Source organism: Rugosimonospora africana, assembly GCF_016862975.1.
Classification (GTDB): domain Bacteria; phylum Actinomycetota; class Actinomycetes; order Mycobacteriales; family Micromonosporaceae; genus Rugosimonospora; species Rugosimonospora africana.
On sequence record NZ_BONZ01000105.1, the window covers coordinates 1 to 52081 of the forward strand.

General features: G+C 67.6%; 41 protein-coding genes. 25 read left to right on the forward strand and 16 right to left on the reverse strand.

The window, feature by feature from the left end; genetic code table 11:
* Positions 1-515: C40 family peptidase (locus Raf01_RS44365; RefSeq protein ID WP_203924185.1), on the forward strand; the 515-nt coding region annotated here is incomplete at its 5' end.
* A 135-nt stretch (positions 516-650) separates the two neighbouring features.
* On the opposite strand, the gene Raf01_RS44370 is transcribed toward Raf01_RS44365, so the two are convergent.
* From Raf01_RS44370 to Raf01_RS44390, 5 genes are all read right to left on the reverse strand, one after another.
* The gene (locus Raf01_RS44370) at positions 651-3452 is read right to left on the reverse strand and encodes an ATP-binding protein (RefSeq protein ID WP_203924186.1); all 2802 of its coding nucleotides are present in this window, start codon (positions 3450-3452) and stop codon (positions 651-653) included.
* A gap of 223 nt (positions 3453-3675) precedes the next feature.
* The gene (locus Raf01_RS44375; RefSeq protein WP_203924187.1) at positions 3676-6825 is read right to left on the reverse strand and encodes an AfsR/SARP family transcriptional regulator; all 3150 of its coding nucleotides are present in this window, start codon (positions 6823-6825) and stop codon (positions 3676-3678) included.
* Positions 6826-7319: 494 nt separating this feature from the next.
* Complete coding sequence (locus tag Raf01_RS44380) at positions 7320-8162, reverse strand: SAM-dependent methyltransferase (protein ID WP_239134460.1); 843 nt, start codon at positions 8160-8162, stop codon at positions 7320-7322.
* A gap of 291 nt (positions 8163-8453) precedes the next feature.
* Entirely contained in the window at positions 8454-8603 is a 150-nt protein-coding gene (locus Raf01_RS44385) for an NUDIX hydrolase (RefSeq protein WP_308442704.1), read from the reverse strand.
* A 284-nt stretch (positions 8604-8887) separates the two neighbouring features.
* On the reverse strand, positions 8888-9298 hold the full coding sequence (locus tag Raf01_RS44390; protein ID WP_203924189.1) for a hypothetical protein: 411 nt from the start codon (positions 9296-9298) through the stop codon (positions 8888-8890).
* Positions 9299-9610: 312 nt separating this feature from the next.
* Between Raf01_RS44390 and Raf01_RS44395 the strand changes: the two genes are divergently transcribed.
* The 3 genes from Raf01_RS44395 to Raf01_RS50255 all read left to right on the forward strand — a co-directional run bounded on the left by Raf01_RS44395 (position 9611) and on the right by Raf01_RS50255 (position 15199).
* Positions 9611-10813 carry a low temperature requirement protein A gene (locus Raf01_RS44395; protein WP_203924190.1) on the forward strand — a complete coding sequence of 401 codons (1203 nt, stop codon included), beginning with the start codon at positions 9611-9613 and terminating at the stop codon, positions 10811-10813.
* Between the two features lie 771 nt (positions 10814-11584).
* A complete protein-coding gene (locus Raf01_RS44400) occupies positions 11585-13249 on the forward strand; it encodes a lectin (protein ID WP_203924191.1) in 1665 nt (554 codons plus the stop codon).
* Positions 13250-13315: 66 nt separating this feature from the next.
* Positions 13316-15199, forward strand: a complete 1884-nt coding sequence (locus tag Raf01_RS50255; RefSeq protein WP_239134462.1) for an arabinofuranosidase catalytic domain-containing protein — start codon at positions 13316-13318, stop codon at positions 15197-15199.
* A 259-nt stretch (positions 15200-15458) separates the two neighbouring features.
* Here Raf01_RS50255 and Raf01_RS44410 read toward each other — a convergent pair whose 3' ends face one another.
* Both Raf01_RS44410 and Raf01_RS44415 read right to left on the reverse strand, forming a co-directional pair.
* Positions 15459-16760: an amidohydrolase family protein gene (locus tag Raf01_RS44410; RefSeq protein WP_203924192.1), complete on the reverse strand. Its 1302-nt coding sequence runs from the start codon at positions 16758-16760 to the stop codon at positions 15459-15461.
* Between the two features lie 76 nt (positions 16761-16836).
* Positions 16837-17451 carry a TetR/AcrR family transcriptional regulator gene (locus tag Raf01_RS44415; protein ID WP_203924193.1) on the reverse strand — a complete coding sequence of 205 codons (615 nt, stop codon included), beginning with the start codon at positions 17449-17451 and terminating at the stop codon, positions 16837-16839.
* A gap of 103 nt (positions 17452-17554) precedes the next feature.
* On the opposite strand from Raf01_RS44415, the gene Raf01_RS44420 reads away from it, so the two are divergent.
* The 6 genes from Raf01_RS44420 (at position 17555) to treS (ending at position 23939) form a co-directional block, all read left to right on the forward strand.
* Complete coding sequence (locus Raf01_RS44420) at positions 17555-17848, forward strand: hypothetical protein (RefSeq protein ID WP_203924194.1); 294 nt, start codon at positions 17555-17557, stop codon at positions 17846-17848.
* Complete coding sequence (locus tag Raf01_RS44425; RefSeq protein ID WP_203924220.1) at positions 17845-18249, forward strand: NADPH-dependent FMN reductase; 405 nt, start codon at positions 17845-17847, stop codon at positions 18247-18249. The genes Raf01_RS44420 and Raf01_RS44425 overlap by 4 nt, the downstream gene beginning before the upstream one ends.
* A gap of 648 nt (positions 18250-18897) precedes the next feature.
* Positions 18898-20184 carry an ABC transporter substrate-binding protein gene (locus tag Raf01_RS44430; RefSeq protein WP_203924195.1) on the forward strand — a complete coding sequence of 429 codons (1287 nt, stop codon included), beginning with the start codon at positions 18898-18900 and terminating at the stop codon, positions 20182-20184.
* A 76-nt stretch (positions 20185-20260) separates the two neighbouring features.
* Entirely contained in the window at positions 20261-21244 is a 984-nt protein-coding gene (locus Raf01_RS44435) for a carbohydrate ABC transporter permease (protein ID WP_203924196.1), read from the forward strand.
* The gene (locus Raf01_RS44440) at positions 21241-22146 is read left to right on the forward strand and encodes a carbohydrate ABC transporter permease (RefSeq protein WP_203924197.1); all 906 of its coding nucleotides are present in this window, start codon (positions 21241-21243) and stop codon (positions 22144-22146) included. Before Raf01_RS44435 ends, Raf01_RS44440 begins: the two co-directional genes overlap by 4 nt.
* Positions 22147-22196: 50 nt before the next feature.
* A complete protein-coding gene (gene treS, locus Raf01_RS44445; protein ID WP_239134463.1) occupies positions 22197-23939 on the forward strand; it encodes a maltose alpha-D-glucosyltransferase in 1743 nt (580 codons plus the stop codon).
* On the opposite strand, the gene Raf01_RS44450 is transcribed toward treS, so the two are convergent.
* Genes Raf01_RS44450 through Raf01_RS44460 form a run of 3 tightly spaced genes read right to left on the reverse strand, consistent with a single transcriptional unit; the run spans position 23900 to position 27572 of the window.
* Positions 23900-24820: a carbohydrate ABC transporter permease gene (locus Raf01_RS44450; protein WP_239134464.1), complete on the reverse strand. Its 921-nt coding sequence runs from the start codon at positions 24818-24820 to the stop codon at positions 23900-23902. The two genes, treS and Raf01_RS44450, sit on opposite strands and share 40 nt — an antisense overlap.
* The gene (locus tag Raf01_RS44455) at positions 24817-26268 is read right to left on the reverse strand and encodes an ABC transporter permease (RefSeq protein WP_239134465.1); all 1452 of its coding nucleotides are present in this window, start codon (positions 26266-26268) and stop codon (positions 24817-24819) included. Before Raf01_RS44455 ends, Raf01_RS44450 begins: the two co-directional genes overlap by 4 nt.
* Positions 26265-27572 (reverse strand): ABC transporter substrate-binding protein, encoded by a 1308-nt coding sequence (locus tag Raf01_RS44460; protein ID WP_203924199.1) that lies wholly within the window; start codon positions 27570-27572, stop codon positions 26265-26267. Before Raf01_RS44460 ends, Raf01_RS44455 begins: the two co-directional genes overlap by 4 nt.
* Positions 27573-28206: 634 nt before the next feature.
* Between Raf01_RS44460 and Raf01_RS44465 the strand changes: the two genes are divergently transcribed.
* The 14 genes from Raf01_RS44465 to Raf01_RS44530 all read left to right on the forward strand — a co-directional run bounded on the left by Raf01_RS44465 (position 28207) and on the right by Raf01_RS44530 (position 45335).
* Positions 28207-29424 (forward strand): uroporphyrinogen-III synthase, encoded by a 1218-nt coding sequence (locus Raf01_RS44465; protein WP_203924200.1) that lies wholly within the window; start codon positions 28207-28209, stop codon positions 29422-29424.
* 395 nt (positions 29425-29819) lie between these two features.
* Positions 29820-31676, forward strand: coding sequence for a glycoside hydrolase family 2 protein (locus Raf01_RS44470; protein ID WP_203924201.1), 1857 nt, complete (start codon positions 29820-29822; stop codon positions 31674-31676).
* A gap of 89 nt (positions 31677-31765) precedes the next feature.
* Positions 31766-33073 (forward strand): ABC transporter substrate-binding protein, encoded by a 1308-nt coding sequence (locus Raf01_RS44475; RefSeq protein WP_203924202.1) that lies wholly within the window; start codon positions 31766-31768, stop codon positions 33071-33073.
* A gap of 158 nt (positions 33074-33231) precedes the next feature.
* Positions 33232-34044 (forward strand): carbohydrate ABC transporter permease, encoded by an 813-nt coding sequence (locus Raf01_RS44480; RefSeq protein ID WP_239134466.1) that lies wholly within the window; start codon positions 33232-33234, stop codon positions 34042-34044.
* Positions 34041-34964, forward strand: coding sequence for a carbohydrate ABC transporter permease (locus Raf01_RS44485; RefSeq protein WP_203924204.1), 924 nt, complete (start codon positions 34041-34043; stop codon positions 34962-34964). Before Raf01_RS44480 ends, Raf01_RS44485 begins: the two co-directional genes overlap by 4 nt.
* Entirely contained in the window at positions 34961-35605 is a 645-nt protein-coding gene (locus Raf01_RS44490) for a hypothetical protein (protein ID WP_203924205.1), read from the forward strand. Before Raf01_RS44485 ends, Raf01_RS44490 begins: the two co-directional genes overlap by 4 nt.
* 94 nt (positions 35606-35699) lie before the next feature.
* Complete coding sequence (locus Raf01_RS44495; RefSeq protein ID WP_203924206.1) at positions 35700-37529, forward strand: arabinofuranosidase catalytic domain-containing protein; 1830 nt, start codon at positions 35700-35702, stop codon at positions 37527-37529.
* A 219-nt stretch (positions 37530-37748) separates the two neighbouring features.
* On the forward strand, positions 37749-38822 hold the full coding sequence (locus tag Raf01_RS44500) for a Gfo/Idh/MocA family protein (RefSeq protein ID WP_203924207.1): 1074 nt from the start codon (positions 37749-37751) through the stop codon (positions 38820-38822).
* Between the two features lie 184 nt (positions 38823-39006).
* On the forward strand, positions 39007-40050 hold the full coding sequence (locus tag Raf01_RS44505; RefSeq protein WP_203924208.1) for a LacI family DNA-binding transcriptional regulator: 1044 nt from the start codon (positions 39007-39009) through the stop codon (positions 40048-40050).
* Positions 40051-40300: 250 nt separating this feature from the next.
* Entirely contained in the window at positions 40301-41503 is a 1203-nt protein-coding gene (locus tag Raf01_RS44510; protein WP_203924209.1) for a Gfo/Idh/MocA family protein, read from the forward strand.
* Positions 41500-41706, forward strand: a complete 207-nt coding sequence (locus Raf01_RS44515) for a hypothetical protein (RefSeq protein ID WP_203924210.1) — start codon at positions 41500-41502, stop codon at positions 41704-41706. The genes Raf01_RS44510 and Raf01_RS44515 overlap by 4 nt, the downstream gene beginning before the upstream one ends.
* 212 nt (positions 41707-41918) lie before the next feature.
* A complete protein-coding gene (locus Raf01_RS44520; protein ID WP_203924211.1) occupies positions 41919-43331 on the forward strand; it encodes a glycoside hydrolase family 16 protein in 1413 nt (470 codons plus the stop codon).
* A gap of 153 nt (positions 43332-43484) precedes the next feature.
* Positions 43485-44363 carry a protein kinase family protein gene (locus tag Raf01_RS50260; protein WP_239134467.1) on the forward strand — a complete coding sequence of 293 codons (879 nt, stop codon included), beginning with the start codon at positions 43485-43487 and terminating at the stop codon, positions 44361-44363.
* Positions 44364-45098: 735 nt separating this feature from the next.
* Complete coding sequence (locus tag Raf01_RS44530; RefSeq protein WP_203924212.1) at positions 45099-45335, forward strand: hypothetical protein; 237 nt, start codon at positions 45099-45101, stop codon at positions 45333-45335.
* A 100-nt stretch (positions 45336-45435) separates the two neighbouring features.
* Here Raf01_RS44530 and Raf01_RS44535 read toward each other — a convergent pair whose 3' ends face one another.
* On the reverse strand, positions 45436-45882 hold the full coding sequence (locus Raf01_RS44535) for a MerR family transcriptional regulator (protein ID WP_203924213.1): 447 nt from the start codon (positions 45880-45882) through the stop codon (positions 45436-45438).
* Positions 45879-46211 (reverse strand): hypothetical protein, encoded by a 333-nt coding sequence (locus Raf01_RS44540; RefSeq protein ID WP_203924214.1) that lies wholly within the window; start codon positions 46209-46211, stop codon positions 45879-45881. The genes Raf01_RS44535 and Raf01_RS44540 overlap by 4 nt, the downstream gene beginning before the upstream one ends.
* Positions 46212-46526: 315 nt before the next feature.
* Here Raf01_RS44540 and Raf01_RS44545 point away from each other — a divergent pair, with 315 nt between their 5' ends.
* Positions 46527-47018 (forward strand): hypothetical protein, encoded by a 492-nt coding sequence (locus Raf01_RS44545; protein ID WP_203924215.1) that lies wholly within the window; start codon positions 46527-46529, stop codon positions 47016-47018.
* Positions 47019-47140: 122 nt separating this feature from the next.
* Here the strand turns inward: Raf01_RS44545 and Raf01_RS44550 are convergent, their stop codons facing one another.
* From Raf01_RS44550 to Raf01_RS44565, 4 genes are all read right to left on the reverse strand, one after another.
* Complete coding sequence (locus Raf01_RS44550; RefSeq protein WP_203924216.1) at positions 47141-48646, reverse strand: hypothetical protein; 1506 nt, start codon at positions 48644-48646, stop codon at positions 47141-47143.
* Positions 48647-48655: 9 nt separating this feature from the next.
* Positions 48656-49702, reverse strand: coding sequence for a hypothetical protein (locus Raf01_RS44555; RefSeq protein ID WP_203924217.1), 1047 nt, complete (start codon positions 49700-49702; stop codon positions 48656-48658).
* Positions 49703-50439: 737 nt separating this feature from the next.
* Positions 50440-51231: an SDR family NAD(P)-dependent oxidoreductase gene (locus Raf01_RS44560; protein ID WP_203924218.1), complete on the reverse strand. Its 792-nt coding sequence runs from the start codon at positions 51229-51231 to the stop codon at positions 50440-50442.
* 256 nt (positions 51232-51487) lie between these two features.
* The coding region (locus tag Raf01_RS44565; protein WP_203924219.1) for a LamG domain-containing protein at positions 51488-52081 on the reverse strand (594 nt) is incomplete at its 5' end.

Consider the following 52081-nt stretch of genomic DNA (forward strand, 5'->3'; position numbering starts at 1 on the left):
CACCCGTGTCATCCGGCTCGGGTGCCAATGCCATCGTCGCGTACGCCCAAGCCATCGCCAACGGCGACGCCGAGCCTGGTTGGGGCGGCGGGTACGTGCCGTACTCGTGGGGCGGCGGCCACGCTGCCACACCCGGCCCGTCGCTGGGCACCTGCGTCGGATACACCGGTCCGTCGCCCTGCGAGGCCAACCAGACCAAGGGTGTGGACTGCTCCGGGTTCACCCGCTGGGTGTACGACCTGGCCTACGGCTTCGACGTGCTCGGAGCCGGCAACACCAACAACCAGATAGCGGAGCTGACCCGGGTCAGTTCCCCGGCCCCGGGTGACCTGGTCTTCTACGGCACGAGCACCGCCAACACCCACCACGTCGGCGTCTACATAGGCAACGGCGAAATGATCGACGCGTTGCAGACGGGCACCGTGGTGCGGGAAGACAGCGTCAGCCTGGAGTCCGACATCGTCGGGTACTACCGCGAGACCGCGCACAGCCTGCCGACGGCTGCGCGCGGATAGTCCACCCGGCGCGCTCGGGCCCGACCTCCCGACGAACCTACACCTGATGGGGTTGCGCCCCGCGCCTCCCGGCGCGGGGCGCAACAGGCCGGAGGCGCCACGCACCCCGACGCGGTCAGCCGGCTGGACCGGGGGTCAGGCGAATGGCGGCAGAAAACAGCCGGGTACCGGGTCGGCCAGGCGCCGCACGGGCGCGCTGCCGGGTACGCAGAGCTCGTCGAGGATGGTTCGGGCGGCACGCCACTCGCGGTCGGCCCCGGCGGCGTCGTCGTCCCGGCACAACGCGTGCGCGAGCACGCTACGGGCGCTGGCCTCGGCGAGCCGCGCGCCCGACACCGTGTGCATCTCGACCGCCTGGCGCGCCTCGGCGACCGCGTCGGCGATCTTGCCCAGGCCCAGCTCGCAGGCGGCACGCACGCCACGGGCCTCGGCCTGCAGGTGCGGCGCGTCAGCGGCGAGCGCGGCGTCCAGGGCGCGGGCTGCCGCCTCGTGGGCGTCTCGGAACACCGGCTCCGCCGGAGGCGGCGCGTCGAGGGCGGCCTGGTAGCCGTCGCGGGCGGCGCCGAGGAGGATCTCGGCCTCCGTGACCAGGTCGCCCACCTCCCGCACCACGCGCAGAGCCAGCCTGCGGTGGGTACTCGCGGCGGTCAGGTCTCCCAGCCGGCGCGCCGTGCTGGCCAGCGCCTCCAGCCCGACCGCCTCCCCGAACTGGTATCCCAGCTCCCGTGCTCGGGCCACACCGGCGGCCGCCCATCGGTGCGCCTCGTCGAACCGGCCCGCCTGCTCGAGGGCGCGGGAACCGTTGACCAGGCCGATGGTCTCGCTCGATCCGTCGTCGACCTCCCGGGCGATGGCGACCGCCTGCTCCGCGGAGTCGACGGCTGGTTCGACGGCGCCCAGGACGAGCCGGGCCTCGGTGAGGTTGGCCAGCACCAATGCGAGATAGCCGCGATTGCCCGACGCCTGGTGCAGCGCGAGCGACTCCTCAAGGTAGGCAATGAAGGCGGTGAAGTCCGCGGCGCGCTGCGCCACGACGGCGAGGCTGTTGAGCGTCCACCCCTGCCCGGTGCGGTCGCCCTCGGCCCGGTAGATCGCCAGCGCCGCCTCGGCGTACCGGCGTGCCTCGGTCAGGCGGCCCGCATCCGAATGGCACGTCGACAGCCCGCGCAGCGCGGCCGCCTCCGGCCGCCGGATCCCGGCGGCGCGGAACAGCTCCCCTGCCCGGGTGAAGTCCTCCGCAGCGCCGTCGCCCCGCCCCGCGCGCCACCGCAGCCAGCCCCGCCGCAGGCACATCGCGCCCTCGGCACGCCGGTCGCCGTGCCGCTTCGCCGCGGCCAACGCGGCGTCGGTCGCCACGATCAGGCCCGACACGTCCCGGCGCCGCGACTGCGCGCCGGTGATCAGGTCGACCACAGTCCAGGCGTACCGGCCCGTGCCGTGCCGCGCGTCGTACTCGATGACGGCCAGGAGGTTGAGGTGCTCGGCGTTCAGCCACCTGACCGCCTCCTCGTCGGTCGGTTCCCCGGAAGAGTGCAACTCGTCGCCGACCCACAGGCGCTCGCGGCCCCGGTCCAGGCGCGCCGCCACGCCCAACGCGCGGTCCACGTACCAGTCGAACAAGCGGTAGCGCGCCGCGTCCCGCTCGGGCGCCACGTCGGACGCCTCGACCAGACGCGCCGCGTAGTCGTGCAGCAGGTCGTGCATCCGGTACCGACCCGAACGCACCGGTTCGATCAGGTGCGCCTCGGCGAGCATGCGCAGCAGACCGGTCGCCGCGTTCGGGGCGAGGTCGGACAGCAGCGCCGCGACCTCGGCGCTGATGTCCGGACCGGGATGCAACCCCAGCCGCCGGAACAGGAACCGGGCGGCATCGGGCAGTACCCGGTACGAGAGCTCGAACGCGCGCTCGACGGCGGAGGGTCGCGCCAACCCCTCCAGCCCGACGAGGCGGTTGCCCGTGGTCAGCTCTGCGGCCAGGTCGGCGAGGCTGCGGTCCGGCGCGCCGGCCAGCACCGCGCCGGCGAGCCGCAACGCCAACGGCAGGTGGCCGCAGTCCGCCGCGATCGAGGCCGCGGCCTCCGGCTCCGCCTCGACCCGCGCGGCACCGGCGACGCGACCCAGCAACGCGACGGAACTGTCGGCGGGCAGGACATCCAGTACGATGCCGTCGGCGCCGTCGTGGACCACCAGGTCGGCCAGGTAGTGCCGGCTGGTGACGATCACCGTGCAGCCGGCCGCGCCGGGCAGCAGCCGCCGGACCTGGTCGGCGCTCACCGCGTCATCCAGCACGATCAGCAGGCGCCGCCGGGCCACGACCGAGCGCCACAGCCGCGCACCCTCGTCCACGTCCTCGGTCGACGGCGCCCACGCCACGTCCAGCGAACCGAGCAGGGCGCCGATCGCCTCCACCGGCGACAGGGGATCCAGCGCCGGGTCGTGTCCCCGCAGGCTCAGGAAGAGCTGCCCGTCCGGGTGCGCGCGGACGACCGAGTGCGCCCAGTGCACCGCCAGCGCCGTTTTGCCGACCCCCGGGCGCCCGTGGATGAGCGTGAGCGCGCCCCGGCTGATGCGCGCCAACTCCTCCTCGCGGCTGGCGAAGCCGGCCACGTCACGGGGCAGCTGCGACGGCGTCGCGCTCGCCCGCGCTCGGCCCGCGACCGACTGCCCGTCATCCTGCGGCTGTTGCCGCCGGCTCAGCTCTACCCACCGCCGTCGCCACGGATGCGGGTCCGCGCCGCACGCGGCGACGATGGCCAGCACCGTCTCCAGCCTCGGCGCCCGGCGCCCGGCCAGCGCATCGCTCAACGTGCTGCGCGGGACCCCGCTCGACTTGACCAGTGCCCGCAGGGTGAGCCCGGCGCCGCGTCGCAGTGACTCGAGGTCGGCGGCGAAGTCCTGATCCGACACGATGGCCTCCGGGGACTCGCTTCCCGTCAACGTGCTCTCTTCACGACTACCCATGGTGACCGGTAGGCGGCCTCGGCGCCGCGACTCGGCATCGCTCAGGGTACCGCCGGCAACTGCCGCCGGACCTGTTGAAGATTCTGAAGATTGACGGTTGCACTGCTGACGTCTCGGTGCGCTGGCACTCAATTCGCCAGCGATCGGGGCAGAGGCAAGACGGGGCGTCAGCATCCTATTGCTCAGACCTGACGCCGTGTTACGTCTTCAGGTCGGTCAGGCAGTTGCGGACGCGGTCGGCGTCGAGGGTCATGCCGTGGCGTTGGTAGATATGGAGCGCTTGGCGCAGGTGGGTGATGGCGGGCTCGGTCTCGCCCGCGGTCAGGTGGCATTCGCCGAGACCTTCGAGGGAGCGGGCTTCGTCGTCGGGCTTGTTCAGCTCACGGTTCATGGTCAGGGCTTGCCGATAGAGCGCAAGAGCCTGCGGTAGGTCGCCGGTGGCGGCGATGGCGGCGGCGTAGTGGTTCAGGGCCCATGCCTCGTTGTTGCGGTTTCCGTTCGCGCGGAAGATGTCCAGGGCCTGGTGAATGGCTTCGGTGGCTGCGGGCGTGTCTCCGGCCATGTGCCGCACGCGTCCCAGTTCGGTCAGCGCGTGAGCCTCGCCGGGGCGGTGACCGAACTGTCGGTAGATCTCCAGGGCCTGGGTGAGCGCGTCATCGGCACCGGGCAGGTCCCCGGCAAGGCGCCGCACGATTCCCAACTCGGCCAGGACGGTGGCCTGGCCGTCGCGGTGGCCAATCTCGCGGCATATCTTCAGCGCCTGGAGGTGGGCGTTGGCGGCGGCGGGCAGGTCACCTGCCATACGCCGCGCGGCCCCGAATTCGGCCAGCGCGCTGGCCTCGCCGCTGCGGTGGCCGATCTGCCGGCATATCTCCAGCGCTCGCGAAAGCGCGTCGCTGGAGGCGGACAGGTCGCCCGCCAGTCGCCGCGCGACTCCCCAATGGATCAGGGCGGTGGCCTCGCCGGAGCGGTGGCCGATCTCCTGGAAGATCGTCACGGCCCGCGCGGCGGCATCGCCGGCCCCGGCCGCATCGCCGCCGAAGAGCTCTACCATCCCGAGTTCGCTCAGGGCGCTGGCCTCGCCGCTGCGGTGGCCGATCTGACGGCAGATCTCCAGGGACCGCGCGAGCGCATCGCCGGCGCCACGCAGGTCCCCGCTCAGGCGCCTCACGATCCCCAGGTCGGTCAGTGCGGTGGCGCAGGCGGCGTGGTGGCCGTGGCGGTGGGCGGTGTCGGCGGCGCCCTGGAGCATGTCACGGGCTTGGTCGAGAGGACCGTCACTGCGCAGGATCTCGGCCAGGCCCGCGGCCAGGGCGACGCCATTCTCATCCCGGCCCGACGCGTAGGCGGCTTCGAGGTTCTCGCGTTCGGCGCGCAGCCAGGCCCGACCTGCCTCAGGTCCGGGCAGGGCGGGTGTATGAGTGGGCACGGCGCTGTCGGGTGCGGGTCGCGGGTAGCGGGCGAGCGGGATCGAGGCGGTGTGCGCGGTGTGTGCGTAGTAGTGCAGCAGCCGGTCCAGTGTGGCTGCGCGTTCGTCGGCGGGGTCGCGCTGCGCGAGGGTGCGGGCGTGGGCGCGGATCAGGTCGTGCAGCCGGTACCGGCCCGGGGCGTGCGCGAGCAGCAGGTTGTGGTCGACCAGGTCTTCGAGCAGTTCGGTGGCGGTGTGTGGATCGACGTCGAGCAGTGCGGCGGCGGCGTACGGGCCGAGGTCCGGGCCGGGAATGAGAGCTAAGCGGCGCAGCAGCAGTTGGTGCTGCTCGTCCAGTTTGGTGTAGGACAGGTTGAATACGGCGTGCAGGTCATGCTCACCGTCGGTGAGAGGGGCCATGCGCCGCTGTTGGTCACGCAGCAGCGCGGCCAGGTGCTGCGGCGTCCAGTGGGGACGGTGGCGCAGCAGCGCGCCGGCGATCCGTAGGGCCAGGGGCAGACGCCCGCACAGCTCGACGATCTCGCGCAGCACCAGATCGTCGGCGGTCGAGCGCGCGGGTGCGAGCATCGTGCGCAGCAACGCGAGCGCGTCCGGTTCCGGCAGCACATCCAACGCCAGGACGGTGGCGTCGTGCAGACCCTTGAGCCGCCTGCGGCTGGTGAGCAGCACCAGGCAGCCGGGCTCGCCGGGCAGCAGCGGACGTACCTGTGCCTCGTCGTGCGCGTTGTCCAGCACGATGAGGGTTCTGGTGCCAGTGAGGCACTGGCGGTAGAGGGCGGCGCGCTCCTCGGTGTCCTCAGGGATGCGTTGCGCGGGCACTTCCAACGCGCGCAGGAGCATGCTCAGTGCGTCGCCGGGTTCGCGCGGCGGATAACCCTTGGTGTAGCCGTGCAGGTCGACGAACAGCTGCCCGTCCGGGAACCGGCCGGAAACGCGGTGCGCGGCGTCGACCGCCAGGGCGGTCTTCCCGATGCCAGCCATCCCGTCGATCGCGCAGATCAACACTGTGCCACCCGTCCCACCGTGCGGCTTGGCCCTGGGCGCCAGCCCTGTCAGCCACGCCAGCTCGGCGCTGCGGCCGGTGAACTGCCTGGTGGCCGCGGGCAGCTGCCGGGGAGCGGTCGTCGTGGGCGACGGCTCGGGTGCGTGATCGCCGGAGGGCGTGGCCTCGGGCCGCAACTCGTCGCTGGCGAGGATGCGTTCGTGCAGGGTGCGCAGTTCGGGTCCGGGTTCGATGCCCAGTTCGGCGACGAGTGTTTTGCGTGCTTCCTGGTACGCCGTCAGGGCCTCGGCTCGGCGGCCCGAGCACGCGAGCGCGAGCATCAGCTGGATGTGGAAGCGCTCGCGTAGCGGGTGTTGCGCGACCAGTTCCCGCAACGGTTGGACCAGCCGTTCGTGGCGTCCCAGCCGTAGGTCGGCCTCGGCCTGGTCCTCGAGCACCTGTACGCGCACCTGATCGAGCCGGGGAACGAAGGCGTCGCGCAGCATCTGGGAGGGGGCGTCCAGCAGCGGGGCCCCGCGCCACAGGCTCAGGGCCTGCCCGGCGGCATCGGACGCCTGAGCCCACCGCTGCTCCCGCAGCGCCGCGCCGGCCTGGCAGCACAGCGCCTCGAACGCGAGCACGTCCAGCTCCTGCTCGTCGGCCAGGCACAGGTAGCCGGGCGCGCGGGTGACGATCCGCGCCGCCCACGCTGGTCCCAGGGCTTGGCGCAGCCTTCGTATGTACGAGCGCAGCGTGACCGCCGCGGCGTTCGGGAGTGAGCCGTCCCACACCAGTTCGGTCAGCGTCTCGCCGGGCACGACCTGGTTCGCCCTAAGGGCCAGGGCCGCCAGCAGCACCCGCTGCCGCGCGGCTGGCAACGTGACTTCCCGTCCCGTCTCGTCGAGGACCAGCAGCGGCCCCAAAAGCCCGAGTCTCACCACAGCCCACCTTCCCGCGACAGCCCTCGTAGACGGGCCGACACCGTGGCACCGAAACGCAACCGAAACGCCACAGCACCGCAGACAGACTACAATCTTGAATGGTTAAGTTGATCGATCAGCTTCGGCGTGCCAGCGTGACAGTGATCGATGATCTCTTTTAAGGGCTCATCCCAGCGATCGATGAGCGGATCCTGGCCGGCCGTTTGCCGACGCCATCGCCACCGCGCGCGAGGCGTACGGGCTGACGATGAATGATGCGTTCCACGGGGTGCGGCACGAAAGCGTGAGCTGGGCGCGAATCCCGAATCGTTCCGCCGACCACCATGCGGAACCCGCGCACGCCAAACCACAGGCCGGCAACTGCGATCGCGCTCAGCACGGCGCGCGCCCCGAACCAGACACATCCATCATGGGGACCGCGCCGACGGTAGTCATGCGTACGCGGGCACCGTGTTCGCCGAATCGGTGCACTTCCACACGCTGGGAATGGGCTACGGGATTCTGGCTACGGCGGCCCACCCCGAGACGTCCTCCTTCGGAGGCCGGGGCTCCTGCGCCTGCTCTGCCCGCCATTCGGCGACCGGGGCGATGCCGGGTTCCACGAGTTCGAGGTCCTGGAAGAAGCGAGCGACCTGTCCGTGCGAGCGGAGGTGCAGATCGACTGCGGCCCGGTTGTTGTTCGCGTTGAGTAGCGCCGTGGACTCTTCGGTGGAGAAATAGTCGCCGGTCACGTGGGTGATGGTGAGGTAGCTGCCGGATGGCATCGCGCGGACCAGGCGGGCGACGGTTCCGTATGGGTCGTCCGAGTCCGCGATGAAGTGGAGGATCGAGACGAGCATCAGCCCGACCGGCTGCGAGAGGTCGATGGTGCGTCGCAGCTCGGGGTGGTCGATGATCTTGTCCGGCTCGCGGAGGTCGGCGTCGAGGTAAGCTGTCGCGCCCTCCGGAGTGCTGCTCAGCAGCGCGCGGGCGTGAGCGAGCACGATGGGGTCGTTGTCGACGTAGACGATGCGGGCGTCCGGCGCGTAGCCCTGCGCAATCTGGTGGGTGTTGGGGCTGGTCGGGATGCCGGTGCCGATGTCCAGGAACTGACGGATGCCGAAGTCGCGGGCCAGGTGGGTGACGGCTCGGTGGAGGAACTTGCGGTTCTCCAGGACCGCCGTGCGGACGGTGGGGAACGCGGCGGCGACGGCGTCGCCGGAGGCCCGGTCGGCGGCGAAGTTGTCCTTGCCGCCCAGCCAGTAGTCGTAGCGACGGGCCGGGTGGGCAACCGAGGTGTCGATTCGTCGTTCCGCCCGGCCGCCAGCAACCTGTTGCGAGTCTTGGCTGCTCACTGATACCCCCATGGGTTGCGGCGTCATCGTGGTGCATGAATTGCTGACCGTGGGCTGCAACGTCAGATGCGAGGCACCATCATAGTTGGTGGTCGCGGCGGCGAACACGGGCTCGGTGGAGCACGACCGAAGCTGCAGGATCGGTGGGGAGTTACGTCCGTCGCGTCGCGACACGCCGTCGCAACACTGGCGCGACCTCGTGACAAGGTTCGCCAACGCGCCAACATCTACCGTGCTTGCCTGGTCTTCATCGCCACGCTGCTCTGGCTGTGCCAACCATCCGGCTCTGGGTTACTCGCCCTTGATGTCAAGGGGTAGCACCAGCGCCGAGCAGGCCGCCAACTCACGGTTGAACACCTCATTCCGGGGGACGAACACCATGGCCTGTCCCTCCCCGAGCACCACGTCTTCCTGGCGGGCCCTGGTAGCACCGCGAAACACGTGGACCGTTACGGTATGCGAGATCGGGGGCAGCACCCGGTCTGGTGTCCGTTGCGGTCGACATCCTGGCATACGTGCTCCCTTCCGGCGGCGCCGCCCGTCGACCTCGATTGGAACGGACTGCTGAGCTGACAGGTGCAAATCGCGGAGCGGCTCGGTCACCGGTGGGACAGAGCCGGACGCGCGTCTTCGACGTGCCTGGCGGGATTGTCCGCTCGCGCCATCGGGAACGGGTCCGCGATGACGCAGCAGTCCGAGCAATTCCAACAGTCGGACCGCTGACGTCACTCCGGTGCGGCGAAGAACTCGGCGTAGGGGGTGTCCTTGAAGTGTTCGCCCATGAGGCGGGAGAAGAGCAGGACGGCCGGCAATGGCCGGTGGTTCATGACCACGTGCTGCGTCTTGCCCTGGTCATTTCGGTAGATCACGGCGATGTTGCCGACAGGCTGGCTCTGGATGTGGGAGGAGTAGTCCTCGATGTAGCCGTTATCCCCGTACGCTCCGGCGAAGGCGAAGTCCTGGTACTCGTACAAAGTTCGGGCGTACGCCAACAGCGTCCGCACGGCGTCGGCACCGCGGACGATCCCGTTGAGGACCGCGCCCTCCATGGTCACGTCGTCGGCCAGATCAGCCAGCCACGGAGGGGAGTAGTCGGTTCGCCGTCGAGCTGGGTCGCCACTTCCAAGGTAGGACACGACAAAACCATAACGCCTTTGGTTCTGTCGTTAGGCTCGGTGGGCGGGCCCAGGACCCGTGCGTTCCTACCGCGAGTGTCGGGCGGTGACTCGTCCGCGTCCACTTGGTACGAACAGGCATGGTACCCGCGTGTCGCTTGCTACATTCCAGAAATGCTGCCCTCTTCACCTGCCCGAAGCGCCGCGCACCTACCGGATACCAGGCCGCCCAGCAACGGCAGTACCCCGAACGCCTCGACGATCATGGTTACCGAGAAGGCCGTCGGCCTCATCACGAGGTGACGCGGACCGACTCAGTCAACGGGCCCGGTCGTGGCAAGGATTCGTATCCTTCGGACCGGCGAAGGTCCGCTACGCCCTTCGTTCCTTGAGCTCTTTTTCGACCTGGCTCTCGTCGTCGCGTTGACTCGGCTGTCGCAACTCATCGCCGCCGACTTGAGCTGGGCAAACGCCCTGCGCGCGATGATCCTGCTGGCGGCCATCTGGTGGGTGTTCACCGTTACGGCCTACACCACGGACTGGTTCGACACTGACCAACCGGTAATTCAACTGCTCGTGCTCGGGGTCATGCTCGGTGGCCTGCTGATGGCGCTCACCATCCCGAGGGCGTTCGAAAGGCCGGATGGGATCGTCTTCGCCGGGGCGTATGTGGCCGTGCACGTCGGCCGCGGCCTGCTGCTCGCGTGGGCGCTGCAGGGTCACCAATTGCGGTATCGAAGCCTGCGCGTGGTGGTCTGGTTCGGGTTGACCGGCGTGCCGTGGATAATCGGCGGGTTTCTGGGTGGCACCGGGCAATGGGTGCTCTGGGTGGCCGCGCTCGCCGTCGACTACTGGGTCGGCTGGTTCGGCTATCCGCTGCCCCGGATGGGCCGAACCCCACCCGACGAACTGAGGGTGTTGGGTGAGCATCTGTCGGAACGGTTCCGGCAGATGCTCATCGTCGCTCTCGGCGAGGTCATCCTGGTGGCCGCGCTGGCCTACCGCAGCGTCAACTTCGGCTCTCTGCACACCCTCGCGTTCGTGATGGTCTTCGTCAACACCGCGCTGATGTGGCGGATCTACTTCGTCCGCTCAGGGCGTTGGCTCGGGCCCGGCCTTGAGCACGCGGCGAGGTCCGGTCAGCTGGCACTGCTCGCCGCGCACACCCATCTGATCATGGTTGCCGGCGCCGTGGTGACGGCCGTCGGCGCCGAACTGGTGGTTATCCATCCGGCGCGCCCGTCCCCGGTTACCTGGCTGGTGAGTTTGACCGCCGGACCGGCCATGTTTCTCATCGGACGCATCTTGTTCGCCGTCCTTACCCTACGAATGGCTCACTTCAGGAAAATCGAGGTCCCCCGCCCGTGGTGGCTACCCATCGGCCTGTTCGTCATTCTGGTCGCGACTCCGGCGCTGCGGCATCTCCCGACACTCGGTATCGCGGCGGTGATCAACGCGGTCTTCTTGGCTGTCGCCCTCGCGCCGACCGCCCAATCACGGTGGCAGACTCGACGACGCCGGGTCGGCGGACCGTAGCCGGGGGACCGTCGACCGCAGTCCCGCTGTGCGGACGTATACCGCCGCGGTGCTGAGTGCCGCATGGTCGGCGGCGGTTGCCCGCGGTCCTGGCCCAGCAGCCGACCTGCTGCATGGTCGTGATCAGAGCGGAGACCACCTCGTCTGGCCGGCGTCGCCCAGCGGGCAGCGCATCCCGAACTGCCGCAGCGTGCGATGGACGCCATGGCCGTTCGGTTCTGCCCAGATAGATCGGACGAATGCCGGCGATGTTTGGAGACGTGGATTAGCGTTGCCTGTCGAGGGTCTCTGTTCGCCGTGGCGGCACTGGCAGTCCCTGCTTGATGTCCGGCCGGCCGCGGAATGCAGGCCCCGTGCCGAGGGGTGGCTACCTGCTGACTCTTCGAACCTCCGATGAATCCTTCTTTAGAGTATTGACAGACGTCAGCGACTGAGGAAGCATCGCGTCCCGCAGGGCAATCATCGACAGGTGTGATGCTCCGCAGCTGGTCCGTCCCCCAGTTGCAAGGAGAAACGATGGCAGGCAAGGCACGAGTGCGCCTACTCGTCGGCGCCTTGGCGGGCGGATCGCCATCACGAAGAAACGATGCGGGAGCGCAGGCGGTCGTGAACGCCGTCGACACCCCAGCGGTCAGCCTGCGGGCACACCACCGAGAGTGCCGAAGCGCAGCCGCTCATCGCCAACCGCACCGCGATCGGTGCCTGGGAAGAGTTCGACCTCATCCAGGACTGACCGGTGGTGTGTCCGTCCACGCACGACAGAGGAGCATCATGTCAATCTCACGCCGCACTGTGCTGCGGTCGGCCGTCGCCGGCTCCGCGCTGGCCGCCGCCGGGGGTCTGGGTACAGCGTTCGCCCAAGCCGCGGGGGCCGCGAGCGCGCCCGGGGACGTGGTAGGGAAGGTGACCGTCGGGTACCAGGGGTGGTTCGCCTGTATCGGCGACGGCGCCCCGATCAACGCGTGGTGGCACTGGAGCCAGAACAACAGCCAACCCCCGTCGCCCAGCAACAACAGCACCCTGCGCGCCTGGCCCGATATGCGGGAGTACCCGAGGGGGTACCAGACCGCCTACGCGAACCTCGGCAACGGCCAGCCCGCGACGCTGTTTTCGCACTGGGACCAGACCACGGTCAGCCTCCACTTTCTGTGGATGCAGCAGAACGGCATCGACACCGCCGCCCTGCAACGGTTCAACCCCAACGGCTCGGAGGGCCCGACCCGCGACGGGGTCACCACCCGGGTGCGCAGCGCCGCCGAGGCGTACGGCCGCAAGTTCTACGTCATGTACGACGTGTCCGGCTGGACGAACATGCAGTCGGAAATCAAGACCGACTGGACCTCGAAGATGTCCGCCCATACCGCCTCCAGCGCGTACGCCCGCCAGAACGGCAAGCCGGTGGTGTGCATCTGGGGCTTCGGGTTCAACGACGCCAACCACAACTTCACCGCGGCGGCGTGCCTGGACGTCATCAACTGGTTCAAGGGCCAGGGCTGTTACGTGATCGGTGGGGTACCGACCCATTGGCTCGCCGGTAACAGCGACTCCCGCGCCGGGTTCCTCGACGTGTACCACGCGTTCAACATGCTCTCCCCGTGGATGGTTGGCCGGATCGGCACCGCCGCGGACTCGGACAACTTCTACACCAGCGTCAACGTGCCCGACCAGGCGGACTGCAACGCGCACGGTGTCGACTACCAGCCCTGCGTGCTGCCCGGCGACGTCAGCGCCCGGCAGCGCAAGCACGGCGACTTCATGTGGCGCCAGTTCTACAACATGATCCGGGTCGGGGCGCAGGGCATCTACATCTCCATGTTCGACGAGTTCAACGAGGGCAACCAGATCGTCAAGACCGCCGAGTCACAGTCGTTCGTGCCCACCAACTCCGGGCTGCTCGGCTTGGACGAGGACGGTACCGCCTGTTCGTCGGACTACTATCTTCGGTTGACCGGCGATGGTGGCCGGATGCTCAAGGGCCAGATCGCGTTGACCGCCACCCGGCCCACCCAGCCTGTCGTATCGGGTGGCGGCGGCCCCACGACCGGCGTGATCAGCCTGCGCTCGCGTGCCAACAACCTGTACGTGAGCGCGGATAACGCGGGCGCCAGTGCGCTGATCGCCAACCGCACCGCGGCGGGCACCTGGGAGACGTTCGACCTGGTCGACGCCGGGGGTGGGAACGTCGCGCTGCGCGCCCATGCCAACAACCTGTACGTGTGCGCGGACAACGCGGGTGCCAGTGCGCTGATCGCCAACCGCACCGCGACCGGTACCTGGGAGTCGTTCCAGCTCGTCCACAACGCCGACGGCACCGCGAGCCTGCGGTCGCGTGCGAACAACTTGTACGTGTGCGCGGACAACGCCGGTGCCAGTGCGCTGATCGCCAACCGTACGGCGATCGGCCCCTGGGAATCGTTCGACCTCATCACCCAGTAATCCGTTTCTCGGCCCCCTGCGTCGCACGACGCTGCCCGTTCGGCGTTGTGCGGAAACGAGGTTTTCATGCACCTGGCACCGTCCGTCCCACGGCGGGCTCGGCTCGCCGCCGCGTGCCTACTGATCGCCATCTCCGCCGTGACCGCGCCCGCTCTCCACGCAACCACCGCTGTCGCCGCGACCCCGTCCCTGCCGTGCGACATCTACGCCGCCGGTGGCACGCCATGCGTGACCGCGCACAGCACCACCCGGGCGTTGTTCGCCTCCTACGCCGGCCCGCTGTACCAGATTCAGCGCTCCTCCGACAGCAGCTTCCTGAACATCAACGTGGGCGCCGCCGGTGGGGTCGCCAACGCCGCGCCCCAGGTGTCCTTCTGCGTCGGCACAACTTGCACGATCACTAAGATCTACGACCAGACAACCAACCACAACGATCTGCCGATATCGCCCGGCGGCACCTTCGCCGGCCCGGGCCCGAATGGCGCGGACGTCGGTGCCAACGCCATGGCGCTGCCGGTGACCGTCGGCGGGAAGACCGCGTACGGCGTGCTGGTCACCCCCGGCACCGGCTACCGCATCGCCGCCGCGAAGAACGTGGCCACCGGTTCCCAGCCCGAGGGCATCTACATGGTCACCTCGTCGAACGCGGTGAACGGCGTGTGCTGCTTCGACTACGGCTCGGGCGAGGCCGACGGCCACGACGACGGCAACGCCACGATGAACGCAATCTACTGGGGCCAGGCGTGCTGGACCGGCGGCTGCACCGGCACGGGCCCGTGGGTGGCGGGCGACCTGGAAAACGGCATGTACCTCAGTGCCGCCGGGCCGAACAACCCCAGCTTCACCGGTACGCACCTGCCGTTCGTCAGCGCCTGGGAGAAGAACAACGGCACGACCAACTTCACCCTCAAAGTCGGCGACGCCACGACCGGCGGCCTGACCACCACCTACTCCGGGGCGCTGCCCAACGGCTACGCGCCGATGAAAGTGCAGCCGTCGATCCTGCTCGGCACCGGCGGCGACAACAGCGACGGTGACCTCGGCGAGTTCTTCGAAGGCGCGGTCACCGCCGGCTTCCCGACCGACGCCACCGAGAACGCGGTACAGGCATCCCTGGTCACCGCCGGCTACAGCGGCAACAACAATCTGTTCGCGACCTCGGAGTCGGTGATCAGCCTGCGCGCACACGCCAACGGCAAGTACGTGGACGCGGCCAACAACGGCGCCAACCCGCTGATCGCGGACGCGACGACGATCGGCAAGAACGAGACATTCGACCTGTTCGCCAGCCCCGGCGGCGCGACCAGCCTGCGTGCACACGCCAACGGCCACATCGTCACCGCCGACAACGCGGGCGCGTCACCACTCATCGCCAACCGGGGCTCGGCCGGCCCGTGGGAAACCTTCGACCTGATAAACAATCCCGACGGTACCGTGAGCTTCCGTGCGCGCGCGAACGGCAGGATCGTCACGGCCGACAACGCCGGCGGCTCAGCCCTGATAGCGAACCGTACCGCGATCGGCCCGTGGGAGGAGTTCGACCTTGTCCGCGACACGGTGCCGGTGAGCCTCCGCGCGCACGCCAACAACCACATCGTGACCGCCGACAACGCCGGCGCCGCTCCACTCGTCGCCAACCGCACCGCGGTCGGTTCGTGGGAGACGTTCGACCTGATCGGCAACAACGACGGCAGCGGGAGTTTGCGCGCGCACGCGAACAACCAGATCGTCACGGCCGACAACGCCGGTGGCTCAGCCCTGATAGCGAACCGTACCGCGATCGGCCCGTGGGAGGAGTTCGACCTCTTCGTCAACGCCGACGGCAGCGTGAGTCTCCGTGCGCACGCGAACAGCCGGGTCGTGACCGCCGCCAACGCCGGCTCCTCTCCGTTGACAGCCAGCAGCACCACGATCGGCCAGGGCGAGGAGTTCGACCTGCTCAACGACTGACCGGGCCCACCAACGCGCAACCGCGACCGGAAGGGCACAGCCATGCCCTTCCGGTCGCGCGTATCTATGCCGAATCGCCGATGGGGACCGTCCATCGTGGACCATTCCTGCCTGGCGGCGACTGCTCTGTGGACCGGGTGTTGCGCGCTCGCGCAGTGTGGACTGGTACCTACTGGAACCGGATGGCCGCGGATTGGGGTGAGCGGGCGTTGGTCGCTATCGGGAGTGAGAGGATCTTTGGCTGACCGATTCCCCGGTGTCAGCCGACCTTGGTCGGGTCGAAGCCGTACCGGCGTTCGCGGACGGCCGCCACGACCTTGGCGACCCGGGCGTCGAAGGCGTCAAGTTCTTCCGCCTCGGCCGCGTTGGCGACGAACGCACGTCGGTCAGCTGGGACGCCTGCCCGCCAGATCCGTTCGATGGCTCGGGTCGCGGTGATATCGGTCAACGGGTCGCCGGATACGAGCATGAGGTCCGCGCGCCGACCGGGTGCGGTGAGCCCGCGATCGGCGAGGTTGAACACTCGTGCCGGAGCGGCGGTCGCGGCGTTCAGTGCCTGAGCGGGCGTCATGCCGCAGCGGTCGAGCAGTTCCAGCTCCCGATGCAGACTTGCCCCGAACACGGTTCCCGGGTTCGGGGCGTCGGTGCCGGCCAGGATGGTGACGCCCGCGTCGACCAGGCGGCCGACATTCTCCTCAGCACGGGAATAGGGCGGCATGTGCTGCCCACGCCGCCCTGATGCGCCGGAGGTCAGCCGCCGCGCCTGTGCGTCCCCAAGCATCCCGGCGAGGCGCGGGTCGCCGAGCACAGCGGTCCCGCCCGGTTCGCCCGAGACGTTCTCGATGGTTGCCAGTGTCGGACCGACCGCGATTCCGGCCTCAGCGATCCGGTCGGCCAGGGCTCTGTCCAGTTCGCCGTCCACTGGCACATGCGCAACGACGTCGATGCCCGCGGATACGACCTCGCGCAGCCCGGCCGCGGCGTTGATGTGCGCGACGACCACGAGTCCGCGATCGTGCGCCGCGTTGGTCAACGCGGTGATCGTGTTCAGGTCCAAAGACGGCATCCTCCGCGGACCCGCCGTGCCCGAGGGGCCGAAGATCTTCAAATAGTCCGAGCCTTCGGCGACCCGGTCCGCGACGAACCGCTCGGCCTGCTCCGGGCTGGTCAAGGTCGGGAACGGGGCGTACATCATCGAGGGATGCCCGCCCGGCGCGGTGGCACCGATTCCCGCGGAACGCACGTCGGCCACGTCCGATCGAGCGCCCGCTTGTTGCTTGGCTACGGCCATCACGTCGGGCTGGCTGAACATGTCCAGTGCAGTGGTCACACCGAAGGTGAGCCCCTGCGCCAGAGCGCCGGGCACCAGGTGGATGTGCGAGTCAATCAGCCCCGGCAGGATGGTGCCGCCCTCGGCGTCGATCACCTCATCGCCGTCTTGGGCGGTGGGACCGGTGGCGCAGTCGGTGATGATGCCGTCGGCGAACCGGACTGATGTCCAGTCCCGCAGGCGGGTGCCGTCAAAGACCCTCGCGTTGACGATCGCTGTTGCTTTGGGCATGAGGCCCTCTCCCGGACGGATGCGGTTGATGGTCAGGGGCGAGACGCTGGAGGAGCGTCAGGCAACGTCGGGTGTCTCAGCGGCACAGGCTGCGATCGGCGGTGGTGATCAGTGTTGTCGAGGTCTTCTCGATGGACAGATCCCGGCCGGTGTACAGCAGGTCGAAGCTATCGAAGCTCGTCAGTAACCACAGCAGGTCGGCGGCTTGGTCGGCGGTGACATCGGCACGCAGCGCGTCCTGGTCAGCCAGACGCTGAGCGAGCTGGACCATCCCGCTCCTCCGGCCTTGCTCCATCCGCTGGATCGCGCCGCCGACCGCGGTGGCGTCAAGCAGGGCCATCGAGGACAGTGCTCGCAGCACGTCCCGATGAGTCGCGTACATCTCCACGACCCCCCGGATCCCCCCGCGCAGGGCTTCGCGTGCGTCGGGGTGAGCCGCGGCCTGCAGCATGCGATCGAACCCGCCGCGCTCCTGCAGATCCGCCCCGACCGCATCGAACAATCCGGGGCGTGAGCCGAAGACCAGGTAGACGGTGGGCCGCGCGACGCGGGCCATGCGGGCGATGAGGTCGACGCTGACCGGCTCCGAAGGCGCCTCACGCAACCGCTGGTAGACCGCGTCGAGGATGCGGCGCCGGGTTTCCGCCGCCGCATCCGCCCGCAGGCGCTGCTCGTATTTCCGGGTGGCCATGGCCATCATTCTAGCATTGGCTTGACAGCGTGTATTCCAGAATACATGCTGTCAAGCGAAAAGCCGGGGGTCAGGCCGCCGACGATCGAGACAAGGAGCCGTCATGCAGGTGATGATTCGCTGCAAGGTCAGAGCCGACGGGGTTGAAGCCGACCTGGAGTTGCTCCAGGAGATGTACGAGGAGATGCGTACGGTCCAGCCGAAGGGCCTGCGGTACGCGACGTTCCAGCTCGAAGACAAGGTGACATTCGTGTCCTTCGCCGAGATGGACGAAGGCCCCGAGGTACTGCAGCAGCTGAAAGCCTTCCAACGGCTCCGCGCGACCCCCGACGAGCGGTTCGATGAACCCCCCGTGCTCACGATGCTGTACGAAGTCGGTTCCTACGGCTTCCACTGACGCCGTCCAACCACACGACCAGACGAACCCAACCGGAAGGCAGACCCTCGTGTGCATCACCGAACAGACCGGGGCAGCGCCACACGCCGACGAACCGACACCCCCACACCCACGCCTGGGCGCGGAAGATCCGTTCATTCGACGCCTTCGTCTTCGTCACTCCGGAGTACAACGGCTCGATCCCCGGCGTGCTGAAGGACGCCATCGACTTCTTGTACGCCGAGTGGAACGACAAGCCGGCCGGGTTCGTCGGCTACGGCATCCAGGGCGGTGTCCGTGCCGTCGAGCACCTGCGGCAGATCCTCAGCGATCTGGCGGTCATCGGCACACGCTCCACGGTTGCGCTGACGTTCGCCGAGGAGGCCCTCGGGCTTGAGGCCCTGCTCGGACGGCTTCAGTGAGCTGGGCGAACCTGTGTGGCGGGAACAGGCCGATCTGCCGCTGAAGTTGTACAGGCTGAAGACCGGCGATGCGACTGCCCCAGGCGGATACGAGCGAATCCAACGCCCGTTCACCCAGTCGACCAGCCAGGCCATGGAGACTACTGCACGCCACACGCGCGTCGTTACGCGGAATGGCTCATAAAGACAGAAGTCCGCGACGGTCAGCATTACGACTTGATTAAGTTCCGCTCACACGCTTCGTCGCGAGATTCCGCCGGCCGCAGAATAGCGGCAGGTCGCAGAACAGGCCCGCGGTTCTTTGCGCACCAGGACTGACCTGGAGGGCAGTGACAAGGGCGGATGAATCCACCCCAACCGGGCCGCCCTTCCCAGGCGTCAAAGTGTTGACCTTGTGAGGACTTTCTCGTTCGGATTGCATTCCGAATTCCGCTCTGGTCCTTGTGTTCACGTCCCGGCAACAATCGCTTCGTCCCTTCCGCGAGTTACCCGTGCGGTAGCCCGGCGGCGGCTTTTCTCTACAGCAGACGAAGACGGGCAGCGCATCCGACAGGACAAATGCGTCCACCCGCCGCGCCGGCGAACACCAGATCCTTGGGTGCCTTCACGAACTCTCGACGGCACCCGTGAGTCCTCGAAGGAGTACCAGTGAGCTTGTGGCTACGAAGGCTTGCTCCGTTGGCCGTCGTCGTGGTCGTCGCGGCGGGCTGCGTGAGCACGAACAGTTCGTCGGGTGACGACAGCGACCTGCACGGCAAGACAGTCAACGTGATCGGCACCTGGGGCGGTGACGAGCAGGCCGCGTTCCTGAAGATGGTCGAGCCCTGGGAGAAGCAGACCGGTGCCAAGGTCAAGTACACCGGCACCCGTGACATCAACACCGTTCTGACCACCGGCGTGGCCTCCGGTGTTCTGCCGGACCTGGCCGGACTGCCCGGACCCGGTCAGCTCGCGGAGTATGCCAAGGCGGGCAAGCTGCAGCCGTTGGACAACGTGCTGGATGTCAACACCTACCAGAGCGAGACGGCGCCCGCGCTGGTGCAGCTCGGCAAGTCCGACGGCAAGGTCTACGGCGTCTTCATCAAGGCCGCGGTCAAGGGTCTCATCTGGTACAACCCCAAGGTCCATGACTACGGTGCGAACCCGCCGAAGACGTGGACGGACCTGATGAGCCAGGCAGGCGCCAACCAGGGAGCGGCCAAGGCGGTCTGGTGCCTCGGTGTGGAGTCCGGCGCGTCATCCGGTTGGCCGGGCACGGACTGGATCGAAGACCTGGTACTGCGTACGGCGGGCCCGCAGGTCTACACGAACTGGTACGAGGGCAAGGTGAAGTGGAGCGACCCCGCCATCAAGAAGGCATTCCAGCTCTACGCCACGGATGTGCTCGGCAAGACCTACGGTGGCGGGAAGAACGCCGTCGCCACCAACTTCGGCAACGCCGGTGACCCCATGTTCGCCAACCCGCCCGGCTGCGAGCTGCTGCACCAGGCGAGCTTCATCACCGGATTCAGCCAGTTCAAGTCGCACACCGCGGTCACGGACTACAACTTCTTCCCGTTCCCCGACATCGACCTCCAGTACGCCGGTGCGGTCGAGGGCGCCGGCGACCTGTTCGGGATGTTCCACGACACCCCGGCCGCGAAGTCGCTGATGAAATACCTGGTGACGGCCGCGGCGCAGGACATCTGGGTGAAGATCGGCGGGGCGCTCTCCGCGAACAAGAACGCGGCCGACTACCCCGACGACATCAGCAAGCGGTCGGCGGCCATCCTGGCCAACGCCAAGAGCTTCGTGTTCGACGCCTCCGACAGCATGCCCACGGCGATGAATGACGCCTTCTGGAAGGACATGGTCGCCCTGACCAACGGGAGCAAGACCGTGGACCAGGCGCTGTCCGATCTGGACAGTGCGCAGAAGGATGCTTACGCGTCCTGACCCGAACTGCTGGGTGGGGCGGCGGTGCGCCGTCCCACCCACCCCATCCTCAACGATTCCGACCCGGGAGGTTCGCGTGGATGCACGCCTGGTCGCTGCCATGGAAGTCGTGATAGGCGTTCCGGTAGTCCTTGTTGGATACATCTGGGGCAGCGAGTGGCTCGTCGCGGTCCTCTCGGCGCGTTGGCGACGGGTGGTCAGGCCCTGGCTGTGGCTCGCCCCGGCCCTCGGCTTCCTCGGCTTCTTCCTGATCTATCCGACGGTGCTCACGGTCATCCGCAGCCTTCAGGGCAAGGATTCGCTGCATCCCAAGTTCGTCGGACTGACCAACTACAGGTGGTTCTTCACCAACAGCGACGCCCTCGGGGCACTGCTCAACAACGTGCTGTGGCTCGTGTTCTTCACCGGCTTCACGGTGGGCATGGGCCTGCTCGTGGCCGTGCTGGTCGACCGCGTGCGCTTCGAGTCGCTGGCCAAGAGCATCATCTTCCTCCCGCTGGCCATCAGCATGGTCGCGGCCAGCGTGATCTGGAAGTTCATGTATGACTACAAGCCGGCGGGGACCGCGCAGACCGGCACCCTCAACGCACTGATCGGCAGCGTCGGGCTGGGGCCCGTCGGATGGCTGCAGTCACCCGGATTCCGGCTGAGCACGTTCGCGCTCATCGCCGTCATGGTGTGGATGTGGACCGGCTTCGCCATGGTCATCATTTCGGCCGCCCTCAAGGGCATCGACCCCGGGCTGCTGGAAGCCGCCCGGATGGACGGCGCCAACGAGTGGGAGGTGTTCAGGAAGATCACATTACCGCTGCTGGGCCCGACCCTCACCGTCGTGTCCACCACGATGGTCATCACGTCGTTGAAGACCTTCGACATCGTCTACACCCTGACCAACGGCAACTACAGCACCGACGTGGTGGCAAACCTGATGGTCAAAGAAATGTTCACCTTCGGGGACTTCGGCCGGGCCAGCGCGGTCGCGGTCATCCTCCTGCTCGCGATCCTGCCCATCATGGGCTTCAACATCCGTAAGTTCCGCTCCCAGGAGTCGATGTCTTGAGCACGCTCGTGAAGCAGCAGGCGCCTGCTGCCGCCGCCACCAAGGCTCTTTCGCGCCGATCCTCGTCGAGGCGCGGCAGGTTCGTGCTGAACCTCGTCGTGGTCGCCCTGATGATCATCTGGGCGGTACCGACGGTCGGGCTGCTGATCAGTTCATTGCGGCCGCAGTCGGTGCTGTCCAGTAGCGGCTGGTGGACCGCGTTCGCGCCCCCGTACCACTTCACCATGGCCAACTACCGCGACGTCTTCCACCAGGCGGGGATCGGTCAGGCGTTCGTCAACAGCCTGCTCATCGCGGTCCCGGCCACGGTCATCCCGCTGTTTGTCGCGGCCTTCGCCGCCTACGCCTTCAGCTGGATGACGTTTCCCGGTCGCGACCTGCTCTTCGTCGTGGTTGTCGGGCTGCTTGTCGTTCCGCTGCAGACGACGCTGATCCCCATCCTCAAGTTGTTCGCGGACTGGGGGCTCACCGGCCAGTTCCTCGCGGTGTGGCTGGCCCACACCGGGTACGGTCTGCCGTTCGCCGTGTATCTTCTGCGCAACTTCATGGGCTCGCTGCCGCGGGCCGTGTTCGAATCGGCGGCCATCGACGGGGCCAATCATGTGACCTCGTTCTTCCGGCTTGCCGTGCCGATGAGCCTGCCGGCCTTCGCCGCGTTGGCCATCTTCCAGTTCCTGTTCGTCTGGAACGACCTGCTCGTGTCGCTGATCTACATTGGACTGGCGAACCCGGACAACCTTCCGATGACCGCGACGATCGCCAACCTGGTCAACTCCCTCGGCGGCGGCTGGTATCTGCTGGGCGCCGCGGCGTTCGTGTCGATGGCCCTGCCGCTGGCGCTGTTCTTCGGCCTGCAGCGGTACTTCGTTCGCGGCATTGTGGGCGGCGCGGTCAAGGGATGAGCGCGGCGACGGGCCGTGCCTCGACGACCCACGCAGTTCCGGATCCGTCTGTGTCGCGGCGCACGGCCCGTCGGCTGCCCGTCGAGCCGGACTGGTTCAAGCGGGCGGTGTTCTACGAGGTACTGGTACAGGCGTGCGCGGACTCGAACGCGGACGGGCACGGTGATCTGCCCGGGCTGACCGGGAAGCTGGACTACCTGCAGTGGCTCGGAGTGGACTGCGTGTGGCTGCCGCCGTTCTACGATTCCCCGCTGCGGGACGGCGGCTACGACATCCGGGACTACTATACGGTTTCACCCGAGTGCGGCACCATCGACGACTTCGTGACGCTGCTGGACGAGGCGCACGCGCGAGGGATCCGGGTCATCACGGACCTGGTGCTCAATCACACCTCCGACACCCACCAGTGGTTCCAGGAGTCGCGGCGTGACCCGCACGGCCCGTACGGCGACTTCTACGTGTGGCGCGACAGCGACACCGACTACGCGGGGGTACGGGTCATCTTCCACGACACCGAGCCGTCGAACTGGACGTTCGATCCGGTGCGGCAGCAGTTCTACTGGCACCGCTTCTACCATCACCAGCCGGACCTGAACTATGAGAACCCGGCCGTGCAGGAGGCGATGCTGGACATCGTGCGGTTCTGGCTGAACCTGGGCATCGACGGGTTTCGGCTGGACGCGGCCACGTACCTGTACGAGCGGGAGGGTACCGAATGCGCGAACCTGCCGGAGACCCACGCGTACCTCAGGCGGCTGCGCAAGGTGATCGATGACGAGTACCCCGGCTGTGTGCTGCTGGCCGAGGCCAACCTGTGGCCCACCGACCTGGTGCAGTACTTCGGCGACGCGAGCGTCGGCGGGGACGAGTGTCACATGGCGTTCCACTTCCCGCTCATGCCGCGCATCTTCATGGCCGTGCGCCGGGAGTCCCGCCGGCCGATCACCGAGATTCTCGCCCAGACTCCGGCGATTCCGTCCGGCTGCCAGTGGGGCACGTTCCTGCGCAACCATGACGAGCTGACGCTGGAGATGGTCACCGACGAGGAGCGAGACTACCTGTGGGCTGAGTACGCCAAGGATCCGAGGATGCGGCTCAACGCCGGGATCCGCCGGCGGCTGGCACCGATGGTCGGCAACGACCGCAACCAGATCGAGCTGTTCACCTCCCTGCTGCTGTCGCTTCCCGGCTCCCCGGTCATCTACTACGGCGACGAGATCGGCATGGGGGACAACGTGTATCTCGGCGACCGCGACGGGGTGCGTACCCCCATGCAGTGGTCGCCCGACCGCAACGGCGGCTTTTCACGCTGCGATCCCGGCCAGCTCTACCTGCCGGTCAACGCCGGCTGGGTCTACGGGTACCAGGCGGTCAACGTCGAGCGCCAGCAGGATCAGTCGGCCTCGCTCCTGCAGTGGACCCGCCGCATGATCGAGGTACGCAAACAGCATCCCGCGCTGGCCGTCGGCGAGTTCCACGATCTCGGCGGCTCCAACCCGGCCGTGCTGGCGTTTCTCCGCGAAACGGCCGACGAGGTCATCCTGTGCGTGCACAACCTGTCCCGCCATCCGGAACCCGTTCTGCTTCCCCTGGGCCCCCGTTTCCGCCGGCAGATCCCGGTCGAATTGACTGGCAGCACCATCTTCCCCGCCATCGGGCTGCGCCCGTACCTGCTCACTCTGCCGGGCTACGGCTCCTACTGGTTCCGCATCGTCCCCTCGCGTCGCCATGCCCGGGTGGCGAGTCACGCGGGTCACTTGTCGGAGCCGGCGAGCATGCCGTGCAGGAAGTAGCGGCGGAACGAGAAGAAGACCACCAGCGGTACGAGCATGGACACGAAGGCGCCGGGGCCGATCAGGTCGATGTTGGAGGAGAAGGTACGCATCTGCGAGAGCAGTTGGTAGGTGATGGGGGCGTGGGCGGAGTCCGCGAAGACCAGCGCGACCAGCAGGTCGTTCCACACCCACATGAACTCGTAGACGGCGAGCGCCGCGATGGCGGGCCGGCCGATGGGCAGCACGACCCGGCGAAAGATGCCGAGCTCGCTGCCGCCGTCGACCCGGGCCGCCTCCAGCAGGTCGCGGGGAATGCCGGCGAAGAAGTCGCGAAGCAGGAAGATGGCGAACGGTAGGCCGAAGGCGACGTGGAAGGCGACGACGGCGGGCACATCGCCGTAGATGTGCAGTGTGCGGAAGACGGCGGCGTCGGGAATGATGGCCACCTGCACCGGCACGACGATGAGCGCGACGGTCAAGGCGTAGACCCAGTTTCGGCCGGGAAAGTCGATCCATGCCAGGGCGTAGGCGGCTAGCGCCCCGATGCCGACGACGAGCACGGTGGACGGCACGGTGATGAGGACGCTGTTCCACAACGAGCCGAGGATGTCCTTGTCCTGCATGAGATTCAGGTAGTTGGACAGGGTGAGTCGAGCCGGCCTGCCGAAGACCGTCCACCAACCCGTGGCGCTGTTGTCCGCCGGCGCGCGCAGGCTCTCGATGAACAATCCGACAGTGGGCAGTAACCAGAACAGGCCGACGGTCCACACGCAGATCTGCAGTAGTGCCTTGCCGAACCGGTCGGCGACGCGCGCGATGAGGCTGCGCCGGGGTGGGACGGTGACAGCGGTGCCGGCGGGCACGAGCGTTGGCACCCGCGGGGTGACGGTCACACTCACGACGGGTCCCTCCGCAGCCGACGGACGTTGAACGCGATCGCGGGTATCACGAGGACGAACAGCAGCACACCCAGTGCGCTGCCCAGCCCTTTGTCCAGGCTGCCGCCGAAGGACACCTTGTACATCTGCACGGCGACGACGGTCGCGGCGTCCTGAGAGGAGTCCGGCGCGATCACGTACACCAGATCGAAGATTTTCAGAACGTTGATGATGAGGGTGACCATCACCACGATGAGCACCGGCCGGACGAGCGGGATGGTGACTCTGCGGAGCACCTGCCACTCGCTGGCCCCGTCGACTCGGGCGGCTTCCAGAGTCTCCCGGGGCAGTGCGCCTAGCCCGGCGGAGATGATCAGCATGGCGAATCCGGCCCAGATCCACAGGTATGCCACGATGATCGCCGGAGTGATCAGCGACGGCCCGAGCCAGCTGACCCCGCCGAACGGGGCGGCGAAGTCCGATGCGGGCAGGGCCAGGGTGAACCCGCTGCCGTGCAGCCCGGTGAAGGTGAACCGGCCCGCGTGGTCGGTGGTCGCGCTGGCAACCACCCTGCCATCGCGCACCGCCTGCACCCGGATGCCGGGCAGTCCCTGCTCGCCGCGGTCGATCGCCCCGACGCGCCCACCACCCGGGGTGAAGTCCAGCCACACCACGCCGGACAGCGCACCGTTCGTGGTGCCGGGAGCGGCGGCCTGGACCGCCCCGCCCGGGACCGTGTCCCGAGCCACCCCGACGAGCGGCAGCATCACCTGGGTGCCGACCGCGAACGTGTGCGTCGAGGCGTATCCGCCGTGGCCCGCCGCCGACAGTACGGTCGCGTCGCGAGGCCGCGCGCCCGGATACGGGGAGGCCGGCCGGAACACGTCGTGCACGACCGAGATCGCGGCGTTGAGTACGCCCCGATCGGGGCTCTCGTCGTAGACCAGGCGCCACGCTATCCCGGTGGATACCAACGACACAGCCATCGGCATGACCAGGATCGTCCTGAACACGGTGGCCAGCCGGACCCGTTGGCTGAGCACCGCGAAAATGAGCCCGAAGACGGTCACCAACGTCGGTGCGACAGCGACCCAGACCGCGTTGTTGAGAAGCGCGCGGCGGGTGTCGGCAGCGGAGAAAATCGTGATGTAGTTGCGCAGGCCCACCCAGTGCTGCCCCGCCGAATCATGCAGGCTCAGCCAGACGGTGCGGGCGATCGGCCAGGCCACCAGCAGGGCGAGGATCATCAGCGCGGGGGCCAGGAACACCGCCGCCACCGTCCGGCGCTCCCGCCGGACCGTGGCGGGTGGCCCTGCCTGCCGGGCGGGGTCCGGGCGGTCGGGGCCAGTGGGCCGGGGAATGACCGCCACGCGCCGCCGGGCGGTGGTAGCCGGATCGCGCGCGGGGTCGGTGCCCGTCGCGGTCGAGGCGCGCGCCGGTCCCTCAAACGGCTTGCCCGCGCCGGTCATGAGCGACTCCCGTAGTCCCTGGCGGCCGCGGCCTCCAGCGCCGCGGCGGTAGCGGTGGGATCGCCTGGGTGGGCAACGAAGTCGGTCAGCAGCTGCCATTCGTCCGCGCCGGCCTGGCCGCCGAATGCCTGTGGCGTCTGGTCGGACATGTCGAACTGCACCAGCGACGACGTGACCAATGCTTGGGCCATCGCCCGACTGGATTCATCCGGGTACGCGGACAGATCGAGCTTGCTGTTGGCGGACAGGAAGCCGCCCGCCTGTGCCCAGATCTTCGCAGCTTCAGGCGAGGCGAGGTAGGCCATCAGGGCTCGGGCACCGGGGGAGTCCCTGAACTGGACTGCCTCGTCGCCGGCGGACACGACAGCGGGGGCGGAGCCGTCGATGGAGGGGAAGGTGAAGAGTTTGGCATCGCCGCCGACCCTGGCCGCGCCCAGCTTGCTGATCTCACCGGCCACGAAGTCGCCCTCGTACAGCATGGCGGCCTTCGGCCGTTGGCCGAACACGTCCGCGATCGCCTGGGTGAAGGTCAACTGGGTGGCGCCTTTCTCGATCGTATTGGGCGTACCGAAGTAGCCGCCGAGCACGGTCAGCGCCCGCACCACCGTCGGGTCCGTCCACGCTAGCCTGTGTGCGGCCAACTGGGCGTACTTGTCGCTGCCAGCGACCCGCAGATAGACGTTCTCGAACCAGTCGGTGATCGGCCAGCCATCGGCGGCCGGGACAGCGATCGGCGTCACGCCCGAGTCAGCCAGGGTCTTGGACGTGCTGATGAAGTCAGTCCAGGTGGACGGTGGCCGCACGCCCGCCGCGGCGAAGTCGTCGACGCGGTACCAGATGATGGACTTGTTGGCGACTTTGAAGAAGAAGCCGTAGAGCTTGCCGTTCACGACGCCGAGCCGCTTCCACGCGTCGCTGTAATTGCTCGACACAGCCGCGGCGGCATCACCGGCGAGGGGAACCAGTTTCCCCTTCCGGGCGTACTCGGCGACCACGCCAGGTTGTGGCACCAGCGCCACGTCCGGTGGCGCACCACCTGTCAGCCGGCTGTTGAGCAGGATGTTGACGTTGTTGCCCCCGGAGGTATAGGTGACCCTGATGTGGGTCCTGGCGGTGAAGCCGTTGAGGACCTTCTGGAAGTTCGCCTGCTCCGCCCCGGTCCACTCACCGATGACCTCAAGGCTTCGGCCGCCCTCGTCACTGCCCGCAGACCCTGGGCCGGCTTCTGCAGTGATGCCACAGCCGGCCACCATCGCCAGCGCAACGGCGGCGATCGCCGCACCGTGTTGAAGCTTCCGAGACACCAACACCTCCCGGGGTCGCGGTCGGTTCGACACCCACTGCGCCAGCCGGCAGTGCCGTCGGACAGTCCGGTCCGCAGGCGTACCGTCCGTCGACGTCGACCGCGATTGTGGCTGCTTCCGTGCGCAACCAGCATGTGTGCGCTCGCGATCGGAGCACAGCGACGATGGAGCGCATGGCCGGTCGCCGATTCCGAACGAGGCGAATCGAATGTTGCCGGGGTGCGAAGGTCAGGACCAGAGCGCCATAGACACTGCAATGCGAACGAGAGAGTCCTCACAAGATCGACATCTGGGCCGCCGGTCACTGTTCGTGCGACACCGCGCACTCGGTTGGACGCTGGACGCATGGCATTGCGGGCGGATCGATCGGAGTCTGCCCCGTGACCTGCCAGGATCGCTGCGCCCGGCCAGCCCTGTCGAGCATGTGAACGAAACTCTACCAAGTCGTAACGCCAATGCCCGCGGACCTTCTGCGACCCTGAGTCGCAATACCGCCGCATTGGGGCGGCCGGCTTCCGATCGGTGCGACGTTCGATGAATCGAGCGTGGTTGAAACATCGCGCACCGGCCAACGTAAATCTGTAGGACATCAGCACGACAGCGATGTGCGTGCCACGCGGGGAGGGAGGCTGGGGTGGCGCCACCACCCAGGAACGCGCTGGCCGCGGTCGCACCGCTGGAAGCCGTAGCCCCCGCCCGCGTGGAAATCCCGCAGGAGCGGGCGGGCACCCATCCGCCGCAGGCGGAGCAGTACGGCCCGGCGGCGATGGCCGGGTACGCCGTCGCCGTCGTCTCCGACCGCCGCCGCCACCAGCTGTGCGACCTGCTGGAAGCGGCTGGAGCCCGTACCGTCGCGGTTCAGGGCGTGCGTACACTGTCCACCTTCGACAGTCAGCCGCTTCAGACACCGACCGCACAGGTGCTCGCCGCCCCCATCGACGAGCTGGTAGTCGCTTCGGAGTTCGGGTTCCGCTCCTGGCTACGGCTGGCTCGCGAGTGGCGGCTGGCCGACGCGCTGTCCGCGCGCTTCGCCGGCGCGCGGCGGCTGGCCAGTAACCCCCGAGCCGCCGACGCGCTGCGCGAGATCGGCCTGGGCGAGATCTGGTCCACCGCCGCCGGCAGCACCGAGGAACTCTTCCGCTACCTCATGGCGCAGCCGATGACCGGTCGCCGGGTGGTGGTCCAGAGCGACACCCCGTCCGTGGCCGAGCTGTGCCACGCGCTGCGCGCGGCCGGTGCCGACGTCGTCGAGGCGGTCACCCATCAGGCGCTGCCACCGACACACGCGGATCTGCTGCGTCGCCTCGGCGATCAGATCTGCGCGGGAGCGGTGGACGCGGTGGCGTTCACCAATCCCGCATCCGTGGACAACCTTCTCGCTCAGGCCATCGCGGACCAGCGCCTGAACGAGCTGCTCAACGCGATGTCCGACGAGGTACCCGCGATGTGTCTGGGAGAGCTGAGCGCCCAGCCGCTGCGCGCCCGCGGCGTGCCGGTCCGCCTGCCCGTCCAGCCCTTTCTCGAAGAGTTCGTGGCGCTCGCCGCGGCGACGGTGCCGGAACGCGCGGTGCGGGTCGTCGCGAGCGGGATGTCGCTTGAGATCCGGGGACAGGCCGTCGTGCTCAACGGTGAACTGATTCCCGTGCAGCCCGGGCCGATCGCGGTCCTGCGCGCGTTGGCCCGCCACCCCGGCCGAGTGATCTCCTGTGCGGAGATTCGCCGCGCGACTCCGAACTGGGCCGGCGTGGACGACCACGCCATCGAAATGGCCGTATCGCGCCTACGACGTTCACTGAGGAACAACGAACTGATCCAGACGGTCATGAAGCGCGGCTACCGGCTGTCCGGGTGAGCCTCGCTGCGCGCCGTCGGCCTGACGTACACCGGTATAGCGTGTTCGATGACGGTCAGGACGTATCTGCGGATGCCGTCAGTGTCACCTGATCCTTCGGCCGTGACGGGCCCACTCGATCGGCCCGTCCGGCGCACGGCTGTGGGCAAACCTCCATCGAGCATGACCTGCGGCTCACGTTGGGGCTGCGCGTTCGCCCGCTAGGTCTGCCGCATCTCGATTCCGATTCAACGTTGTATTTTTGTTGTCCGGCACGTAAGTTCAACGTTGATCCAGGATCGCCAACGAGGCGAACCGAGGGCATTCACCGAGGTGCGGATAGTCACGGCAGGCCCGTGACGGCACCTCCGGTGCACGACGCACAACGATGAACGGCGTGGGGGAGAGGTTTCTCAGTGAGAGGTTCCGGGACATACAGACTTCGCGCGAGCAGGCAGGAGGGGGATCGCCTTCGCCCGCAACTTCTCCGCGACTCGTACAGGGACCTCAGCGGTACATGGGGCTTCGCCCACGACGACACGAGCATCGGCGAGCGCGAGGGTTGGTCCGACGGTCGGCCGCTTCCCTCGACGATCGTCGTCCCGTTTCCTCCGGATTCGTCGGCCTCGGGGGTCGGTGCCACGGGGTACCACCCCGTCGTCTGGTACCGGCGCGAGATCTCGGCTGATGACCTCGCTGCCGTCGAGTTCGAGGATGGTCGACGGCTACTGGTTCATTTCGGCGCGGTCGACTACCGGGCTCGGGTCTGGCTGAACGGCGTGTTCGTCGGCGATCACGAGGGCGGACATACCCCGTTCGCGGTCGATGTCACGAACGCTCTGACCGCTCGGGGCGCGGGCGCCACCCACGTGCTCGTGGTGCGCGCAGAGGACGACCCCCAAGACGTGGCACAGCCGCGAGGAAAGCAGGACTGGCGCCAGGAGCCGCACGCCATCTGGTACCACCGCACGACGGGGATCTGGCAGCCCGTGTGGTTGGAAGCGGTGGCACCGATCCGGGTCGAGGACGTGTGGTGGACGTGCGACATCACCCGCGGGACCGCGACGGCGCAGGTCACCCTCAGCAAGCGCGTGCCAGCACGCGTCCGGGTCACGATCGCGCATGACGGCGACGTGCTGGGCGACACCGAGACCGACGTCACCGACGCGATCGTGTCGGTAACGGTCCCACTCGACGGGCAGGGCAACGGCCAGGGGTACGAGGAACTGCTGTGGCGCCCGGGCTCCCCGGTACTCCTGGACGCCTGGGTGAGTGTGCGCGTCAACGGTGTGGAGACCGATGTCGTGGCCAGTTACCTCGGGCTCCGGACGGTCGGCGCGGGCGATGGGCGGTTCTGGCTCAATGACCGGCCCTTCGTGCTGCGCTCGGTGCTGAGCCAGGGCTACTGGCCGGCGTCGCACCTCGCGGCTCCGTCCGCCGACGCACTGCGGCGGGAGGCAGAACTCGCGTTGGACCTGGGCTTCAACGCGGTACGGGTCCACCAGAAAATCGAGGACCCTCGGTTCCTCTTCCACGCCGACCAACTCGGGCTTCTCGTGTGGGGGGAGATGGCCGCCACCTACGCGTTCTCTGACATCACCGTACGCCGCACGATGTCGGAGTGGACGGCGGCCGTGATCCGGGACCGCAGCCACCCGAGCGTCGTCAGCTGGGTCCCGCTGAACGAGAGCTGGGGCGTCCAGCACATCGCGTCCCGCGCCGACCAGCGCGCGTTCGCCGAGTCCCTCTATCACCTGACCAAGGCACTCGACCCAACCCGTCCGGTCATCTCCAACGACGGCTGGGAGCAAGGCACAACAGACGTGTGGACCCTGCACGACTACGAGGAACGCCGCGAGGTGCTGGCTGCGCGCTACGACGCGGCTCCCGAGGCACTGCGCGCTCTCGTCAACGGAGTGGGGCCAGCCGGCCGCCGCGTCCGGCTCGCGGGCGCGCCCGAGCGCGGGCAGCCCGTGATGCTCACGGAGTTCGGAGGCGTCAAGTGGTCGGTGGACGACGAGCCGGCCGATGCCTGGGGTTACTCCGAGGCGTCGGACGCCGATGACTTCGCCGCGAGGATCGGGGCGATCCTCACCGGAGTGGTCGGCGGCGTCATCGGTGGGGGCCGGGACGAGGGGCTGGCTGGCTGGTGCTGGACGCAACTCACCGACACCGTGCAGGAACGCAACGGCCTGCTGACCGAGGATCGCACGCCGAAACTACCGATCGACACGCTTCGAGCGCTCATCGACCCCGAGCACATACGCAACTAGTACCCGCCGCTCGCATTCAACGATGGACGTGATCTGTCTGGCCCGGGGCAATGTTGTCCACCCCAAAGGAGGAAGTCATGATCAGGAAAATGTTGGCTGCCGTCGTCGCCGCAGGGACGGTCGGAGTGTTAGCTCTCTCCGGTTGCTCCGGCGGCGGAGGGGACGTCAACGCCCAGGCGCAACAGTTCACCAAGGACACGAAGGCGCAGATCTCCTTCTCCTGGTGGGGTAACAACGACCGTGCCGACCAGTTCGGCAAGGCGATCGCGCTCTTCAACAAGGAATATCCGAACGTCAAGGTCACTCGTAGTTTCGCCGCCTTCGCCGACTACTGGACGGCACGGAGCACAGAGGCTGCCGGCCACGCCTTGCCCGACCTGATGATGATGGACGCCGGGTACCTCTCCGAGTACGCGGGGAAGAACCTGCTCCAGGACCTCACCCCGTTGCGCAGCAGCGTCATGCCGCTCGACGGGGTCGACGATTCGTCGCTGGGCGCGGGAAAGGTCGACGGCAAGCTCGAGTCGGTTCCCCTGGGAACCAACACCTGGTCGATGATGTACAACAAGGATCTGCTGGATAAGCTCGGGATCAAGTACCCGACTGACAACATGAGCTGGACCGACCTCGGCAACTTCGTCCGCGAGGTCGACAAGGCGGGAGCGTCCGCGAACCCGTCACAGTTTGGGTCCAGCGACTATACCGACGGTCTTCCCGGCTTCATCTACTGGCTGATGCAGCAGGGTAAGGACGTCTTTACGAAGGAGGGCAAGCCCGCCTTCACGCAGCAACAGGTCATCGACTATGTCGACAGCGTCAAGGACATGCGTACCGGAGGCAGTTTCTTCCCCATCAAGCGGGACGTCGCCCTCGATCCGTTGAACGGATTCCTCGCCGGTCAGGCCGCGCTGTGGTTCAACTTCTCGACGACGCTCCTTCAGGCGATGACGGACTCCAAGACCGAGCACATCGGTATCGTCCCCGCGCCGAGCCCCGACGGCGTCGACAAGCACGTCCTCGCGCAGCACCCGAGCCTGCTGCTCAGCGTGTCTGCCAACTCGAAGCAGAAGGCTGCCGCCGCCGCTCTCCTGAACTTCCTGGTGACATCGCCGGACGTGGCGGCAGTATTCGGAACGTCGCTGGGGGTTCCCGCGACCGAAGAGGGACGCGCGGCCGCGGCGAAGGCCAACGCGACACCAGCCGATGCGGCCATCCTGAAGTACGCGAGCGACATGGCGCCCGAGACGACGGCAAGCTACCCGTTGCTTCCCGCGGGCTACGGCACCGTCGAGGCGAAGTGGGGTGAGCTCCACCAGCAGTTGGAGTACGGCCAGCTCAGCAGCAAGCAGTTCGCTCAGCAGTTTTTCGACGAGATGTCGTTGTCCCTCGGGAACTGACGGATTCCGGAGGCGGCATGATGACAGTCCAGGTAGCGCCCGGCGCCCAGAACGTCGCACCTCGGCGCCGCGCAACGCGGCGGCGACGCGACACCCGCGCCGGATACATCTTCCTCAGCCCGTGGCTGATCGGATTCTTCGTCCTCACCGCGGGGCCGATGGTCGCCTCGCTCGTCCTTTCGTTCACCAACTACGACCTCTTCTCCACACCGTCCCTGGTGGGCTTCGCCAATTACACGCGACTGTGGACCGATTCGAACTACCTCCAAGCGGTCAAAGTCACGGTCCTCTACGTGGTGATCGGGGCGCCCCTGAAGTTGATCGTCGCCCTCGCGGTGGCCGTCCTGCTCAATAGCGCCCGAGGAGGATCGGGCTTCTACCGGTCGGGCTTCTACCTGCCCTCACTGATCGGCGGAAGCGTATCGATCGCGATCATCTGGAAGGCCATGTTCATCGACAACGGCGTCGTCGCCAGCATCGGATCGTTCTTCGGCGGTCCCCCGGCGGAGAGCGGTGGATGGGTGGGGAATCCGTCGATGACGCTGCCCATGCTGATACTGCTCACCGTGTGGCAGTTCGGCGCGCCGATGGTGATCTTTCTCGCTGGCCTCAAGCAGGTTCCGACGGAGTTGCTTGAAGCGGCGTCGGTGGACGGTGCGGGTCGAGTCCGTCGGTTTATCCGGGTCACACTGCCCATGATTTCCCCGGTGCTCTTCTTCAACCTTCTGCTGGAGCTGATCCACGCGTTCCAGGTCTTCAACTCCGCCTTCATCATCTCGAACGGCACCGGTGGCCCGGTCCGTTCGACGCTGTTCTACACCCTGTACCTCTATCAGCGCGGATTCCAGAGTTTCCAGATGGGGTACGCGTCGGCGATGGCCTGGGTGCTTCTCATCGTCGTCGGGCTCGTTACGTTCATGCTCTTCCGCACATCGAAGGCGTGGGTGCACTACGCGGGAGACGAGAAATGACCGTGAACGTGGCGGAAGTGTCGAACGTGGAATCGGCGACTGGAGGAAGCGCCAGGTCCGGCCGGCGGCGTGCCGGGTCGGGTCGGCGGTCGTGGATCAAATCGTCCGTCTTCCATATCTTCTCGCTGGCCGTCCTGGTGGTGATCCTGTATCCGGCGCTCTGGATGGTGATGTCATCGTTCAAGCCGAGCAACCAGATCATCGGGTCGGTGAACCTGATCCCGGGGCACGGGACCTTCGACAACTACGTGAAGGCATTCCAGGGGATCGGGGGCGTGTCCTTCTGGACATTCCTGCTGAACTCGCTCGGGCTCGCCGTCCTGTCGGTCGTCGGCGTGACATTGTCGTGTTCGATCACGGCGTACGCCTTCTCGCGGATCAGGTTTCCGGGGCGAGGAGTCTTCTTCGCATGCATGATCACGACGATGCTCCTGCCGTTCCACGTTGTGATCATTCCCCAGTACATCATGTTCAACCAACTGGGGATGATCAATACCTGGTGGCCGTTGCTGCTGGGCAAGTTCCTCGCCGCGGACGCGTTCTTCGTGTTCTTGATGATCCAGTTTATCCGCGGCCTGCCGCGTGAACTGGACGAGGCGGCGCGAATCGACGGCGCGGGTCATGCCCGGATTTTCTGGTCGGTGATACTCCCGCTCATGAAGCCGGCGCTCGTGACCAGTGCCATATTCGCATTCATCTGGTCGTGGAACGACTTCTTCGGACCGTTGTTGTACCTGAAGACGCCCGACTCCTACACGATGCCGCTGGCTCTTCGTCTGTACGTCGACCAGACCTCGACGAGTGACTACGGTGCACAGACGGCGATGGCGATCCTCGCGCTCTTGCCCGTCGTGCTCTTCTTCCTCGCCTTCCAGCGACACCTGGTGGAGGGCGTGGCAACGCAGGGGCTGAAGGGATGACGCCCACCGTGCACCGCGACGGCGCGCCGATCGCCGAACCGCGGGAGCAGTTTCGGACCTTCGGCAACGGGAAGCTCGCCCTCTTCGGCGAGATGGTGGTCGTCGGACTTGTCGTGACGGCATTCATGCTCACCGGCGTCCTCGCCGTCGCGGCACTGGCCGCGGGAACCCAACACTTCAGACGCACCCTGGCGGCGAAGACGAACTCGTTGGGCGATCTGCTCACCGGCGTGTGGCAGGCGCTCCACCACGGCTGGCTCCTCACGGTGGCGTACGTCGTCGCCGCGGCGCTTCTCGTGCTCAACGCGGCCATGGGCGCCCAGGGCCTGGTTCCCGGAGGAAGGGTCTACGCCGCGGTGAGCGGCGGGTTGGCGCTCGCGGTCATGGTGCTCATCTGCAGGTCCGCCGAACTGTGGCATCCAGGTGCTCGCTGGCCGGACGTCCTGCGTCAGGCGCGCGACGTGACCGTCGGCGACCCGGTGGGTACGTGCTTCGTTCTCACGGGCATTCTCGTCGGCGCGATGGTCGTGTGGATGCTGCCGCCGCTGGCAGTCATCGTGCCGGGAATGCTGACGCTCAGCCTCACCGCCGCCCAGGCCCGACGCGAGCAACGGCGCCCGGCAAGAGGGGGGAGCGACTGAGCAGAGTCACACGTGCGCCAAACATCCTCCAGAGCATCGATGCAGATTGGACTTGCGTATGTCGTCCCGTACGTCCCGGTCACGTTCGCGCCGGTTGGGTGCCATCGGGTTCTCCGCGTTCCTGCTGGCCCTGGTAGCGGCATCGGTGGTGCCGGCATCCGGTCTCGCCAGCGCCGACCCCGCCGGCGGCAACAGCCAAGGTGAGCCATGTGACATCTACGCCGCCGCCGGCACTCCTTGTGTCGCCGCGTTCAGCACCACGCGCGCGTTGTTGCGCACCTACGACGGACCCTTGTACCAGGTGCAACGATCCGACAACGGTGCCACGCGTGACATCGGCCTGCTGAATCCCGGCGGTTACGCCAACGCCAGACTTCAAGACGAGTTCTGCGCCGGAACCAGCTGCACGGTGAGCGAGCTCTACGACCAGACTCCGCGACACAACGACCTCACCGTCGCCGGGCCGGGAACCGCCGGGCCGCAGAACTCCGGTGCGGTCGCCGACGCCCTGCCGATCACGATCTCCGGCCACAAGGCGTACGGGCTCTACCTGCCGCCGCGCACCGGGTATCGGCGGTCGAGCACCATCACCACCGGCACGGCCCGCGGATCCCAGCCCGAGTCCATGTACGAAATCGCCAGCGGAACCAACATCAGCGACGGCTGTTGTTCCGACTTCGGCAACGTCGAGACGGACTCGAAAGACACCGGCGAAGGGCACATGGATGCCGTCAACGTCTCCTACATGAACGGCGGAGGGGCCAGCGGGACCGGCCCCTGGGTACAGGCCGACCTGGAGAACGGGGTGTTCCAGGGCGGCACCAGCGTCGACCTCGGGAACCACGGCAACGCCAGCAAATTCGTCACCGCGCTGCTCAAGAACAACGGCACCGACACCTTCGCGTTGAAGGGAGGCGACTCCCAGCGAGGCACTCTGTCCAAGTGGTACGAGGGCCCCTTGCCGTCGGCGAAGTACACTCCGATGCAGTTGGAGGGGTCGATCGTCGTTGGTACCGGCGGTGACGACAGCAACCGCGGGACCAGTTCCTTCTTCGAAGGCGTGATGACGTCTGGATACTCCAGCGACAGCGCCGACGCCCTCGTCCAGGCCAACATCACTGCGCAGCACTACCAGGCGGACGCCACCGGGCCCGGAACGGGCACTCCGATCATGACGACCGGGGGCGAGTGCGCGGCCGCCGCCGGCCATGACGACGCCAAGGCGGGTACGCAGGTCGAGTTGACGACCTGCGAGTCGATGTCGGCCAGCGCGCACTGGGTCGCGTCGGACTTCGGCGATGCCACGCTCGAGGCGCTCGGATTCTGTATGGCGCCGGGAAACGCCAATCACGTCGTACTGGCCGACTGCGACGGAACCGCCGGTCAGCAGTGGAGGCCGCAGCCGGATGGCGGCATTCGCAACGCCGACTCGGGGCGGTGCCTGACCCCGTCGGGGGATGAGCACGGCATCCTCCTGCTGACCCCGTGCACGGGAGACGCATCTCAGCAGCTCATCGTCACCGTTCCCATCCATCACGCCGGCAAGTGCGTCGATGTCGCGGGAGCCGATGTCGGGGGCAATCACGCCCTGGTCGAGCTCAACGGCTGTCTCACGCTCCCGATCCCGGGTGCCGCGGAGCACGACCAGAAGTGGACGCGCAATCCGGCCGACGGTTCGCTGCGCACCCTGGGCCGCTGCATGACGCCGCAGGGCTCCGGCACCGCGAACGGAACCAAGGTCGAGCTCGATGACTGCGTTCAGGCACCAGCCCAGCGCTGGCAGCCGCAGGCCGATGGCACGATCAAGAACACTGCCTCAGGCCGATGCCTGTTCGACCCCGGCGTCAGTCCCACAAACGGGACTCAGCTCGAGTTGGAGGACTGCGACGCCGCTGCGGGCGGACAACAATTCATGTTGAACTGAACTGGGCGAGGAGCGCCCGCCGGTCTTGTCCCCGCCGTAAGGCTCGGGCCAGGGCCGGCGCGGCGCTCTTCGATGCCGGATGTCGCGATCGAGGTCAGGTCGCCCCTTCGGCTCAAGGCCAACGCTCCATCACCTGGGAAGGAAGGCCATGGTCGCAATCGAAAACACCGGCGCGTTCAGGTCTGGAAGGCGCGCCGGGCAGTTCTTCGGGAAGTTCGTATGAGCGCGGCCGACGGCTCTGCCTACGCACCCGACCCGGTGCCCGCTCCGGTCGTCGCGCCCGACGAGTTCGTGGTCGGCGCGGTACACCTCGATCACGGGCACATCTACGGCATGTGTGAGGGGCTGACCGGTGCCGGGGCGACCCTGCGCTGGGTGTACGACCCCGACCCGGCCAAGGTCGAGACGTTCCGGGCAAGGTTTCCGCACGTACGGGTCGCCCGCAGCGAGGCGGAGGTGCTCGACGATCCCGAGGTGCGTCTGGTCGCCGGGGCCGCCGTGACCTCCGAACGGTGCGCTCTCGGCTTGCGTGTCATGGACGCGGGCAAGGACTACTTCACGGACAAGGCACCGCTCACGACTCTGGAGCAACTCGACGCGGCTCGTGTGGCCACAGCGCGGACGGGCCTCAAGTACGCCGTCTACTACTCGGAGCGCATCCACGTCGAAGCCGCAGTCCTCGCCGATCAGCTCATAGCCAGAGGGTCGATCGGGCGAGTGTTGCAAGTGATCGGGATCGGCCCGCATCGGCTCGGCACGGGACGGCCCGACTGGTTCTTCGTCAAAGAGAGGTACGGCGGGATCCTCTGCGACATCGGTAGCCACAATTTCGAGCAGATGCTGCACTACGCGGGCGCGCGGGACGCCTCGGTGGCCTACTCGGCGATAGCCAACTACCACCATCCTGAGCACCCCGAACTCGACGACTTCGGTGAGGCGTCGATCGTCATGGACAACGGCAGCAGCGGGTACTGCCGGGTCGACTGGTTCACGCCGGACGGGCTCAGTACGTGGGGCGACGGGCGCACGCTCATCCTCGGTACCGATGGATACATTGAGCTGCGCAAGTACGTGAACGTCGGAACGGACGAAGGACCCGGACACGTGTTCCTCGTCGACCAGACCGGTGAGCACCATCTGGCGGCCGGCGGAAAAGTCGGGTATCCGTTTTTCGGTCAACTGATCCTCGACTGCCTGAACCGGACCGAGAACGCCATGTCGCAAGACCACGCGTTCAAGGCCGCGGAGCTGAGCGTCCACGCACAGCTGGGCGCGCGGGTGCTCGCGCCGTAGCCTGCGTGGCAGCGGGAACCCGAGGAGGGACGCGTGTGGTCACCGCCAGACGAGTCGGCGTGGCACGACCCACATTGACCGTTCGACGCGCGCGATGCAACGTTATAGTGCAACGTTGAAGCATGATGAACTTGTGTGTTCCGGACGTCAAGAGTGCCGGGTGCAAACCTCGTGAGGTGGTGACGTGGCCAGCCGGGCAGAACCCCGAGCCCCGGGGCTCAAGGACGTGGCGGCCGAGGCGAAGGTCTCGTGGAAGACCGTGTCCAATGTCGTCAACGGAACTGGCCGCGTCGGCGAACAGACGCGCAAGCGTGTCGAAGACGCGATCCAGAGACTTGGATACCGACCGAGCGTCATCGGTCGGCAATTACGGTCTGGCCGGACGGGCATCCTGGCGCTTGCCGTGCCGGAGATCGGCCACCCCTACTTCTCCTGGCTTGCACAGGAGACGATCAGGGCTGCGCGGGTGCGCGGCTACCGCGTGTTCATCGACCAGACCGGCGGTGATCGGGCGACCGAAGCGGTCGTCGCGCGAGGCTACGATGAGAGGTTGTTCGACGGGATCGTCTTCTCCCCGCTGGAACTGAGCCTCTCCGAAGCAATCGAGTTGGAGCGCGACACACCCCTCGTCCTACTCGGCGAGCGGTCCGTCGGGTCTTCCGGTGCGAATGTGGACCACGTCAGCATCGACAACGTCGGCGCCGCGCGCGACGCCGTCCACCATCTTGTCGCCACGGGACGCCATCGGTTGGCCTTCGTCGGGGTGGAGCCGGGCGGCCCCGATCGCACGGGTGCGTTGCGACTGAAGGGGTTCCACGAGGGTCTCAGGGCGGAGGACCTTTCTCCAGACCCGACGATGGAACGACCCGTCACGGCCTTCACGCGGGCCGAGGGTTCCCGCGTCATCGAAGCGCTGCTGCCGCGGATCAACCAGCTCGACGGGATCTTGTTCGCGAACGACCAACTCGCGCTCGGAGCCTTGCACGCGCTGCGAATGAACGGCATCCGTGTCCCGCACGACATCGGCGTCGTCGGCTGGGATAACATCGAGGACGGTCGATACTCAAACCCCACGCTGACCACGATCGCCCCGGACGTCGAGAAGATCGCGGAATCGGCGGTGTCGCGCGTGCTGGCCATGATCGATGGCGCTGCCGTCGAACCGCTGGACGTCGTGGCACCACACCGTCTGCTCGTGCGTGAGAGTACGGCCGTCACGGAATCCTGAGCGGCTCCGCGCTGCGAGACGGATCGCGCGCCCATTGATTCAACGTTGCACTAGAGGCGGATTGGCTGTTGAATGCATCGCGGCGGGCTCGCACGGGCGGCGGACAGCCGCCGGCGGGCTGACCGTCACCGTACGGCCGTCGAGAACTGGTGCGAAGCGGTGGCGCGGACCGGGAGAACGTTCACCGAGCTCGGGGCGCCATGGACCCGGGACTGGACCGAGACGGCAGACAGATCGGAGTGACCACGGCATGACCAGCAAGATCACCGTTGCCCTCGTGGGAGACGGCGTCATCGCTGCCACCCACGCGCGCGCACTGGCACAACAGGGCGAGTTCATCGTGACCGCGCTCGTCGACCCGAACCCCGATGCCCGAACGACGCTCGCCAAGGTGATCGCGAGCGACACCCCGTGGGCGCCACCAGAGCAGTACGCCAGCCTCTCTGAGCTGATCGCCGCAGGTGTGACCGATGCGGTGGTCATCACAACCCCGAGCGGCACGCACGCCGAGCTCGCGCTCGAGGCGGTAGCCGCTGGGGCCCACGTCGTGATCGAGAAGCCGCTCGACACGACGGTGGGGAAGTCGCTCCCGCTCGCCGCCGCGGCCCGCGCAGCCACGGCACGCGGGCAAGTCGTGAGCGTCATCAGCCAGCATCGCTTCGACCCGGCATCAGTCGTCGTCGCAGATGCCGCGCACAGAGGGGAGTTCGGCCGGGTCACGAGTGCCGTCGCGACCGTCGCCTGGTGGCGCAGCCAGGAGTATTACGACTCCGGCGACTGGCGCGGTACATGGTCACTCGACGGTGGCGGTTCGACCATGAACCAGGGCGTTCACACTGTCGACCTGCTCGTTTGGTTCCTCGGCGAGCCGGTGGCAGTCTTCGCCTACGCGGCGACCCTGGCTCACGAACGGATCGAGGTCGAGGACACTCTCGTCGCCACCGTCCGGTTCGCGAGCGGCGCTATCGCGGTGCTGCACACGACGACCTCCGCGTTCCCCGGTCTCTCGGTGCGCATCAACCTGCACGGGTCCAAGGGGTCGGCGCTCATCGAACGCGACCAACTCGAGTACTTCTATGCCGAACCCGCGGAAGGACTTGATCCCGCGATCCTCGGCGACACCCACGTCGACCCGACGCGCGAGGGGCCTCGCAACCGCGCCGCGGACCTCGTGTCCGGCGAGCACGTCAGAGGTGGATCGATCCCGGATGACGCCTTCGTGCAGGGCCACCGGCGGCAGTACGACGACATCGCCGCAGCCATCCGAGAGGCACGCGCACCCGCCGTCGGCGTCGAGGACGCCCTCCTGTCCCTCGCCGTCGTGCGCGCCGTGTACGTCTCGGCCGCCCTCGGGTGCGAGGTGTCCGTCGCACGTATCCTCGCGGGGGAGTGGGACGACATCGTCGTCAGCCCCGAGATCGCCGGCGTAGTGGGGAGCGATCCCCGTTCGTGATCGTCGTCGGCGCACTGCGCGGGCAGGGACTGTGGCCGGTGCGGTTGCGCGGCCGACGTCATCGACGTGACGCCCGCGCCGTGCCGCTCGACCACGAGTGGAAGGTGCGCGGCGTCTGGGTGCCGGCCGGGCCGCAGCGAGGGCTGGTGGCGCGCGGTGGGTCCGACGCGCGTGGCTTCGAGGTACTCATGGGAGTCTATTGACAATCCCTTAGGGCGGCTGTACACATCTGAGAGAGCGCTCTCACGACTGGGACGTTCACTCGCAGATCACAGTTTCTCTCGTGAGGGCCTAAGGATGCCACCGGCGAGTGCTGGCATCGATGGGAGCGCTCTACCGGCCGCTCACGATCGGCACCACCGCCTGCCGCGCGCCCAGCGCGGTTTCCGGCGTTCCCTCCGTCCTAAGGAACCCGATGAGACCCAACCCACGGAAACGACCGCACAGATCGCGTCTCGTCCTGGCCGGGCTCGCCACCCTCGCCATGGCCGCTGCCTCACTGGCGACCGCGTTGAACGCCGGCGCCGCGGTTCCGCCGCCTCCATCCGGCTGGACAACCGTGTTCAGCGACGACTTCACCGGTGCCGCCGGCACCGGCGTGAACACCGGCAACTGGCTCTACGATCTCGGCCACGGCTACGCCGGAGGGGCGGGCAACTGGGGCACCGGTGAGGTCGAGTCGATGACCAACAGCACCCAGAATGTGTACCAGGACGGCAGCGGCCACCTCGTCATCAAGCCGGTCCGGGACGGCTCCGGCAACTGGACGTCCGGCCGGATCGAGACCCAGCGCACCGACTTCGCCGCGCCGGCCGGAGGCAAGCTGCGCATCGAGGCGTCCATCCAACAGCCGAACGTCAGCGGAGCCGCCGCCCTCGGCTACTGGCCGGCCTTCTGGGCGCTCGGCGCGGCGGCCCGACCGGTCGGTGCGACCAACTGGCCGGGCATCGGCGAGTGGGACGTCATGGAGGACATCAACGGACTCAGCTCCGAGTTCGGCACTCTCCACTGTGGAGTCAGTCCGGGCGGTCCGTGCAACGAGACCACCGGCATCGGCAGCGGACAGCGCGCCTGCGGCGGATGCCAGACCGGTTACCACACCTATGCGCTGGAATACGATCGGAGCGTCTCGCCCGAGCAATTGCGCTGGTACTTGGACGGCAACAACTTCTTCACCGTCAACGCCAACCAGGTCGACGCGACTACCTGGAACAACGCCACCCACCACGGCTTCTTCATCATCCTCAACGTGGCGATCGGCGGTGGCTTCCCCGGCGCGTTCGGCGGCGGCCCGACCGGCTCCACAGCCTCGGGCGTACCGATGAACGTGGACTACGTCGCGGTGTACACCTCCGGCGGCGGCAGCACGCCTCCGCCCACAGCCAGCGCCACCCCGACCGGCGGCGGCACCGGCGGTGTCAACGCGTACGCCACCATCCAGGCCGAGTCCGCCAACGCCCAGTCCGGTACCCAGACCGAGGCGACCACGGACACCGGCGGCGGACAGGATGTGGGTTTCATCGCCAATGGCGACTGGCTCCAGTTCAACAACGTGAACTTTGGCTCCACTGCCGCACGGCAGTTCAACGGCCGTGTCGCCTCCGGCGCCGCTGGCGGCGTCAGCGGACTGGTCGAGGTGCGCCTGGACTCCCGATCCAACTCGCCCATCGGAAGCTTCGCCGTCGGCAACACCGGAGGCTGGCAGAGCTGGCGAACGGTGCCGGCGAACGTCTCCGCAGTCACCGGCACCCACACGGTCTACATCACCTTCACCAGCGGGCAACCAGCCGACTTCGTCAACCTCAACTGGCTCAGCTTCGGCCACTGACCGGCCTGGTCGAGTCGAATCCGACGATCCCCGCCGGCCCACGCGACCCATCGCGTCAGGCCGGCGGGGTACCAGGATCGCGCCAAAGCCCCCGGTCCCCGCGGCCGCGGCGCGAGATCTGCGCCCTCGGCCGCACCGCCGAACGGTATCTGGATGCTGCACGGCGTGCGGCCGCGTTGTTGGCGCAGCATGGGCGGGCGGCGTGAGGATTGCCGACAGGCGGGTCAGGAGGCCATGCGAAGTGACCCGGGCGCACGTGGAGGCGTTCCAAGCCCGGATGATCGAGACCCGGTCTGCGTCGACCGCGCTGAACAAGCACAAGGGCCGCAGCGTTTCTTCAAGTGGCTGATGGTCGACGAGGAGGCCATCGACCACTCGCTGATGCGGCGATTGCGGCAGCCGACGAAGCGCGGACGCCACCTGCTCGTCCAGTTGGTGATCGGTACGGATCGGTTGGCGCGGCGCAACGGTAGCGCGAACGTGTCCGTGGCCGGATGGACCAGTCGGTTGACTGATTCGGTTCCGAGTTCCATCGGGAAGGCTCTGATGTCGGGTGCCGGCAACGGCTGCGGGGCGCAGAGTCCTCGTTGGCAGGGAAGGGAGCGCGTGATGGGGTACCGGTTGGTCAGGCTCGGAACGGCGATGGGCATCGGGATCGGGCTTGCCCTGGCGATCGCGGGTCCTGCCTCGGCCGATCCGTACGTGTCGTCGGATTACCATGCCGGCGACGTGTGCACGGTCGGCGACAATTGCGCAGGTTCGGCGTCGTTCATCCACTACGGCGATCACCTGTACCTGTGGGACAACGACGCTGACGGCCACTCCGTGGTCGTCAAGTACATGCGGTCGGACACCGGAAACCAGCAGAATACTGCGTGGAACGAGCACGGCGCCTTCACGCGATCGGACCACAACATGGACATCCCCGAGTCCGGTTGGATCAAGTATCAGGTGTGTTTGGGGGAGTTCGGTGGCAAGGACATCCTCGACGACACGTGCAGCCCCTGGGGAACCGTGGAGTACGCATCGTAGAGGTTGTGGTGTCGCACGGGGGTGGACCAATGGTGCTCATGGTCCGCCGAACCTCGGCCTCGTGCCATCGAGCGGCGCGGTGTGAGCGTTCTACTCGGCATCCGAGTGCCTGGACCCATGCCCTGCCTTCGCCCACAGCGTGTGGCCGCCGCAGCATTCCGCCCTCAACCACAGCGGCAGCCGGAAGAACGGATCAACTGGCCCGCCCCACACCGAAGCTCCACTGGGCGGATCTGCCGGGCCGCTCAACACCGAACTCCCGCGGGACGGATCCCAAGCAGCGGCATAACCGCAAGCAGAACAGGCCAGTCTGCGCGGCCACAACGACATCCATGTGCCCTCGATGGGTCGCGGGGAGTCGACGGCGCGACGCTGGCAGCGGGGGCAGACGACATAGACGTCATCGGCCGCGAGTTCGTACAACGACCGGATCAACGGATCACGAAAGCGGTCTCGGTCAGGCGCCAGATCTTCGTCCACCGCGACATCGTCCCCGAGCGCGCTCCCGTGAGCACCTCGGTATCGGCGCCAGGAGCGACCGGACTCGACTGGCCGACCGCTCTATATCCTGTTCGCCGCCCCGCCGAACTCACAGACCAGCAACGCTGGCGACGTGGCGAGGACCCGTGGTTCCTTCAACGCATCGCTGGCCAGCATCCGTCCGAGTACCGATTGATCCCAGATGGTGTGGAGTGGTGGTCTGTGACCTGGCGGCCACGTGGTTGACTTTGACCCATGACAAACGGATCCGGCTTCGGCATGGCCTTGCGTGGCTACGCCGTTGACGAGGTCGACGCGCTGGTCGAGCGTGCCGAAGAAGCATTGGCCACTCGCGACACAGTATTGCGTTGGAACGTACGCGATGCGCTCCGAACCGCAAACTTCAACACCAGCCTGCGTGGCTACAACCGACGACAGGTTGCCATGTTCCTGGAAGCGCTCGCCCGTGAGCTTGAAGGACCGGCTAACTGATTGATCGGGGGGTCGTCGCGCGCAGCACGGACCCCGGTCCGCGACTGCCAGCGAGACGGAGCCCACGCGACCAACGACGACTCGGCGCCGTCGCAGATGCTCAACGAGCCGGTGCACCCGGTCGCTCGCTGGAGGCGATGACGGAAAAGGGGATCGGGCAGCAATCGTTTCCGGCACAGGCGACCAGGTCATCGCAGCCGGCCCGCATCGCCGCCCGTAGCGTTTCGGCGATGACCCGCAGGTCATCGATCCTTGCCTCCACCTCGGTCAGCTTCGCCTGAGCGCGGTCCCGCAGACCGGCGGCCCGCTGCGGTCCGTGTCGATGGGCTCCGGTGTCGAGGAGTTCCGCCACTTCGTCCAGGGTGAACCCGAGCCGCTGTGCCGCTTTGATCACACGCAGCACGGTGATCGCTTCGAAGGAATAGAGGCGGTGACCGCCCAGGCTGCGGTCCGGCTCGGGGAGCAGGCCCCGGCGTTCGTAGTAGCGCAGCGTCTGTACGTTCACGCCGGCCGCGGCGGCGACCTGGCTGCTCCGCAAGGCGCTCACCCGGCCATCCCCGCCGTCGCCCGCGCGGCCAGTCCATCAAGAACCTGTACGTAGTTGGCGGGTACGCGCACGTCCAGCCGGAGCTCGGAAGTCCCGGGGCTGATCGTGAAGATGAAGAAGGAGCAGCAGGCGGTCTCGCGTGAGGTCAGGTCGCGCAGCATCGGTTCGGCGTCGGGATCGAGTTCCCAACGCAGCTCGGTCGGCGACAACCGTTGCTGCCCGCGCAGTGCCGTCGCGAACAGCTGGTCGAACTCCGCGACCCGCAGGGGCCGTTCCGGTGTGGGCAGTGTGCACGCCTGAGGTACCCACGTCTCCTCTGAGGTAGCCATGAGATGACGGTAAGCCTGTACCTGGGTACCGGATGCAACCCGTACCGGCTGCCAGGACCGTGGGCTCGGGCCGCGGTCGGCGGCCAGGCGGCGTAGCAAGCGCAGTAGGTCGGGCAGCGCAGCCGGACGGCTTCGCTCAGCAGACCACCTTTCGGTCGGAACCAGGAGCGCAATGACCAGTGCAGGCCACGCGACAGGAGGGCGGCCCGCGATCGGATCCTCATCGAATATTGACGGATGACGATGGACCGCTCTACCGTCTTCTTGTTGCGATGTGTTCCACGTCCCGCCGAGAACGCCGTCCCGGAGGCAACAGTGTCCCGAAAACTCCGCTCCTGGTACGTGCCGCTGGCGGCGGCCACCATCCTCCTGTCGACCTCGCTGCCCGCGTTCGCCGACGGGGTGGTCGATCCCGCTCCGATCGGACCTAACCAGTACTTCGTCGGATTGGTTAATGACCAGACCGGCAACGCCACGATCGCGATGGCCTGTTTCGGGCCGGTACATCCGGGGCAGACCGGGCATCCGATGGCCGACCAGACCGTCAAGGTGCTGCCGGTGACAGCGCCGAGCCCCGCCCGGGCCGGATACACCGGCAGCGCCGCCCACACGGTCGGCGTGGGCTTCGGGCTCTCCGCGAGCACGGCGAGCCCGATCGTACTGAACATGTGGGCGGTCGCCGCGAAGATTCCGACCACGCTTGTCCTGCCGTGCTACGGGACGGCAACCGTGACGTTCGTACCCTCGCCGACCAGCACCACGGCGCGCCCGGCGACGGTGCAGGTCACCTTCGTCGGCCAGCCGTAGCACCCGGTACGCCTCCGAGCCCCGACCACCGGACGGATCCCGCGACGGGTGACAACGGTGAGTCGGCACAGGCGATCCCCGGCGCCGCGGACAGGCGGGAGCCGGGGATCGGCCGGTCGCGGTCAGATGACTTTGATGGTGCCCTGCGCCTCCAGCGGGCACGGCAGGTTCGGGTCGAACGTGATCTGGATGGCGCTGCCGACGAAGAACCCGCCGATGGTCTGCGCGGCGATCTCGGGCGGTGTGCCGGGTGCGACCCGGTTGACGTCCTGTCCGAAGACGTAGACCTTCCAGATGCCGGTGGTGCTCTGGCCGGCCTGCTTGAGCACCGCCTGTGCCTCGCGGAGGTTGAGGCCGCCGGTGTAGGTGCCGTCGCTGGCTCGCTGGTCGAAGCCCAGGCCGTCGTCGGTCAGTGGTACCAGGAAGAACAGCCCCTGCGGAGCCTGGAACAGCGCGAAGGAGTACAGGTCGGGACCGCTGAACACAGTGGAATCTGGCCGGGTGAAGACCGCCTGTACCCACAGCGAACCCGACGAGGTGACAGTGTCGGGCGTGACGACCTTCACCTCCTTGGTGACGTGGATGTTGGTCTGCTCCTCGGTCACCCCGTAGTGATAGCTGGCCCCGGTGGTGGTCCGCTCATAGTCCCAGGCAACCTGTGTCCGGTACGCCTTGCCGGCGCGCGGTTCGTCGAGCAGCGTCCACCGCGCGTTGACCCGCTCCGAGGTGGTGAGCTCGCCCGCGGCGGGCGGGGTCGCGGCCTGACCTCGCCAGTACGGGTCGGCGGAGTCGGCCAGCGCTACCACCAGCGCCGCGGTCGCGATCACGCCGGCGACTCCGGCGACCGAGGTGCCGTCGCTTCCGACGCCCGAAGCGGGCGTGCAGCACGAGATGTCGAGCCCGGGATCGGTGTCGTCGAAGGTGCCCTCGATGCCGAGGTTGAACGTGCCTGAGCCCTCCGCGGCGGCGATGATTCCGACCAGGGCGGCGATGATGAACACGAGCCACGCCAGCACCTTGTACCACGGGTCGGCGAACGGCAGGTCGCCGTGGATGCCCGCGTAGGCGGGATTGGGTACCCACACCATGGTCATCCCGGTCGGCACGTACGGGCCGACCCACGGCGACTGCTTGTCGCCGCCCGGTTTGGGGCCCGGCCACCAGCCGCCTGGCGCCGGCGGGATGACGGTCACGTTGGAGATGTCCAGTCGGCCTTCCGGTACGGTGATCGAGTAGGTGTCGGTGGCGCTGTTGTACCGGGTCTGCGAGACGAAGATCTGCCGGATGGTGCGGAACGAGGTGAACCCGTCGGCCTTGGCCACGAAGCTGACCAGCGGTTTGCCCGGCGTGGCGTTCTGGAAGTCGGCCGCCCAGGAGACCAGAACCGAGGCGCCCGCGGGGATCCTCGCGAAGGTGTAGGTCTGGCCGGTCACCACGATGCCGGGATCGCCGATGCTTTCCAGGTACAGGCTCACGTTGGTCAGATCGGTGGTACCGGTATTGGTGTAGTGGCAGGCGATGCGCAGCTTGTACAGCGCGTTGTCGAAGACGCCATCGGGCAGCATCACATTGGTCACGGGCTCGACGGCGAAGGGCCGAGTCTGGACAGCCATCGGCGTACTGCTCATGTCTGCTCCTCAGCTCGCGACCACAGTGAACGAAATACCGCCCAGCACCTGTTGGTCCTGCCGTTCGAGGACCTCCACCAACTGGTACTCGTCGGCGGCCAGGGTGGTGCCGCCGCGCACGGTGAGATACACCGGCACACTGCGGCCGGCGGGTACGCTGATCTCCAGCTGCGGGTCGCCGACGCCCTGGTTGGGGTCGGTGATGGGCTTGGGTGAGAACCCGACCTGGACGATCGGTTTGGGGTTCGCGCGGCGACCCTTGAGGCCCAGCGTCGCCAGCGTCCCGTCGGGCAACCGCCCGCCGACCTGCGAACTGATCGTGACGGTCTTGTCCTGCCGAGGCGGTGCGCTCACGGTGAGGGTCAGGTGGAAGTCTGACTTCTCGGCGTCGATCAGGGTCAGATTGCGCTGGGCGACGTTCGGGTACCCGACCGGGTCAACGACGTCCGGCAGCGGTGGGTCCGCGGGCAGGGTCGCCACGACGACCAGGCACTCGTGCCCGTTGTTGACGGTCACCACATGCCAGGGCACGAGGCAGAGCACTTCTTGCGTGTCGCCGGCGGCGATGTCGGCCTGCGCGGTACCGATCGGGTTGAGGGTGCTGTACAGCATCTGTACCGACGGGTTCCCCCAGTAGAACCGCACCTGGACTCCGGCGACGTCGTCCTTGCCGGTGTTGTGCACCCGCGCCCACACATAGGCGAAGTCGCCGGCGGCCGGCGTACCCGGTGCGCCGCTGGGGTCGGTGCCGGGCACGGCCCAGATGTCGGGGCTCAGCCACCAGTTCGGGGACCCGTCCTGGATGAGCAGGTCCGCCGAGTTCGAGACGAGCCGTAGTCGCGCTCCCGGCACGTACGGGGCTGTTCCGGCCGCTCCGGCAAGCTGGTCGCCGGACGCCGGCGCCGACTCCTGGCCCGATACGCCGATCGCGCCAAGTGCGACGACGGCCAGTGCGGTGCCGCCAGAGATGCGGATGAGGTCGCGGCGGGACAATGAGATGCGCTGCGAATCGCCGGCTGTGACGGCATCCTGATCCCGGTCACGATCATTGCTCATAGCGTCCTCCAGGTCCGAGACGGAGGGTCGGAGGTAGCCGACCGTCACCAGCATCAGACACGCAACGCCGCGGGATCAGAGCCACTATCCGTATCGTTCGTGGGGCATAGTGGTCCGGTGTCGGAGCGGCTGTCCTGAAACGTCGGCAGCAAGCGTTTCTTCGATGTGGTGGCGGTAGATCCGCATGGTGGAGGGCGCGAGATCCTGCGCGGCGTACCAGCGGTTTCGCATAGTCGCCGAAGAGGATGCGGTCGGCGGCCGGGGCGCGGTACGAGCCAGCTCGCACCTGGGCTTTCGCATCGTTGGCGGCTACGAACTAGACGATCTTCCGGTCGCGGACCGTGGCTCGGCGGCGGCGTGGCCCGGGCGATGATTCGGATGCCGTGGACGCCAGGCCAACAGGGCGAGCGCCGCGTCGCTGCCATCCGGGGTCGTAGGGGGCGACAACGAGGGTGGCGACGGTGTGCTGGAGATCTTGCTGGTTGCACAGCAGGGGACCGGTTGTGGTGTGCAGGTTGTCGTCGGTAGTTCGGCCAGCGGCGCCGCCGCCGACGGTGGGGCGGGTACCGGTCCTATCAAGGGATCTGGCCCGAGGTAGGGCGGGCGGTGGTGGAGGCGGTCGCCTGCCTGCGTTGCGGCTCAGGCACCGGGCCACTGCTGTCGCTAGGTGGCCCGGTGCCGGCTTTCAGTTGAGGTTCTGGCCGTTGCCCGCCCAGGAGCCGTTGTTCCGCTCGTAATCAGTCGGTGATCATGCCGCCGCTGAGGTTGGCGATGGCTCCGGTCATCGCGGCGGCGCGGTCCGACGCGACGAAGGCGGCCACGTTGGCTATCTCGGCCACTGTGGGCAGTTGCTTACGTAGCGTCCGGTCGGCCATGCGTTGCTGGAACTCGTCGCGGGTGATGCCGTAGGCGGCGGCGTGCAGCCCGTACACCTCGGACAGCTGCGGTGTCTCCGGCATACCCGCGGCGTTCAGACACACAACGCGCACGCCGTGTGGTCCCAGTTCGGCGGCCAGTCCCCGGGACAGCGACTCGACCGCTGCCCAGGCCGGTGCCATGCCGCCCATGAGCGGTACCGCCGTGCGTGACGGGCTCGCCGTGATCACAAGTATCACTCCCGACCTCTGATCGGTCATGCGACGTGCGGCGGCTCGGGCCGTCAGGAAGTTGGCCCGGGGGTACGTGGCCATGGGCAGGTCGAACGCGTCGGGTGACAGGTCGACGAGCCGGGTGCCCTGGATGCCAGCCTGGGGGAGGCTGACGGCATTGAAGGAGATATCGAGCGAGCCTGCGTCGCGGATCACGGCGTCGGCGTGCGCCTCAACGGCGTGCTCATCCATCGCATCCACTGTGGCGATGTCGGCCGCACCGCCCGCCGCGTGGATTTCTTGAGCGACCACCTCCAGTGCGGTGCCGGTCCGTCCGGCGAGGAAGACTCGTGCCCCCTCCGCGGCGAAGGCGTGAGCCACGGCGCTTCCGACGGCTCCACCCGCGCCGTAGACGATCGCGTTCTTCTTGTCGAGCAGCACTGTTCCTCCTGATATCGGTTCTGCGTAAGGCATTCCGCCCGCCTCGGCGGCCCGTGTCCTCGGCCGTGATGGCTGACGGGGATACAGACTTCGGGAGGTCGCGAAATCCGTCACCCGGGCGGCGCCCATTTTCCGACTAGCCGGCTCACGTCGGTCTTCCGTCCGTAGCCGCTGCAGGATGCATTCGGCCGCCGCGACCCTCACCGGCGATTCACCGGGACGGGTGAGGCCGACCGGGCCTCACCCGTCCCGTTACTCAGCGTGTTCCGTCGAAAGGCAGGTGCAACTGGAGGTCGGCATTAACGGCGCCGCCGGCCACCAGCGTGTCGATGTCCGACTCGGGCAGCGCCCGGTTGTAGTAGCGGTAGTCGTCGAGCCCGCCGGTGAACGGGTAGGCCCCGTCGAGCCGCCGGCCGAGGTAGATGCGGAACGCGTCGGCGGTGCTCGGGTCGGCGCTGATCGAGCCGGTCAGGCCGGCCTTCTGGGTGATGAAGATGCCGTCGAGGTAGAGCTTCAGGGTCCCGCCGTCGCGCTCCAGCGCGAATTGGTGCCACACCTGGTTGTCAAGGGTGCCGCCGAGCGGGTCTGTGGAGTACATGTCCACCGCGCTCGACACGGTCTCGGCGTGCCCCCGGATCACCGGCTGTCCAGCGGAGTTCTTCTCCACCCGCAGCCACAGCTGTGGCATGCCGGCCCCCCAGTTGTAGGCCCAGAGCAGCGACTGGGTCGCAGATGCCGGGCCGTATTCGAACCAGCCGGTCCAGGTGAAGTTGCTCTGGATCGGAGCCAGGTTTTCCGCGTAGGGCACCTTGACGTAGGAGCCACCGCTGAGCCTCGCGGCGTCGCCAAA

Coding starts and splice junctions, on each gene's coding strand:
- Raf01_RS44400 (WP_203924191.1), top strand. CDS start 11,585: ATGTCAATCTCACGCCGCACTGTGCTGCGGTCGGCCGTCGCCGGCTCC.
- Raf01_RS50255 (WP_239134462.1), top strand. CDS start 13,316: ATGCACCTGGCACCGTCCGTCCCACGGCGGGCTCGGCTCGCCGCCGCG.
- Raf01_RS44410 (WP_203924192.1), bottom strand. CDS start 16,760: ATGCCCAAAGCAACAGCGATCGTCAACGCGAGGGTCTTTGACGGCACC.
- Raf01_RS44415 (WP_203924193.1), bottom strand. CDS start 17,451: ATGGCCACCCGGAAATACGAGCAGCGCCTGCGGGCGGATGCGGCGGCG.
- Raf01_RS44420 (WP_203924194.1), top strand. CDS start 17,555: ATGCAGGTGATGATTCGCTGCAAGGTCAGAGCCGACGGGGTTGAAGCC.
- Raf01_RS44455 (WP_239134465.1), bottom strand. CDS start 26,268: ATGACCGGCGCGGGCAAGCCGTTTGAGGGACCGGCGCGCGCCTCGACC.
- Raf01_RS44475 (WP_203924202.1), top strand. CDS start 31,766: ATGTTGGCTGCCGTCGTCGCCGCAGGGACGGTCGGAGTGTTAGCTCTC.
- Raf01_RS44480 (WP_239134466.1), top strand. CDS start 33,232: ATGGTCGCCTCGCTCGTCCTTTCGTTCACCAACTACGACCTCTTCTCC.
- Raf01_RS44485 (WP_203924204.1), top strand. CDS start 34,041: ATGACCGTGAACGTGGCGGAAGTGTCGAACGTGGAATCGGCGACTGGA.
- Raf01_RS44490 (WP_203924205.1), top strand. CDS start 34,961: ATGACGCCCACCGTGCACCGCGACGGCGCGCCGATCGCCGAACCGCGG.
- Raf01_RS44500 (WP_203924207.1), top strand. CDS start 37,749: ATGAGCGCGGCCGACGGCTCTGCCTACGCACCCGACCCGGTGCCCGCT.
- Raf01_RS44510 (WP_203924209.1), top strand. CDS start 40,301: ATGACCAGCAAGATCACCGTTGCCCTCGTGGGAGACGGCGTCATCGCT.
- Raf01_RS44520 (WP_203924211.1), top strand. CDS start 41,919: ATGAGACCCAACCCACGGAAACGACCGCACAGATCGCGTCTCGTCCTG.
- Raf01_RS50260 (WP_239134467.1), top strand. CDS start 43,485: ATGCTGCACGGCGTGCGGCCGCGTTGTTGGCGCAGCATGGGCGGGCGG.
- Raf01_RS44530 (WP_203924212.1), top strand. CDS start 45,099: ATGACAAACGGATCCGGCTTCGGCATGGCCTTGCGTGGCTACGCCGTT.
- Raf01_RS44540 (WP_203924214.1), bottom strand. CDS start 46,211: ATGGCTACCTCAGAGGAGACGTGGGTACCTCAGGCGTGCACACTGCCC.
- Raf01_RS44550 (WP_203924216.1), bottom strand. CDS start 48,646: ATGAGCAGTACGCCGATGGCTGTCCAGACTCGGCCCTTCGCCGTCGAG.
- Raf01_RS44555 (WP_203924217.1), bottom strand. CDS start 49,702: ATGAGCAATGATCGTGACCGGGATCAGGATGCCGTCACAGCCGGCGAT.